The organism is Mycolicibacterium boenickei (genome assembly GCF_010731295.1).
GTDB classification, from domain to species: domain Bacteria; phylum Actinomycetota; class Actinomycetes; order Mycobacteriales; family Mycobacteriaceae; genus Mycobacterium; species Mycobacterium boenickei.
In genome coordinates this window covers 338,138-392,382 of the sequence record NZ_AP022579.1, presented here as the reverse complement: position 1 = coordinate 392,382, position 54,245 = coordinate 338,138, and the positions used below count along the sequence as shown (strand labels likewise).

The following is a 54,245-nucleotide window of genomic DNA, read 5'->3' as shown; positions in this document are numbered from 1 at the left end:
CTTGATGTGAACTGCGGAGAATACAAGGCATGACGCGAAGGCGACGACGAGTGAGGATCGCAGCGAGGTACGAGCGAGGACCGGAGCGAGAAGGAGTCGAGCCATGACCCCGCGCACCAATGTGGGCACGGTCGAGGACCTGCACGCCTCGGCGGTAAAGGCCTGCGGTCTGGAAGATTTCGGCACGGACGACGACAACTACCTGGAAGCGCTCGGGGTGCTGCTGGAGTCCTACCAGCGTGACGCCGACCTGACCGAGCTCGGCAGCAAGATGCAGCGGTTCTTCACCCGCAACGCGCTGGTGGCGCGCCTCGTCTCGGAAGCCGCGTTCAAGCAGTACCCGCAGCACGTCGACGTGCCGATCGAGCGGCCGATCTTCGTCACCGGGCTGCCGCGCACCGGGACCACGGTGATCCACCGGCTCCTGACGGCGGACCCGATGCACCAGGGTCTTGAGATGTGGCTTGCGGAGTTCCCGCAGCCGCGGCCGCCGCGGGAAACCTGGCCCGACAACCCGGTTTTCAGTGCGCTCGATGCCCGGTTCAAGCAGGCGCACGAGGAGAACCCGGATTACACGGGCCTGCATTACATGACCGCGGACGAGGTCGAGGAATGCTGGCAGCTGCTGCGTCAGTCGTTGCACTCGGTGTCCTACGAGACCCTGGCGCACGTCCCGACCTACTCGAAGTGGCTGGCCCGTCAGGACTGGACCAAGTCCTACCGGCGGCATCGCAAGAACCTGCAGCTGATCGGCCTGAACGAGCCCGAAAAGCGTTGGGTCCTCAAGAACCCCAGTCATCTGTTCGCGTTGGACGCACTGTTCAAGGTGTACCCCGACGCGCTCGTGGTCCAGTGCCACCGGCCTGCCGAGACCATCATGGCCTCGATGTGCTCGCTGTCGCAGCACACGACCGCCGGCTGGTCCAACACGTTCACCGGGAATGTCATCGGCGAAGACGCCATGGAGACCTGGTCGCGTGGGCTGGAGTTGTTCAATGCCGAACGGGCCAAGCATGATCCGGCCCAGTTCTGCGACGTGGACTATTTCGAGTTCATCAAGGACCCGATCGGTGCGGTCGAGGGCATCTACCGCACGTTCGGACTGGACTTCACCGACGCCGCCCGCCAGGCGATGGTCGACAGTCACACCGCCAGCCAGCAGGGACCGCGAGCGCCGAAGCACACCTACTCACTGGCGGACTACGGTTTGACCTCCGAGGCGGTCCAGGAGCGGTTCAAGGGGCTGTAGTCCCTGGTTTCATGTGACTTGTGCACGATTTTCCGCTGCAGCCGCGGAAAATCGTGCACAAATCGCTCGAGGGGACAGTCAGCCGTCGCCGGGGGAGGGCGCCGAGGACACCTCTTCCAGGCACCCCTCGGCCACCGCGTGTTTGATGCTGTCGGTCAGCCGCGGGCAGGATCGGGCCCGGGCTGGATCTCCGCCGTTGGAGCGGATCTCGGAGAAAGTCGCGCAGCGCTGCACGGCCTCGGAAGACCACTGCACCGAAGTATGTTCCGCGCTCAGCTTTTTCACCTGCACGGCCACATGGCAGAACCGGCAGTCCACCGACACCAGGCCCGAGGTCAGGTAGCGCTCGCGGTCGCGTGCGCTGGCCTCGCGGACCGCCGCGGCGCGCTCCGGATCGGACGCGAAACTCGGTGCCTTGGCCCATGATCCGCCCGCCGAGTTCTCGCCGCCGGCGGCATGGTGATCGTCGTCGTCATGCGCGCCGTGCAGCAGCAGCATCGAGCGGGCCAGGTCCTCGACGTCGGGGGCCTGGCTCCGCTCGTTGCGTGTCGTCATCAGCTTGACTGCGCGGTTTCTTTCTCGGCCGCCTTCTGCTCGGCCTGGACCTTCAGGTTCTCCTCGACCTCCACATGCCACTTCTCGTTGGCTGCGGTGGTGTCGATCTCCATCTCGAAGCGGTCGGTCATGTCGGGCGTGATGTCGGCGACGTCGACGTAGAACTGCTGGTACCAGCGGCGCATCTGGTAGACGGCGCCGTCCTCCTCGACCAGCAACGGGTTGTCGATGCGGGTCTTGTGCTTCCAGATCTCGACGTCCTGCAGGAAGCCCTGGCTGACGCCGTCGGTCATCGCGTTGGCCAGCTTCTGGGTGGTCTTCTCGTCCATGCCCTTTGGCTTTTCGACGATGACGCCCCACTGCAACATGAACGAGTCCTGGCTCACCGGGTAGTGGCAGTTGATCAGGATCGACTCGGCCTTGTAACCGCTGTAGTTGTTGTGCAGCCAGTTGATCATGAAGGACGGGCCGAAGTAGGAGGCTTCGGAATCCAGGTGCGACTCGCCGTACTGGGTGCCCATGCCGCCGATGTCCTGACGGCCGACGTTGTGCAGGTACTGCGAGGCGATGTGGCCCTCGAAGACGTTCTTGAAGTACGTCGGCAGGCCGAAGTGAATGTAGAAGAAGTGCGCCATGTCGGTGACGTTGTCGATGATCTCGCGGCAGTTGCTGCCCTCGATCAGCATCGAGTTCCACTGCCACTCGGTCCACTCGTCGCTGGCGGCTTCGGGGATCTCGGGGATCTGGACCTCGGGCTGCGGGTCGTTGCCCTCGTGGTCGTGCCAGACGAACAGCAGGCCACCGCGCACGTCGGTGTGCCACGCCCGGGTGCGGGCCAGGCGCGGGGTGCGCTTGGCGTAAGGGACGAGCTTGCACTTGCCGTCACCGCCCCAGCGCCAGTCGTGGAACGGGCAGGCCACCTCGTCGCCCTTGATGGTGCCCTGCGACAGGTCGCCACCCATGTGCCGGCAGTAGCCGTCGAGGATCTTCAGGTCGCCCTTGGAATCGGCGAACACCACCAGCTTGGTGCCGAAGATCTCGACGGAGTGCGGCTGACCGTCAAGGAAGTTCTTGACCGGTCCCAGGCAGTGCCAACCCCGCGCGTAGCGGTCTGGCAGGGCGCCGGTGTCGATCTCTCTGATGCCGGCATGTTCGGTAGTCACGGTGGGCCTCCCGTATCGGTGCTCTTAACTAGAACACGTTACAGTTTTTTGAGCCCGGATGGCAATAATTCAGGCGTGACCTGCGGCATACCCGTCGTGAACGGCCTTTACTCCCGCTCCGGAAGTCCGATTCGCAGCGCAATCTGCTGCATCCGTCCGACACTGGCCACCGTCTGCGGTGACACCGGATCATCCGGGTTGCTGTCGAACTCGAGGCGCACCACGGCGCGTCCCTGGGTGTACATCAGCAGCGTCACGGCTTTCTTTCCGTCGGGCGCCGTCCCCGATATCACGGTGCCGTTCGTCCCCACCGGCACCGGCTCCGGTTGGCCTCCGGTGACCATGGTGCTCACCGCCGCAGACGCCTGCTTGAGCGTCGCCGTCGCGGTCGCCACATCCGGGTAGATCAGGATCGTGTCGGCGATCGCCCGAGTGTCGTCGGCGTTGACGAACAGCGCACTCGCCCCGGATTGACCATCGGGATTGACGTTGCTGGACCGGGCCGTGAACGTGTCCGGCGGAATGCTGACGTCCTCGGCCTGGAGCAGCAGGTGGCTGTAGTCGGATGCCTGCGACTTCGGCGATTTCGGCGCCGCGGACGATGACGGGGCGGACGGCGTGGCAACCCACGGCGTACTCGGTGCATCGCCGGTGGGGGAGCATGCGACCGCCGTGCCGACGATGGCCGCGGCAAGGCCTGTGGTGATCAAGAACCTGGGGTAATTGGTTGTCGTGAGCGACATAGTTACTGTTCAGGGTACGCGTCGCTGCGCCGGCGCCCGTTTCCTGCGGTATATGTGGACGATGCCGCTGTATTCGTTCGAGGGCCGGGCGCCCGTGGTCGACCCAAGCGCATTCGTCGCCCCGACGGCAACACTGATCGGCAACGTGACGGTCGAGGCCGGTGCGTCCGTGTGGTTCAACACCGTGTTGCGAGGTGACTTCGCCCCGATCGTCATCCGCGAGGGCGCCAACGTTCAGGACGGGTCGGTGCTGCACGCGCCACCGGGGATCCCGGTCGACATCGGCCCCGGTGCGACGGTCGCCCACATGTGTGTCGTGCACGGTGCGCACGTGGGGGAGGAGGCGCTGATCGCCAACCACTGCACGGTGCTCGACGGGGCGGTGATTGGCCGGCGCAGCCTGATCGCGGCGCATTCACTGGTGGTCGGGGGGACCAAGATTCCCGACGAGGTTCTGGTCACCGGTGCGCCCGCGAAGATCCGGGGACCCATCGCGGGCACCGGCGCGCAGACCTGGGTGCAGACCAATCCCGCGGCGTACCGCGAACTGGCCGAGCGTTACCTGACGGGCCTCGCCGAGATCTAGCTGTCGATCTTCTCGGCGCTCGCGCGGTCCACTTCCCAGTAGGCCCGCAAGGCCACCAGTTGCCCCGCATCGTTGGCCCGGTAGGTGAAGACACCCGGGGTGGTGATGCGGTGCCCGCCCATCGTCGTCACGATGCTGCCGACGTTGGCTTCCTCGGTGCCGCACTGGTACGTGTCGACGAACTTGAACTCGAGGTTGTCAGTCGGGGCGATGGCCTTGTCCCAGAATGCCGCGATGGCTTCCTTGCCCCGGTGCCCGTTGCCCTCCGGATCGAAGAACGACGGCCCGATGGGATCCTGCACGATCGCGTCGTCGGCGAAATTGGCCAGCCAGGCCTGCTTGTCCCGGGCCGCCACGGCGTCCCGGGATCGCTTGCCCGCCAGATGCGCTGGGTGTTCGGGATTGGTGATGGCCATGTCAGTCCTGCCAGCCGGAGTGGATATAGGTGTCGGCGAACCGCTTGAGCGAATCCTGCTTCTTCTCCAGGGGAGCGTCGAAGCCGAGTCCCTCGAGCATCCAGGGGATGACGATGTTGTCGGTGATGCCTGCCTCGGCCAGCTCGCGATGGCCGTCGAGGTCGAACTTGTCGATGCACACCGACTGGAACTCGAACGGCTCATCGGCACGGCCGTATTCGGCCCGCAGCTTGTTGATGGCCGTCACGGTCTCGGCCAGCTGCGCGCACGTCATCATCGCGCTGGTCCAGCCGTCACCCACCCGGGCGGCCCGCTTGAGGGCAACCGGGGTGTGCCCGCCCACGTAGAACGGGACGGGCTGCGACGGGGCCGGGCTCATCTGCAGGCGCTCGAAATCGTAGAACTCGCCGTGGAACTCGACCATGCCGCCGCCGAGCACGAGCTTGAGCACCTCGATCATCTCGTCGACGCGGGCGCCGCGCTTGGCGAACGGGACCCCGCACCACTCGAACTCCTCAGGTGCCCAGCCGATTCCGACGCCGAAGCCGAATCGGTTGTTGGTCAGGTTGGCCACCGAGCCGACCTGCCGGGCCAGCAGCAGCGGATTACGCGACCCGAGCTTCATGACGTTGGTGTAGAACCGCAGCGTCGAGGTCGCCGCCCCCATCGAGGCCGCCGCGATCAGCGGATCGACCCACGGGGTCTCGGCATTCCACATCCGCGAACCGTCCGGGGTGTACGGATAGTCCGCGGCCTGCTTCTCCATGTAGAACAGCGAGTCGGGCAGCGCGATCGAATCGAACCCGACTTCCTCTGCGGTGCGGGCCAACCCGGTCAGATGCTCGAGCGGGCCCATTGCCACGCTGAGCGTGTACTTCATGCGGGTCATGAGGCCGGCTTGTCCGCAGGTTTATCCGATGACACCACCCACATCGAGTAGTACTGCGCGCCACCGCCGTAGGCATGACCGAGTGCCTTGCGGGCGCCCTCGACCTGGTGGTCGCCGGCCTTGCCCATCACCTGGATCGCCGATTCGGCGAACCGGATCATGCCCGAGGCGCCGATCGGGTTGCTCGACAGCACACCGCCGGAGGCGTTGAACGGGATCTTCCCGCCGATGGCCGTCTCGCCGGCTTCGGTGAGCTTCCAGCCCTCGCCCTCGGCGGCAAAACCGAGGTTCTCCAACCACATCGGCTCGAACCACGAGAACGGCACGTACACCTCGGCCACGTCGATCTCGTCGATCGGGCTGGTGATGCCGGCATCGCGCCACAGCGCGGCCGCGGCGTCGCGACCGGCCTGCGGGTTGACCTGGTCACGGCCGGAGTAGGCCAGCGGTTCGGTACGCAGGGCGGTGGCGTGGATCCACGCGACCGGATGCCCCTCGGCGACGCGAGTGTCCGCGGCTTCCTCGTTGCCGATCACCATGGCCGCGGCACCGTCGGAGGACGGGCAGGTCTCGTCGAACCGGATCGGGTCCCACAGCATCTGCGAGGCCATCACCTTCTCCAGGGTGATGTCGGGCTGATGCAGGTGCGCCAGCGGGTTCTTGGCGCCGTTGAGCCGGTCCTTGACCGCCACCATCGCACCGATGTGGTCCGGTGCGCCCGAGCGCCGGATGTAGGCGCGCACGTGGGGCGCGAAGTATCCACCCGCACCCGCGCCCACCGGCTTGGTGAACGGCACCGGAATGCTCAACGCCCACATGGCGTTCGACTCCGACTGCTTCTCCCAGGCCATGGTCAGCACCCGGCGGTACTTGCCGGACTTGACCAGGCTGGCGGCCACGATCGCGGTCGAGCCGCCCACCGAACCGGCGGTGTGGACGCGGATCAGCGGCTTGTTGGTGGCGCCGGTGGCGTCGGCCATGAACAGCTCGGGCATCATCACGCCCTCGAAGAAGTCCGGCGCCTTGCCGACCACGACGGCATCGATATCGGCCATGGTGGAACCGGAATCGGCGAGCGCCTTGTCGATGGCCTCGCGCACCAGGCCGTTCATCGACACGTCGTGACGCTTGGCCACGTACTTGGTCTGGCCCGTTCCGAGGACCGCTGCTTTGTTAGCCATTAGTTCTTGCCCTCCAGGACCGCGACCAGATTCTGTTGCAGCGCAGCGCCGCTGGTGGCGTGCGCCAGCACGCGCCCGGCGGATCCGTCGAAGATGTGCTGCGCGGCGAAGCCGATGCGTTCCAGACCGGCCGAGAACATCGGGTTGGCGGCCAACGCGCCGCCCGACGGATTGACCTTCGTGTTCTCGCCCAGCCCGATCGCCTCGGTGAGGATCAGCTGCTGGTGGGTGAACGGGGCGTAGATCTCGGCCACCTCGATCGAGCTCACGTCACCGCCCGTGGCGGCTTGCGCCGAGGCAGCGGTGGAGGTCGAGACGGTCAGATCGCGGGCACCGAGCACCGGGGTCTCGATGCGGTGCTCGAAACCGGTGATCCAGGCCGGGTTTTCGCGAAGTTCACGCGCCCGGTCGCCGGCAGCCAGGACGATGGCCGATGCGCCGTCGGTGATCGGGGCGATGTCGTGGCGGCGCAGCGGATCGGCGAAGAACGGGCGGTCCAGCAGCTCGGCGACGCTCGAAGCGGACTCGACGGAGTCGACCCGACCACCCGCGGCGAACGAATCCAGGGCCACCTGGGCCATCTGCTCAGCGGTCCACTTACCGGCATTCAGCCCGAAGCGGGCCTGAAGTCCGGCCAGCGACACCGCATCCGGCCACAGCGGCGCGACGGTGTACGGATCGGTCTGAAGGGCCAGCACCCGACGGAGGACTCCGGCCGAGGACTTGCCGAAGCCGTAGACCAGCGCGGTCTCCACCTCGCCGGTCAGGATCTTGATGTAGGCCTCGTACAGCGCCCAGGCGGCGTCCATCTCGACGTGCGATTCGTTGATCGGCGGCACCGCGCCGATCGAGTCGATCGCCGAGATGAACGAGAAGGCCCGGCCGGCAAGGTAATCGGAAGAGCCGGAGCACCAGAAGCCGATGTCGGTCTGCTGCAGGCCGAGCTCTTCATACAGGCTGGCGAAACACGGCATCAGCATCTCGACGCCGTTGGTGGTGCCATCAGTGCGGCGCACATGCGGGGCATGTGCAAAACCGACGACAGCGACATCACGAAGAGTCATGTGAGGTTTCCCTTTACAGGTGGTGCTTGTAGCTGTCGTAGTCGGCGTCGGGCTCACCCGTCGGCCGGAAGTGCGAGATGTTGTCGATGCCGAGGCCCCATTCCTCCTGGGGCTTCCACACCGCTTCCACGCGCATGCCCATCCGTACCTCGGACGCGTCGATATCGGTCACCAGATGCAGGAACGGGATGTCGGCACCGTCGAGCAGCACGTAGGCCGCGACGTACGGCGGCTTGATGCGCTGGCCGGCGAACGGGATGTTGATGATCGCGAACGTGGTGACCGTGCCCTTGTCGACCAGCTCGACGAACTGGTCGAGCTCCTTGCCGGTGGCCGGATCGGCTTCCTTGGGTGGGAAGTACACCTTGCCGGTGTCTCCGGTGCGTGCGCCCAGCAGTTTGCCGTCGCGCAGACCCCGGAGGTACGTGCTCTCCGGCTGAGAAGCCGTGTGTCGGATCTCGATGGCCGAGGGCACCACGAGCATGGTCACCGGGTCGCGATCATCGCTGACCGCCGGGACGTCCTCAGCGGTCTCGCCGGGGACGAAGTACGCGATGTCGGTGATCGCGCCGACCGGCTCGTCGACCCAGTGGACACGTACCCGGGCGCCGGTGCTCAGTTCGCCTTCCTTGGCGTCCACGGCATGCAGCAGCGGAGTGTCGGCGCCGTCGAGCTTGATCAACGCCCAGGCGAACGGCCGGTCCAGCGGCTGGCCCTCGAGGGGCTCTGGCTGCCAGGTCCAGGACACGACGGTCCCCACGCTGGATACGGGCACGACCTCGGTCAGGGCCTCGTAGGTGACCGGGTCATACTCAGCGGGTGGCACGTGCACGCGTCCGTCAGACCCGCGCACGCCGACGATCCGGCGCTCGCGCAGGGCAGTGAAGAACTGACTGAGCAGTGGACCAACTGAACGGGTGTAGTCAAACGACAGTTTCAGTGGCGCGGAAAGTGGCGGCTCACGGTGATCTGTCGAGGCCGGGCGGCTTTGGCTGGCTGTCACACATCGAGTAGAACAGGTTCTAACAATCGTGGCAAGGACACGTGGGAAGGCAATCTAAATGAAGCTGGGTCTGCAACTCGGATACTGGGGCGCGCAGCCGCCCACCAACCACGCCGAACTCGTGGCCGCGGCCGAGGCGGAGGGCTTCGACACCGTGTTCACCGCAGAGGCCTGGGGCTCGGACGCCTACACCCCGCTGGCCTGGTGGGGCCGCGAAACCACCCGCATGCGCCTGGGCACCTCGGTGATCCAGATGTCCGCCCGTACCCCGACCGCGTGCGCGATGGCCGCACTGACGCTGGATCACCTCTCTGGCGGCCGCCACATCCTCGGTCTCGGGGTGTCCGGGCCGCAGGTGGTCGAGGGCTGGTACGGCGCGAAATTTCCCAAGCCGCTGGCCCGCACCCGCGAGTACATCGACATCCTGCGTCAGGTCTGGGCGCGCGAGGCTCCGGTGCACAGCGCCGGCCCGCACTACCCGCTGCCGGTGACCGGCGAGGGCACCACGGGCCTGGGCAAGAACCTCAAGCCGATAACTCATCCGCTGCGTGCCGACATCCCGGTGATGCTCGGTGCCGAGGGCCCCAAGAACGTCGCGTTGGCCGCCGAGATCGCCGACGGCTGGCTGCCGATCTTCTACTCGCCGCGCATTGCAGGCATGTACAACGAGTGGCTGGACGAGGGCTTCGCCCGCCCGGGCGCCCGGCATACGCGGGAGACGTTCGAGATCTGCGCGACCGCACAGGTGGTGGTGACCGACGACCGGCCCGCGATCATGGAGCTGATGAAGCCGCACCTGGCGCTGTACATGGGCGGTATGGGGTCTGAGGACACCAACTTCCACGCCGAGGTCTACCGCCGGATGGGCTACGCCGAGGTCGTCGACGATGTCACCAAGCTGTTCCGCAGCGATCGCAAAGACGAAGCCGCCAAGGTGATTCCCGACGAATTGGTCGATGACTCGGCGATCGTCGGTGACCTCGACTACGTCAAGGGGCAGATCAAGGCCTGGGAGGCCTCGGGCGTGACCATGATGGTCGTCGGCGCTCGCTCCGTAGAGCAGATCAAGGACCTCGCCGCCCTCGTGTAGGCCGGTTTTCAGCCGCGAGCAGACGCGCCGGTGCCCGTGAATGCGCGTTTTCGGGCACGTCCGCGTCTGTTCGTTCCCGATCAGTAGACACTTTGTTGCAACCTGTCTACTCAAGGTTCTAGATTCACTGGTGTGAGTGACGCCACTCCTGCCTCGCAGCACAATGTGCTCGGCACCGTGTTGACGATGCCGGTGCAGATCCGTACCGCCGTGCAACACATGGCGATGTTCTCGGTGGATGCCGATGCCGCGCAGCGCATGATCGACTACAGCGGTCTGCGCGTGTATCGGCACCGACCGCACCGCGCGATCGTCGTGTTGATGCTGATGCACTACATCGACGGCGACCTGGGCCCGTACCTGGAGTACGGCACCAACGTCATGGTGAACCGGCCCGGTGCGGAGGCCTCGGGCCTACGCGGTCTCGGCTCGGCGGGCGCCTTCGTGCACCACCTTCCGGTTGACGGTGAATTCACGCTGCAGGCCGGCAGGCAGATCTGGGGCTATCCGAAAGTCTTGGCGGACTTCACCGTTCGCGGTGCGGACAATGGGGCCGGGGTTCATGAGGGCAGCCCGTTCGGCTTCGAGGTGAACATCGACGGCCGGCTGGCCGTCGGGATGGATTTCAAGCCCGGCCTGCCGGTGCCGTCGGCGTTCACCGCCAAGCCTCAGGTGCAGTCCACTTTCTCCTACCTCGACGGCGTGCTGCGCGAAACCGAAGGCCAGATGCGGCTTTCCGGCGTGCGCTACCGGCCGGGTGGGGTCCGAATCCGGCTCGGTGACCACCCGTACGCCGCAGAACTCGCGGCCCTGGGCCTGCCCAAACGGGCGTTGTTGTCCAGCTCGGTCCGCAATGTACAGATGACGTTTGCTGACGCCAAGGAGATTTCGTGACCCAAGTACTGTCCAAGCCCGACGTTGATTTCACCAACGGCAACTTCTATGCCGACGGTGGTGCGCGGGAGGCCTACCGCTGGATGCGGGCCAACCAGCCGGTGTTCCGGGACCGCAACGGACTGGCGGCCGCCACCACTTACGCGGCCGTGATCGACGCCGAACGTAACCCCGAACTGTTCTCCAACGCCGGTGGCATCCGTCCCGATCAGCCGGGCATGCCCTACATGATCGACATGGACGACCCGGCACATGTGTTGCGCCGCAAGCTGGTCAACTCGGGCTTCACGCGCAAGCGGGTGATGGACAAGGTGCCGTCGATCGTGAACCTGTGCGACACCCTGATCGACGCGGTGTGTGAACGCGGGGAATGCGACTTCGTCCGCGACATCGCCGCGCCGCTGCCGATGGCGGTGATCGGCGACATGCTCGGCGTGCTGCCCACCGAGCGCGAGATGCTGCTGAAGTGGTCGGACGACTTGGTCTGCGGGCTGAGTTCGCATCTCGACGAGACGGCCATCAACATGCTGATGGAGACGTTCGCCGCCTATACCGCGTTCACCATGGAGGTGATCGCCAAGCGGCGCGCCGAGCCGACCGACGATCTTTTCTCGATCCTGGTGAACGCCGAGGTCGAGGGGCAGCGGATGAGCGATGACGAGATCGTCATGGAGACCCTGCTGATCCTGATCGGCGGCGATGAGACCACACGCCACACGCTGTCCGGCGGTACCGATCAGCTCTTGCGTCACCGTGACCAGTGGGAACGTCTGGTAGCCGACCAGTCCCTGCTGCCCGGCGCCATCGAGGAGACGCTGCGCTGGACCTCGCCGGTGAAGAACATGTGCCGGACCCTGACGGCCGATACGACCTTCCATGGCACCGACCTGAAGGCCGGCGAGAAGATCATGCTGATGTTCGAATCTGCCAACTTCGACGAAGCAGTCTTCGAGAACCCCGACGAGTTCCGGATCGACCGGAACCCCAACAGCCACTTGGCTTTCGGCTTCGGGACGCACTTCTGCCTCGGAAACCAGCTGGCCCGCCTGGAGCTGCGGCTCATGCTCGAGCGGCTGCTCACCCGGCTGCCCGATCTGCGGTTGGCCGACGACAAGGCGTTGCCGCTGCGTCCGGCCAACTTCGTCAGCGGGCCCGAGGCCATGCCGGTCGTCTTCACCCCCACGGCGCCGCTGGGCGCCTAGCCCGCCACTCGTGGCGCCTGTGTATTCCTATGTCCTAGTTAAGTGTTCGCTGTGCAAGCGCCTCACAGGTTTCGCATAGTGAATCTAATTAGATAATCTCGCAATATCGGGGGATATGACGCGACGATTTGAGGAGTGCACGAGATGGCACGACATTTAACTGGGCGAAGAGTGTTGAGCGGAGCCGTGCTGGGTGGGGCGCTGTTGGCCGGAGCCATCGGAATGGCGGGCCAGGCCAGTGCGGCACCGATGCAGGGTACGGCGCCGGCGAGCCTGCAGGTTGGCGGACCGGCCCCGTTGTCTTCGATGCCCGCTCCGCCGTTGCGGCCGTGGGGCCCGCCGCCCCCGCCGCCGCCACCACCGTTCTGGGGACCACCGCCGCCACCCCCGCCACCGTTCTGGGGACCACCCCCGCCGCCGCCACCGTTCTGGGGGCCGCCACCTCCGCCGCCGGGGCACTGGGGTCCGCCGCCACCCGGACATTGGCGCTGAGAGCCTGAAAAATGAGGCCCTGCTCGAAACGTCGAGCAGGGCCTCAGTTTTGCCTCGAGGGGCAGGAACTACTTCATCTGGAACTTGGGCGCGCGCTTCTCCTTGAAGGCCAGCGGGCCTTCCTTGGCGTCCTGGGACAGGAACACCGGGATGCCGTTGGCGGTGTCGGGCTTGAACGCCTCGTTCTCGTGCATGCCCTCGGTCTCGCGGATGGTCTTGAGGATGGCCTGCACCGCGAGCGGGCCGTTGTTGTTGATCACCTCGGCGATCTCGAGTGCCTTCTCCAATGCGGTGCCGTCCGGGACGACGTGACCGATCAGGCCGTACTCGAGCGCCTGGGCGGCAGTGATGTGTCGCCCGGTCAGCAGCATGTCGCATGCGATCGTGTACGGAATCTGGCGCACGAGACGCACTGCCGAACCGCCCATCGGATACAGGCTCCACTTGGCCTCGGAGATGCCGAACTTGGCGCTCTCGCCGGCGACGCGGATGTCGGTGCCCTGCAGGATCTCGGTGCCGCCGGCGATGGCCGGGCCCTCGACCGCGGCGATCAACGGCTTGGTCAGGCGTCGGCCCTTGAGTAGACCGTCGATGCGCGACGGGTCGTAGCTGCCGTCCTTGAACGAATCGCCCGGCGGCTTCTTGGTGGCGCCCTTGAGGTCCATGCCCGCGCAGAAGTACCCGCCGGCACCGGTCAGGATGCAGGTGCGGATCTCCGGATCGTTGTCGACGCGGTCCCAGGCCTCGACCATGATCGAGAGCATCTCGGTCGAAAGCGCGTTGCGCGCCTCGGGCCGGTTCAGCGTCAGGATCAAGGTGTGTCCGCGCTGCTCAATGAGGGCGTCGGGCCCTTTTTCGGTATCGCTCACGGGTGCCAGCTCCTATGCAATTTCAACCCAGACTTGTCTCGAAATGTAACACGTTCTAGTTTAGGTTCTGTGGCCCTGAATATTGCCGATCTTGCCGAGCACGCCATCGACGCTGTGCCTGACCGTGTCGCGCTGATTTGTGGCGACGAACAGCTGACCTATGCGCAGTTGGAGGAGAAGGCCAACCGCCTGGCCCACTATCTGATCTCACAAGGCGTCAAGAAGGACGACAAGGTCGGCCTGTATTGCCGCAACCGCATCGAGATCGTGATCGGGATGCTGGGCATCGTGAAGGCCGGCGCGATCCTGGTCAACGTCAACTTCCGTTACGTCGAGGGTGAGCTGAAGTACCTGTTCGAGAACTCGGACATGGTCGCGCTCATCCACGAGCGCCGTTACTCCGACCGGGTGGCCAACGTGCTGCCCGAGACACCGTTGGTCAAGACCGTCCTGGTCGTGGAGGACGGCTCCGATGATGATTACCAGCGCTACGGCGGCGTCGAGTTCTACTCGGCCATCGCCGACAGCTCTCCCGAGCGTGACTTCGGCCCGCGCAGCGCCGACGACATCTACCTGCTCTACACCGGTGGCACCACCGGATTCCCCAAGGGCGTCATGTGGCGTCACGAGGACATCTACCGAGTGCTGTTCGGCGGCACCGACTTCGCCACCGGCGAGCCCGTCGCCGACGAGTACGACCTGTCCAAGCAGGCCGCCGCCAACCCGCCGATGATCCGGCTGCCCATCCCGCCGATGATTCACGGCGCGACGCAGTCGGCCACCTGGATGGCCTTGTTCACCGGCCACACCGTGGTGCTGATGCCGGAGTTCGACGCCGATGCGGCGTGGCGGATGATCCACGAGCACAAGGTGAATCTGCTGTTCTTCACCGGCGACGCGATGGCCCGGCCGCTGCTCGATGCGCTGCTGGCCCATCAGGACGCGGGCAACGAATACGACCTGTCGAGCCTGTTCCTGCTCGCCAGCACCGCTGCGCTGTTCTCCACGAGCCTCAAGGAGAAGTTCCTCGAGCTGCTGCCCAACCGGATCATCACCGACTCGATCGGCTCGTCGGAGACCGGCTTCGGCGGCACCAGCATCGTCGCCAAGGGCCAGAGCCACACCGGTGGCCCGCGCGTCACCATCGACAAGACCACCAAGGTGCTCGACGAGAACGGCAACGAAGTGGTTCCGGGCTCGGGTGTGCGCGGCATCATCGCCAAGTGCGGCCACATCCCGGTCGGGTACTTCAAGGACGAGAAGAAGACCGCCGAGACCTTCCGCACCTACAACGGGATTCGTTACGCCATCCCGGGTGACTACGCCGAGGTCGAGGCCGACGGCAGCGTGACCATGCTCGGCCGCGGTTCGGTGTCGATCAACAGCGGTGGAGAGAAGATCTACCCCGAAGAGGTCGAGGCCGCGCTCAAGGGACACCCCGACGTCTTCGACGCGCTGGTGGTCGGTGTGCCCGACGAGCGCTTCGGCCAGCACGTCGCTGCTGTCGTGCAGCCGCGTGAGGGTGCGCGCCCGACGCTGGCCGATCTGGATGCGTTCGTGCGCAACGAGATCGCCGGTTACAAGGTGCCGCGCAGCCTCTGGCTGGTCGACGAGGTCAAGCGCTCGCCCGCGGGCAAGCCCGACTACCGGTGGGCCAAGGACCAGACCGAGGAGCGCGCGGCCGACGAGGTGCACGCGAATCACGTGGGAGCCAAGCGATGAAGACCGATCTGTGCGAGAAGTTCGGGATCGAATACCCGATCTTCGTATTCACCCCGTCGGAGAAGGTGGCCGCTGCGGTCAGCAAGGCCGGCGGTCTGGGCGTGCTGGGCTGTGTGCGGTTCAATGACGCCGACGACCTCGAAGAGGTTCTGCAGTGGATGGACGCCAACACCGGCGGTAAGCCCTACGGCGTCGACGTGGTGATGCCGGCCAAGATCCCGACCGAGGGCACGGCCGTCGACATCAACAAGCTGATCCCGCAGAGCCACCGCGACTTCGTCGCGAAAACCCTTGCCGACCTTGGTGTTCCGCCGCTGCCGGAGGACGAGGAGCGCAACGAGGGGGTGTTGGGCTGGCTGCACTCGGTGGCCCGCAGCCACGTCGAGGTCGCGCTCAAGCACCCGATCAAGCTGATCGCCAACGCGCTGGGTTCACCGCCCAACGACGTCATCGAGCAGGCGCACGCCGCGGGGGTCCCGGTGGCGGCTCTGGCCGGAAGCGCCAAGCACGCACTGCGCCACGTCGAGAACGGCGTGGACATCGTCGTCGCTCAGGGGCACGAGGCCGGTGGACACACCGGTGAGATCGGCTCGATGGTGCTGTGGCCGGAAATCGTCGACGCACTGGACGGTAAGGCCCCGGTGCTGGCCGCAGGCGGTATCGGTACCGGCAAGCAGGTCGCGGCCGCGCTGGCGCTCGGCGCTTCGGGTGTGTGGATGGGCTCGGCGTTCCTGACCGCGGTCGAGTACGACCTGGGGCACCGGCTGCCCGGCGGTACCTCCACGATCCAGGAGGCGCTGCTCAAGGCGACCACCGCGGATACCGTGCGCCGCAAGATCTACACCGGTAAGCCGGCCCGACTGCTCAAGACCAAGTGGACCGACGCCTGGGACGCCCCGGACGCACCGGAACCGCTGCCGATGCCGCTGCAGAACATCCTGGTCAGCGAGGCCCATCAGCGGATGAACGAGTCGGACAACCCCGACACCGTGTCCATGCCGGTCGGACAGATCGTGGGCCGGATGAACGAGATCCGCCCCGTCGCCGACATCATCGGTGAGTTGGTCAGCGGTTTCGAGGCCGCCACGAAGCGACTGGACGGTATCGCCGAGAGCTGAGTCTCGACTTCGAGCTCCATTGCATGCCCACGCGTAAGGCGCTGCGGTGGGCAGGGATTCACTGGGCTGATTCGCCGCGCCGTCGATAGACCACCGGCAAAGCCGGCGGTCCCCGACCGTCAGGGCGTATCGCGGTTGGGTAGCAGTGTCTCGTGCGCCGAAGATGTTGCGGCGCGGAACAACACCGCGATCAGCGCCAGGGCACCGATGGCGACGACGGGGATGGTCCACAGCCGGCGCATCGTCAGGGCCGACCCGCACTTGTCCACGTACTCCTGCCCGGCGGCGCCGGCCTGAACGAGGTGCGCGGAGTACCCAGAGCCACACGGGATCTGCATGCCGAACTGATCGAAGTCGTCGAGGTAGACCGGCAGGCTCAACAGGTAGAGCCCGATGCCGAGCACCACTGCCCCGGCAAGGCCGATATAGACGGCGCGAAAACTCACCGTTCCCCCTTCATGTCATACATACGTCGGTGAACAACAGCACCGGCCACGAGACGATCGCGCCCAAGAAGGACACCACCGCGTCGAGGCCGGTCATCGATTGCAGATGGTCGGTGTGGGTGCCGGACCACACAGTGCCGATCAGCAGGTACGGCACACCGAGCACCACGGCCACCACGATCAGTTCGCCGAGCGCGACACGATAGGCCAGCAACCTCCGCAACCTGGCAACCACACGACCCCCGTCCGGCCTCGACGGCCTCTATGTTAATACCCATTCTCTGTCGAACTACCATTTTGACCCGGCTGTTCGGTCCGTTAGTGTGACGGAATGGCGCGCATCTCGCCCCGGTCGATCGACAGTGGTGCCAATGGTGTGCGACGTCGCCCGAAAGACCGAAAGGCCCAGATAGCGCGGGCCTCGGCGGAGTCGTTCAGTGCCTTGGGATACCACGGCGTGAGCATGGAGGCCATCGCCTCGCGCGTCGGTATCTCCGCAGCCGCGTTGTACCGGCACTATTCGAGCAAGTACGAATTGTTTCGCGACGCCGTGCTCAACCTCAGCCAGCAACTTGTCGACGGGACAGCGTTCGCCGACGAGGCCGACGGGGACCCCCGTGAGCAGTTGCGCAGGATCGTCGCCGCGCTGAGCGACACCGCGTTGGTGAACCGGGAATCCGGTGGCCTGTACCGCTGGGAGGCGCGGTATCTGCGCGGCGATGACCAGAGCACGCTGGACGCGCAGGTACGCACGGTGCACCGCCGGATACACCGCCCGCTGATGGAGTTGCGGCCCGAACTCGGCTCGCGGGCCCGCTGGACCCTTTCGACCGCGGTGCTCGGCGTGGTCGGAAGCGTGGTCGACCACCGGTCCAAATTGCCTGCCGGCCAGATCCGTACCCTCCTCGCCGAGATCTGCGACACCATTCTGTCGGCCGAACTTCCCGAGTTTCCGAACCCGGACGCCCCGGTGGTGGCGCCCGCAGCGGCGGTGAACACCACGAAATACGAAGCACTGCTGACCGAATCGATGCGCCTGTTCAATCAGAACGGCTATCGCGACACCACGATGGAGGACATCGCCGCCGCGGTCGGGATGCCTGCCTCGGGGATCTATCGGTACTTCTCGGGCAAATCCGACATCCTGGCCGCCGGGTTCCGCCGCGCCGCCGACCGGCTGTCGGCGGACATGTCGGACGTGCTCAGCGCGACCGATGACCCCGAACAGGCCCTCGGTGCCCTCATCGACGGCTACGTCGCCCGATCCTTCGACCGGCCTGAGCTGGACTACGTCTACTACACCGAACGCCTGAACATGACGCCCGCCGATCAGAAGATCCTCCGCGACCTGCAGCGTGCAGCCGTGGAATCGTGGGTCGAGGTCGTGATGCCGGTGCGCCCGGGATGGAGTGCGGCTCAAGCGCGTTTCGCGGTTCACGCCGCGATGGCCTTGGTGATCGACTTGGGCCGGCTCATGAACTATCAGAATTCGGAGCAGGCCCGAGCCGTCGTCGCCGTCATGATCGATCTGACCCTGTTGGGCCGCTACCGGTTGCGGACGGCGTTACCGGCCAGATAGGCCACGTAGCCGAGGGTGCCGATCTTCGCCAACTTGCGGGTCTTGGGAAGCAGGAGGCCCAGGCCGATCGCGGTCTCGATGCCGCCGTTGGTGTAAATGTGCCTCTGCGTGTCCTTGGGGAACGCCGGCTTGGTGATCGACTCGAACAGCTGCGGCTTCACGAAATGTGAGACGCCAGCGCCGGCCACGCTGAGGCCAACGAGCTTGGCCAGCGTGGAGTTCTTGCCCTCTGCCATGTGTGATCCTCTCTGATCAGGCAAATGTGTAGTCGCTCAACGGGAATCGTGAGGCTTCGGCGACGGCCCGGCGGGTCGTCATCGGTCGGAGCAGCGTTGCCTCGCCACTCGGATTGAAATAGTACGACCGTGCCGATGCGCAGTTTCCGAGGGTGAACAACGAGTCGCCCAACAACTCCGTCATCAGGTCCAGATACCGGCTGTTGGCCTGCTCGGTCACCTCGAACGTCGTCGCGTTCCGGCGCTTGACTTCGCCGAACAACCGGTCCATCAACTTCATCTGATACTCCATCGTGTTGAAGAAGTTCAGACCCAGGAATGCATACGGGCTGGCCAGGCTCAGGTAGTTCGGGAAGTACGGCATCGACACTCCCTGGTAGGCCTGGAAACGGGTCTCCCGCCACCACTTTCCGAGGTTGCGGCCGTCGCGCCCGATCACCTCGATGGCCGGGAAGTTGGCGTCCCACAAATCGAACCCCGTGGCCAGCACCAGCGTGTCGATGCTGGTCTTGCTGCCGTCGGCGTTGACGATGCCGTCGGCCTCGATGTGGTCGATCCCGTCGGCCTGCAGGTGTACGTGCGGCTTGGTGAATGTGCGGTAGTAGCCGTTGGAGAATGTCGGGCGCTTGCAGCCGAAGTCGTAGTCCGGGGTCAGCTTGCGGCGCAGCTCGGGATCGCGGATCGAGGCGAACCGGTGCAGCTTGGCCAGGTCTGCCGCGGCGATGTTGAACCGGCGGAAGTACCTGTGCTTGAGCACGGCGGTGTCGACCATGAACGCGTAGATCGCGTCGGTGACGGCACGGATCATTCGTTGGGTGACCGGCACGCGGGCGAACAGGGCCTTGACCCGTTCCGGGAACTTCAGGTCGATCTTGGGTACGACCCAGATCGGGGTGCGCTGGTACACGGTCAGGTCCGCGGCGGTGCGGGCCAGCTCGGGAATGAGCTGCACGGCCGTGGCGCCGGTGCCGATGATCGCGATCCGGCGGCCGTCGGGCCGGTAGCTGTCATCCCAGTCGGTGGTGTGGATGACCTGGCCGGCGAAGTCCCCGATGCCGGGGATGTCAGGGGTGTGCGGCTGCGACAGGAATCCGGTGGCGGTGAACAGGAACTGCGCGGTGAGCGCTTCACCGCCGGCCAGGCTCACCCGCCAGCGCGAGGACTCCTCATCCCAGCGGGCACCTTCGACGGTCGTGTTGAACCGGATGTGGCGACGCACGTCGTACTTGTCGGCGACGTCGTCGGCGTACTGCTTGATCTCGGTGCCGGTGGAGAACAGCCGTGACCAGTTCGGATTCGGTTCGAAGAAGTACGAGTAGGTGGTGGTGGGCACGTCGACGGCCAGGCCGGGGTAGTGGTTGACGTACCAGGTGCCGCCCAGGTCATCCTCGCGATCGAGGATCACGAAGTTCTCGATGCCCAGCCGTTTGAGCTGGATGGCGGCGCCGATGCCGGCGAAGCCGGCGCCGACGATGACCGCGTTGTATTCCCCCGGGCTCATGCTGCAGACAGTACCGCAGGTACCGGGTACTTTGTCGAGGCCTGGAATGTGCCGGCGCTGGGGGAGGGTCAGCCCGCGATCCCAGCCGCCTGGCGCGCGGCCCGGGTGAAGGCGGGCTTCACGGTTTCGATTCCATCGAGATATCCGCCGACCAGGGCGGCGTCCCGGAGCAATACGAGCGAGGCGGCGACCTCAGCGGGTATGTCCCGGTCCGCAGCTGCCTGTTCCAGCGCACCGCGAAACCAATCGCGGTGCGCGGTGATGAGTCGCCGGATCCGGCTGTCGGGGTCGGGATATTCGGCGGCGGCGTTGATGAACGGGCAGCCGCGCGTGTGATACCGCGCTATGTCCTCGGCGATGCCCTCGATCACCAGCTCGAGCATGTCAGTGTCCGGCTCGGCGCGGCTCGCGGCCTCGGCGAAATAGCCCCGGATCGTGGCGTCCTCGGTGGCGAGATACGCCTCGACGAGATCCTCTTTGCCCTTGAAATGGCGGTACATGGTGGCGCGGGTGACCTTGGCCTCGGCGAGGATGCGATCCACCCCTACCGCGTGAATGCCTTCGCGATAGAAGAGCTCGGTGGCGACGCGCAACAGGCGCTCCCGGGCCGCTGAGGTCGACGCCGACGTGGTCATTTCCTTGATGCTACGCCCGGCTAGAACGTTCTTTCTGCAACCGGGAACAGATCCTTGGCAGCGACAGTTAGAGAGGAAGAACGACCGTTCTTTCTACTTACGAGGAGACCGCCATGACCACCATCACCGCCCGCGAGCTGGCCGAAGTGCAACGTGCCAACGCGTCCGACGCTCAACCTGTCGTATTCGTCCACGGCCTGTGGCTGTTGCCGAGCAGTTGGGATGCCTGGCGGGCGCTGTTCGAGGACCGGGGTTACGTCACGCTCGCACCGAGCTGGCCCGACGACCCCGAAACCGTGGCCGAGGCACGCCGCGCCCCATCGGTGTTCGCGGGCAAGACCGTTGCCGGCATCACGGAGCACGTCGCCGATGTGGTCCGTCAGCTCGACCGCAAGCCCATCATCATCGGGCATTCTTTCGGCGGGTTGATCACCCAGAAACTCGCCGGTCAAGGCCTGGCCAAGGCGGCGGTCGCGATCGACCCGGCGCCCGGTCGCGGGGTGCTGCCGCTCCCGGTGTCGGCGCTGAGGGCGGCATTTCCCGTCATAGGAAACCCCTTCAACTACGGCCGCGCTGTTCCCCTGACCCGCAAGCAGTTCCGGTTCTCCTTCGGTAACGCCGTCTCTGAGGCGGAGTCGGATCAGCTCTATGACGAGTACTCCGTGGCCGGCTCTGCGATACCGCTGTTCCAGGCCGCGCTGTCCAACTTCAACCCCGCATCCGAAACGAAGGTCGACAGCTTGAGTCTGGATCGCGGTCCGCTGCTGATCATTTCGGGCGAGAAGGACAACACCGTGCCCTGGGCCATCGCCAACGGTGCGTTCAAACGGCAGAAGAAGAACCCGGATGTCACAGAGATCGTGGAGATTCCGGGGCGCGGACACTCGCTGGTGATCGACAGCGGTTGGCGCGACGTGGCCGAGACGGCGCTCGACTTCGTCAAGAAAGTCTGACCCGACGGGTCCGGACGTGGCAGCCCCCGGTCAACGCCGGGGGTGCTGCCAGCGTTCGGGATCGCATTCGAGGCTCGTGCGGTCCCAGTGGGCCAGGTCGGCCGCGGCCGCATACGTGGACTGCAGGAACTCCATCAGGGCGCGGTCGGGATCGGCCGACGTCCGCACCGCCTCGTAGGGCAGCAGGAACTGCCGGAAGTCCTTGTTGTAATACCCGGCGTCGGGGCCGACGGGGTAGTCGGCGAATCCTTCCGGTTCGGGATAGGCGTACGCGTAGAACGCGCCCTCCTCGCCACCGCCCGGCCAGAAACCGCAACTGCTCAGCTCGTGCGAATACCCCTCCACCATTACGCCATTGGGACAGTTGGGTGCGCCGCCCGGGTGCTCGGGCGCGGGGCGCCCGGAGAACCTGGTGCACGCCATGTCGAACGAGCCCCAGAAGAAGTGCACAGGACTGGCCTTGCCGATGAAATGTGCCCGGAAGTCGCTGATCACCCGGTGCGCCTGCACCAACTGGCGCCAGAACAGATTGGCGGCGTGCGGGTCGTAGGACGCGTGTTGGTGATCCTCGGCGAACGGTATGGCTGGGTCAACCTCATTGGGTCGGGCGTGGATTCGCGCCTCGATGCCCAATTTGTCCAGTGCGGAAAGGGTTTCGGCATAGAACTCCGCGACCGACTTCGGGGCCAGTGCCACAGCGCCCGATCCGCCGTCACTGGTCCGGATGGCGAGCACGTGGTCGATGAAATCGAATTCCATGTCGAACAACCGGTCTCGGTAGGGAATCGATGACGTCGTCAGCCCGCGCGGGCTCACGTACAGCGTCACCTCCCACCAGTGGTTGAGCAATGGCGAGTACGTCAGGCGGGTCTTCCCGACGATCTGCGTCCACATGTGAAGGGTGTCGCGGGTGGGTTCCCAGTCCGATACGCGCAGCGCGGGCCAGGGGTTGTCGGTGGGAGTGCTCATGGACAGGTGTCACCTTCCGCCGCTGACGATGCGTCGATCTCCAACCTCGGTGACGCCAGCCTAGCCGTGCGTCACCGAGGGTTGCCGCGGAATGGTGGCACCGCGCCGGTCAGAACAGCTTGGCGATCACCTCGCCGGCCTCGGCGTCCTCCACGCAGGGGGTGATGTCGAACGTGAGGAATTCGCCCCAATCGGCCACCGACTCGAACATGGTCTTCGCGTCGTCGGTCTCCACGATGGCGAAACCCTGGCCGTTCATGCCCCACCAGCGGCCGAGCATCGTCGACCCTTCCGGAACCTGGCCGCCGGTCTTCTTGAACTTCTCGACCGCATCCCGGTAGTTCGCCTGCGACTGGGTCCAGTGCACGATGAATTTCATGGCGTACTCCTTCTGGTGATGCGGGCCGGGATCGGCTCCGCGGCGATGACGGTGAAGGGGGTCTCCACCGGGAAGTCGTCCCGCAAGGAGGTCACCGAGACCTCCCGCACGATGGTCGCCAGGGCCAGGGTGGCCTCCAGCATGGCGAAGTGATCGCCGACGCAGGACCGCGGACCGCCACCGAAAGGCAGGTACTGCCAACGGTTTCGGCCGACCGACCGTTCAGGGCTGAACCGGTCCGGGTCGAAGGTCAGCGGATCGTCCCACAGGGCCGGATCACGGTGCATGACATAGAAATTGACCATCGCCATCGTGCCGGCCTCAGCGCGGTAGCCGTCGACGGTGATCTCCTCGTTGAGCATCCGCGGGGTGCCGGCCCCTGGCGGGCACAGTCGCAACGCCTCGTGCAGCACCCGCACGGTGTGTTCGAGGTGCGGCACATCCTCGGGCGTCAGCGTGCGATCGCCCAGCGCCGCGACTTCGTCGTACAGGCGGGACTGCAGCTCGGGATCGCGGCCCAGCGCCCACAGCGAATAACACAGCGTGGTCGAGGTGGTGTCATGCCCGGCGAGCATGAAAAGCACCAATTCGTCGCAGATCTCGTCATCGGTCAGCTGCCGGCCGGTGTCCGGGTCGCGAGCCTCGATCAGCGCGCGCACCAGCGGCGCATGCCGATCCGGATCGGCGCGCACAGCGGCGAGGATCTCGGCGGCGAGCCGGTGCAGGCGGGCGTTGGCTGCCCTGGCCCGGCGTTGGCCACCGGTGGGCACCCACTGTGGAAAGTTGACCGGGCGGACCGACCGATCGGAAATCCAGGACAGCGCGGTACGCAGTGCGGGGCCGACGTCGTCGGCGCTCTCGTCGAGATCCACACCGAACACCGACCGGCCCAACGCCCGAAGCGTGAGGGCTCGGCACGCGACATCCAGATCGACCGTCGCGCCGTCGTCCCAGCCGTCGGCGATCGTATGTGCCGCAGCGGCCATGTGCCCCGCGTACCGCGGCACGCTCTGCTTGGTGAACATCGGCTGTAGTGTTCGACGCCGCGGCAGCCAGCGCTCGTGCGGCAGGTTCAACAGGTTGCCGCCCATCAGCCGGCGGAGTTCGACCATGTTGAGGGCGGTGCCGCGATCGGCGACCGAGTCGCGGCGGCCCAGCACATCGCGCGCTCCCTGCGGGGACGTGACCAGCAGGACCGGCGGGACCAGCCACCGCGGTCCGAGCACCATCCGGCTGACCGGCCCTCCGGCGTCGCGGAGCCGCTGATGTCCTTCGATGAAGGACCGCATCGCCTTGATCGTCTGTCGGAAGGACAGCGGATTGCGCGGTGCGAGCGGCAGGGTGGCTGTGGCCCGCGTATCGATCTCGACCATGTGTCGAGTGTCTGACCGCGCGGCCTGAGCGGCCTAGAGTAGCGCGTTACTCTATTTTGCCGGTGCGGGGATTTTTGCTGGTAGCGATGCATGTCACCGAGCGGTCCCCGCGTTGCCAGGAGTCCGCGGTCGGGTACAGGACGAACAGCTGGATCCCGGATTCCGAGTTGGCGTTCGGGGCGTACTGGGTGAGGGCCGGCGCGCACTTGTCGGCGTACTTGACCACCGCGGCGTCGCCGGGGAAATCTCCGTCGGGCAGTGGCAGCACCGCGAACACCTCACCCTTGTGCGGCTGATCGCAGCTCACCGTCTTGACGTACAGCACACGGCTGCTGTCGGGGATCTCGGTCAGACAATCACCCGAACGGACCTGGCTGGCCTCGGTGGCGCCGCGGTCCCGGGCGAGGTAGAACACCGCGCCCGCGGCGACCACGATCGCCACCAGCACCACGACACCCAGCAGCACCCACTTGAGCGCCGGGGATTTTTTCGGCAGAGCCGAGAACTGGTCGGAACCGGTGGAATACGGCTGCGGAGGCGGGGGCGGGTAGTTGTGGCCGTGCGGGCCAGGACCGGGCGGGTAGGTCATGGTTCGACGATATCGACAGCCCGCAGCGCCGCATCCACCGCAAGGGCTGGGACATCCAGACGCTTGGATCCCAGGTCGTGACGGGCACCTTCGACGACGACGAGCTCGGTCGGCCCGGTCACCAAGGCCGCGGCCGCCGTGAGCTCCTCGATGGTGCCGAACGGATCGGACGTGCCGTGGGTGAACACCGTGGGCACCGTGATGCTGGGCAGATGCTCGGTGCGGGCACGTTCCGGCTTGCCCGGTGGATGCAGCGGATAGGAGAAGAGCGTCAACACGTCCGGGCCCGCCCCGTCCGCTGACACCATCGACGTCATCCGGCCGCCGTAGGAATGCCCGCCCGCGATCACCGGGCCATCACCCAGGGTGCGGGCCAGCGCGATCGCCTCCGCGATCCCGTCCTGGTCGCCGGCCGCCGATCCCGACGGCGGGCCCTTCGGCCTGCGGCGGCGGTACGGCAGGTTGTAGCGGATGGCCAGCCAGCCGTGGGAGGCCCACTCGTCACAGAGCTTGACCAGCATGGCCGAATCTCGGTTGCCGCCCGCTCCGTGGGTGAGGACGACGACGCCCTGTGCTGGACCTTCGGGTTCATGCGCGACGCCCGCGATCGCCTCGAGATTCATGACTGCAACCGGAACAGCGCGTTCACCGGGCCGTGGCCGTGGCCCAGCGGATAGTTGGCCCGAATGCATTCGGTCACCCAGGCCTTGCCGAACTCCACCGCCTGCGGGACTGAACAGCCATGTGCCAGAGCGCAAGCCGTCGCGGCGGCGAGGGTGTCGCCGGCCCCGTGGTCATTGCCGGTGTCGACCCGCGGCGCGGCGAACTCGTAAAACTCCGTGCCGTCGAACAGCAGGTCCGGACTGGCCGACGACGAGCGCAGGTGCCCGCCCTTGACCAGTGCCCACTGCGGGCCAAGAGCATGCAGCGCGCGGGCCGCGTCCCGTTGCGAGGCCTCGTCGACGACCTCGATATCCACCAGCAGCCGCACCTCGTCGAGGTTCGGGGTGACCAGCGTGGCCAGCGGGAACAAATCTGTGCGCAGCGCCTCGAGGGCGCTGTGGTGCAGCAGCGGATCGCCGTGCATCGATGCGCACACCGGGTCTACGACCAGGGGCACGGTTCCGGCCAGACCCTCGGCCCGCCAGGTCTCGGCGATCGTGCTGATGATCTCCGAGGAGGCCAGCATGCCGGTCTTGGCGGCCTGGATGCCGATGTCGGCGGTGACGGCCGAGATCTGACCCGCGACGACGTCGAGCGGGATCTCGTGAAAACCCTTGACACCGACCGAGTTCTGTACGGTCACCGCGGTGATCGCGACGCAGCCGTGCAGGCCGAGCATCGCGAAGGTCCGCATGTCGGCCTGGATCCCGGCACCACCGCCGGAGTCCGACCCGGCGATGGTCATCACCCGCAGCGGGGTGCCACCCGCGGGCGGCAACGGCAGGTAGTTCACGTCGTCAATGGTAGGTAGACACGGTTGCCGTGGTCGGCGAACTCCTGGGACTTGGCTGCCATGCCCTGTTCGATCTCGTCGGCGACCCCGTCGGGATAGGCGTCGCGGATGTCCTGCGTGATGCGCATGGAACAGAACTTGGGGCCGCACATCGAGCAGAAGTGCGCGGTCTTGGCCGGTTCGGCGGGCAGCGTCTCGTCGTGGAACTCGCGCGCGGTATCGGGATCCAGTGACAACGCGAACTGATCGTGCCAGCGGAACTCGAAGCGCGCCTTCGAGAGCGCGTCGTCACGCTGCTGCGCGCGGGGATGGCCCTTGGCGAGGTCGGCGGCGTGCGCGGCGATCTTGTAGGCGATGACGCCGTCCTTGACGTCCTTGCGGTCGGGCAGGCCCAGGTGCTCCTTGGGCGTGACGTAACACAGCATCGCGGTGCCGGCCTGGGCGATGATGGCGGCGCCGATCGCGCTGGTGATGTGGTCGTAGGCCGGGGCGATATCGGTGGCCAGCGGGCCGAGCGTGTAGAACGGTGCCTCTTCGCAGAGTTCCTCTTCGAGCTTGACGTTCTCGACGATCTTGTGCATGGGGACGTGGCCCGGCCCTTCGATCATCACCTGCACGCCATGGGATTTCGCGATCTTCGTCAGCTCGCCCAGGGTGCGCAGCTCGGCGAACTGGGCCTCGTCGTTGGCGTCGGCGATCGACCCGGGTCGCAGGCCGTCGCCGAGTGAGAACGTCACGTCGTAGCGGGCCAGGATCTCGCAGAGTTCCTCGAAGTGGGTGTAGAGGAACGACTCGGTGTGGTGCGCCAGGCACCAGGCCGCCATGATCGACCCGCCGCGGGACACGATGCCGGTGACCCGCTTGACCGTCAGCGGGATGTAGCGCAATAGCACCCCGGCGTGCACCGTCATGTAGTCGACACCCTGCTCGCACTGCTCGATCACGGTGTCGCGGTACATCTCCCACGTCAACTTCGTGGGGTCGCCGTTGACCTTCTCCAGCGCCTGGTAGATCGGGACGGTGCCGACCGGGACGGGGGAGTTGCGCAGGATCCACTCCCGCGTCTGGTGGATGTCCTTGCCGGTGGACAGGTCCATGATGGTGTCGGCACCCCAGCGGGTGGCCCACACCATCTTGTCGACCTCCTCGCCGATAGAGGAGGTGACGGCCGAATTACCGATATTGGCATTGACTTTCACGCCGAACGCCTTGCCGATGATCATCGGCTCGGCCTCGGGGTGGTTGTGGTTGGCGGGGATGACGGCCCGGCCCCGGGCGACCTCGTCACGCACCAGCTCGGGCGAAACCCCTTCGCGCTCAGCGATGTACGCCATCTCGGCGGTGATCTCGCCGGCGCGGGCGCGCTGCAGCTGGGTGCCGCGGTCGCGGATCACGTTGGGGCGGGGCGGAAGCCCCGCGGTCAGATCGATCACCGCATCGTCGTCGGTGTACGGGCCCGAGGTGTCGTACAGGTCGAGGTGTTCACCGTTGGTGAGATTGACCCGGCGGAACGGCACCCGCATCCCGTCGATCTCGCGATAGATCTTGGTGCTTCCGGTGATCGGACCGGTGGTCACAGAAGGGTCGACAAAAAGGTCGGTCATGAAAATCTCCCTACGCCGGCATTACCCGGTCAGGTTCGTACGGTCGACGGGCGTACCCGTCCTCTCAGCGCGCTCGTGCGCACTCCCGCGTGTGTGGTTTGCAGGCCCCAACCTAGCGCAGATGTACCCCGCTGGGTAGTAACGGTCACGTGTCGTGTGGCCACGCCTTGGTTGCGAGACGACGTCGCCGTTTTCGACTCCAGGGTGGCTGATCGCGTGGTTTGACGACCCTCGGGTCGAAAACGGCGCAGTGGGGGGAGGGCACTTCAGATTGCCCGCACATGATTTGTATAGCTAATATATGTGTTTTGAACATGTTGGGCCCAGCGCCCGGTGATAGCGACTAGAGCGAAGACGGTATGACGACTGAGATGACGAACCCGGCCGGCGGCGTCGATGCCGCGCAGGCCGAGACCGCCGACCGGCGCAAGCGCATGGATCACGACCACCCGTTCTACAAGTGGGTGGTGCTGTCCAACACCACGTTGGGCATCCTGCTGGCCTCGATCAACGCCTCGATCGTGTTGATCTCGCTGCCCGCGATCTTCCGCGGGATCGGCCTGAACCCGTTGGCTCCCGGCAACGTCAGCTATCTGCTGTGGATGCTGATGGGCTACCTCGTGGTGACCGCGGTGCTCGTCGTGCCGTTCGGACGTCTCGGCGACATGTACGGCCGGGTCCGCATCTACAACCTCGGCTTCGTGGTGTTCACCGTGGCCGCGATCGCACTGTCCTTCGACCCGTTCCAACTCGGCGGCGGCGCGATCTGGCTGATCGGCTGGCGCGTGGTCCAGGGCGTCGGCGGCGCCATGCTGATGGCCTCGTCGTCGGCCATCCTCACCGACGCCTTCCCCGCCAACCAGCGCGGGATGGCGCTGGGCACCAACATGGTGGCCGCCGTCGCCGGATCGTTCCTCGGCCTGCTGATCGGCGGCTTCCTGTCCGAGTGGCACTGGAAGGCGGTCTTCTGGGTGGGCGTGCCGATCGGCATCATCGGCACCATCTGGAGCTACCGCTCGCTGAAAGAACTCGGGGTCCGCACCGCCGGACGGCTCGACTGGGCCGGCACACTCACCTTCGGGCTCGGCCTGACGGTGCTGCTGATCGGCATCACCTACGGCATCCAGCCCTACGGTGACTCGACCACCGGGTGGACCAGCCCATGGGTCCTCGGTTCCATCGCGATCGGCCTGCTGCTGCTGGTGGCCTTCTGCGTCGTCGAACTGAAGGTGTCGTCGCCGATGGTCGACATCCGGTTGTTCAAGTCGGCCGCGTTCGGGATGGGAAACCTCGCCGGGCTGATGTCCTCGGTGGGCCGCGGCGGGCTGCAATTCATGCTCATCATCTGGTTGCAGGGCATCTGGCTGCCGCTGCACGGCTACAGCTTCGAGTCCACCCCACTGTGGGCAGGCATCTACCTGCTGCCGGTCACCATCGGGTTCCTGGTCGCCGCGCCGATCGCCGGATCGCTGTCCGACCGCATCGGCGCGCGGCCGCTGACCGTCGGCGGCATGCTGCTGATGGCGGCCACCTTCGTGGCGCTCCTGATGATTCCGGTCAACTTCGACTACTGGGTTTTCGCGATCCTGGTCTTCCTCAACGGTCTGGGCGGCGGCATCTTCACCGCGCCCAACACGGCGGCGATCATGTCGAGCGCGCCGGCCGACCAGCGCGGCGCGGCCTCCGGTGTGCGGTCCACCTTCTTCAACGCAGGCAACTCGCTGTCGATCGGCATCTTCTTCTCACTGATGATCGTCGGGCTGGCCCACACGCTGCCCGCGGCGTTGACCAGCGGCCTGACACAGCAAGGTGTTTCGGCCTCGGTGGCCAACGATGTGGCGAACCTGCCCCCGGTCGGCAGCCTGTTCGCGGCGTTCCTGGGCTACAACCCGATGGCCGAGTTGCTCGCTCCCTACGACGCGCTGCATCAGCCGGGGGTGAACGCCGACGTGATCACCGGCCAGACGTTCTTCCCCCAGCTGATCACCGAACCGTTCCACTCCGGCCTGACGGTGGTGTTCACCGCGGCCGCCGTGATGATGGTGATCGGTGCGGTGGCGTCGATGTTCAGTGCCGGCCGCTATGGCACGGAGGCGGGGGCTGACAACGAGGCCTGAGCGAGCCTGTCAGCAAACGAATCTCGGGGCATCGGCAATGGCATACTCACCGCCATGGTCGTGCACAATCTGGCCGCTGCCGGGAGCGCCGCGTATTCCGTGGGCTATCTCCTCGGCGGGCTGCTGATCCCCGGGTTGGGGCTGCTGCTGCTGATCCTCGGTCTGGTTCGGCGTTCGTCATCGCGATCGCAGCCGAGCGGTCAGCCCGGCTATCCGCCGGGTGCCTACCCGCCACCCGGTTACCCGCAGGGCTACCCGCAGCCGGGTTATCCGCAACAGGGGTATCCACAACCCGGCTACCCACAACCGGGTTACCCCCAGCAGCCGGGCTACCCACCGGCCTACGGTGCGCCTCCCAAGAAGTCGGGTACCGCGATGATCGTGATCGGTGTGGTCCTCCTGGTGCTCGGCCTGTTGGGCTTGGCCGGGCGGATGGCGTCGCGCACGTCGGAGTCGAGCTCGGGGTCCGGGTCCACGAGGTCGGGCTCCTCCGGTGGCGACCTGGCGGTGGGGGGTTGCATCACCGGCGATCAGTACGCCAAGGCGGACATGAACCTCACCGCAGTCAGCTGCAGCGGAGCGGGAGCCATCTACGAGCTGGCGTCCAAAGGCGGCGGATCCGGGACCTGCCCGGACGGCAAACGGGACGACTCGCACTATGCGGTGCTGATGAACGAGTCTCGCATCTACTGCTTCATCCTGAACGTCGACGAGGGCGAGTGCTTCGACGTCAACGAGGCGAGCAAACGCGTCACCCCGGTGGAATGCTCCGACCCGAACGCCGTCACGAAGATCGTCAAACGGGTCGACGGATCGACAGACACCGCGGTGTGTAGTTCCCACGCGAAGGCGGTGGCATTCCCCGAGCCGGCGCGGGTCTACTGCGGGGAGGAGCCGTCATAGCCGCCCTACACTCGGGCCGGTGACCACCACACAACGCCGCGGGTTCAACGACGCCATCACGAGCTTCTGGAGTTTCGCCGCGCCGGCCTACGACCAGGGCTGCCTGCAGCGGTGGGTGTACCGGCCTGCCCAGGACGAGGTGATCGCGCAGCTGCAGCAGCGCGGCGCCCGCACGATCGCCGATATCGCCTGCGGTACCGGCATCATGGCCGATCGAATTCAGCGAGAACTGCAACCCGATGAGGTGTACGGCCTCGACATGTCCGACGGCATGCTCGCCCAGGCCCGCAAGCGTTCCGACCAGGTGCGGTGGAAGTCGGCCCCGGCCGAGGAACTGCCTTTTCAGGACGGGTTCCTCGACGCGGTGGTGACCACATCGGCCTTCCACTTCTTCGACCAGCCCGCCGCGCTCGCGGAGTTCTTTCGCGTGCTGGCGCCAGGGGGAATGGTGGCGGTGACGACGATGAGCCCCCGTCGTACCTTCCTGCCGCTGCACGCGCTGTCGGCCGACCTGGGTGCCCCCGCGCACAGCCCCACCGAGAAGGAGATGCGCGGGCTGTTCGAGGCGGCCGGATTCAGCGTCGCCGAACAGCACCGGGTGCGCCGGCCGGTGTGGACGCCGATCTCCGACGTCATCACAGTGGGTGTGAAGCCGTCGTGACCGAGAATGACGACAGCCCGCTCCAGATTCGCGGGTCAGTGCAACTGCGTCGGGACCGCTGTGCCACCTCGACCGCCGATCAACGGCTGCTCGACCGGCGCGGCCCAACCGACTGGGTGCACACCGATCCGTGGCGAGTGATGCGCATTCAGGGCGAGTTCGTCGACGGTTTCGACGCTCTCTCGGAAATGCCCAGAGCTGTCACAGTTTTCGGGTCAGCCAGGACGCAACCGCATTCGCCGGAGTACCGGTTGGGTGAAGAGCTGGGCATCGCGCTGGTGCGAGCGGGCTATGCGGTGATCACCGGCGGCGGCCCGGGCTCGATGGAGGCCGCCAACCGCGGGGCCAGCGAGTCCGGTGGTTTCTCCGTCGGACTCGGTATCGAACTGCCCTTCGAGCAGCGCCTCAACCACTGGGTCGATCTCGGCATCAACTTCCGCTACTTCTTCGTCCGCAAGACCATGTTCGTCAAATACGCGCAGGCATTCGTGTGCCTGCCAGGCGGATTCGGCACCCTCGATGAACTGTTCGAGGCGCTGACCCTGGTGCAGACGCACAAGGTCACCGAGTTCCCGATCATCCTGCTGGGCGTCGACTACTGGGCGGGCCTGATCGACTGGATCCGCAACACGGTGTTGCCCGGCGGCAAGATCGATGAATCCGATCTCGCCCTGATCCACTGCACCGACAGCGTGGCCGAGGCGGTGGACCTCATCGCCGCGTCCGCGGAGTAGCGGCGAAAGCGGGCCGAAGCGTCAGCCGAGCTCGACCACGACCGGAGCGTGATCGCTTGGTGCGGTGGTGCCCTTCTTGGGGCGGCGCTCGTCCTTCACGATCTCGGCGCCGGTGACGCGTGTCGCCAGGCCGGGAGAGCCGAGGATGAAGTCGATGCGCATGCCGCGCCGCTTCTGAAACGCCAGCTGGGTGTAATCCCAGTAGGTGTAGATTCCCGGCCCTTCCGTGAAAGGCCGCACCACATCGGTGAATTGGGCGTCGTGCATGGCCTGGAAGGCGGCGCGCTCGGGCTCGGACACATGGGTGCTGCCGTCAAAGGCGGCCATGTCCCAGACGTCTTCGTCCTTGGGGGCGATATTCCAGTCGCCGACCAGCGCGATGGGCTGCTCCGGATCGTCCTTCAACCAACCGGCGGCGGTATCCCGCAGGGCGGCAAGCCAATCCAGCTTGTAGGCGTAATGGGGATCGGCCAGGGTCCGGCCGTTGGGCACGTACAGGCTCCAGACTCGCACCCCGCCGCAGGTCGCTCCGAGTGCGCGGGCCTCGGCGGTGGCCTCTTCCTCGGGCTTGCTGCTCCACGTCGGTTGTCCGCTGAACCCGATCTCGACGTCGTCCAGGCCTACCCGCGAGGCGATCGCCACGCCGTTCCATTGGTTGAGCCCGATGTGGGCCACCTCGTAGCCCAACGCGGCGAACGGCATCATCGGGAACTGCGCGTCGGTGCACTTGGTTTCCTGCATGGCCAGCACGTCGACGTCGGCTCGCTCCAGCCAGTCGACCACGCGGTCGGCTCGGGTGCGGATGGAATTGACGTTCCAGGTGGCCAGGCGCATGGGGTTAGAGGTTACGGTCAGCGCGAACCGAGGACATCCTCGGCCGCGACATAGCGGGTCTGGTGGTGCAGCCGGAAACCCAGTCCGGTGTACAGCGCGATGGCCGCGTGATTGTCGACTTCCACCTGGACGTACGCCTGCCTCGTACCTGTCCCGGCGCCCCAGGCCAGCAGTGCCTCGCACACCGCGCGGGCGTGGCCCTGCCTGCGGTGGGCGGGGGACACGCGGACCGACGAGATGCCAAGCCAGGGTGTCCCGTCCGGGGCGCTCGTCACCGCACCCCGGCCGACGGCGCAACCGGGCACCGTCGCGAAGGTCACCTGCCCGTCGACCACCGCGGTCAGCACATCCACGGGGACATCGCGTTCATAGAGCCGCAGCCACTCCGCGTCCGGTTGCCGGGCCAGCGTGACGTCGGCAGGGGCGGCGGAGCCGGGTACTTCGCGCACCATCACCCGCGCCGGCTTGATGCCCGGGGTGCGGATCGGCAGCAGCCGCTCGGGCAGGGCAAGCCAGGTGGGCAGGTCGCGGTCGCGGTACCAGTCGCGCACCGCGGACAGATCGGCGATCTGTGCCGACACGCCCAGCGGAATCGCCGAATTGGCGCGGCTGGTGACGCCGTGTCCGGCGCGCAGCAGCCAACCGCCCAACCATTGCTGCTCGACACCGGGCCAGGCCAGTGCCGCCGCATGTTCGAGCGCCCGAATCTCGGAGGCGCGCACCGGGGCATGGGACAGCTCGCGCACGCTCACGATGTCGGCAGGTGCGACGTCGACGAGCTCGCCGTCCTTGGTGCGGATCAGCACGGTTGGCTCGACGCGCTCCAGATGACCGATCACGTCGGTCATCGGCTTCGCCGACCCGGCGGGCAGCCGGTACCGCAGGCTGACCCGCGACCCCTGCGCGGGTACCTCAGGCATCGGTGACCGGCATCAGTGACCGAACGGGTCGGGAACCTCGCCCGGCATCCAGGACAGGCCGGGCACGCCCCAGCCGTTGCGCTTGACGGTCTTCTTGGCCGCCCGCGCATACCGGCCCACGAGCCGGTCGATGTAGAGGAATCCGTCGAGGTGCCCGGTCTCGTGCTGCAGCATCCGGGCAAACAAGTCGGTGCCCTCGAGAGTGACCGGCGAACCGTCGGCATCCAGCCCGGTGACCCGCGCCCAGTCGGCCCGGCCGGTCGGGAAATTCTCGCCCGGTACGGACAGGCAGCCTTCCTCGTCGTCATCGGGGTCGGGCATCGTCTCGGGAACCTCGGAGGTCTCCAGCACCGGGTTGATGACGACCCCGCGGCGGCGGGTGGTGTGGCCCCGGGTCGGGGCGCAGTCATAGACGAACAACCGCTTGGCCACACCGATCTGGTTGGCGGCCAAGCCAACCCCGTTCGCGGCGTCCATGGTGTCGAACATGTCCTGGATGAGTTGGGGCAGGTCCGCGGGCAGCGAACCGTCCGGGCCGACAGGCACCGGCTCGGTCGGCGTGTGCAGAACGGGATCCCCGACGATGCAAATCGGTACGACGGCCATGGGGGAAGCTTAAAGTGGCAATCCTTCTCACCCGACTCGCGGGTTTATGTGTCAGCCGGACCCAGCAAGCCGTGGTTGAATAATCGCCGAACCACAGTGATGTCATTTCTCAAGTGTCGGAAGGGTCCAGGGAGCGATATGGACGGCGCCATGGCGCGGACTGAGCAATCCGGGGACGACTCTGATCTGAGCGATGGGCTCACCCGGCGCGAGCACGATATTTTGGCGTTCGAACGCCAATGGTGGAAGTACGCCGGCAGCAAGGAAGACGCGATCAAAGAGCTCTTCTCGATGTCGGCCACCCGTTACTACCAGGTGCTGAATGCGTTGGTGGACCGACCCGAGGCGCTGGCCGCAGACCCGATGCTGGTCAAGCGGCTGCGGCGGATGCGGGCGAGCCGGCAGAAGGCGCGGGCTGCGCGGCGGCTCGGCTTCGATATCACTACCTAGAGGTCACGCAATGAGGGATCGGGCGGTTCGCTCGATACAGTGGTGGCGATGAATCAGCGAGACTCCTCCGGGTTGCCCCTGCGTGCCATGGTGATGGTGCTGTTGTTCCTGGGGGTCGTGTTCCTGCTGGTCGGTTTCCAGGCGCTCGGCTCCGACGACGACTCTTCGGATCAGTCGTCGTCCGTGACCACGACCACCTCGACGACCACCACGAAGACCTCGGCAAAGGCCGAACCCGCACCAGAGGCCAAGGCCGACGTGCGCGTCTACAACGTTTCCGATGTCGCAGGTGCGGCCGAGACCACGGCCAACCGGTTGCGCGAGGCGCACTGGAATGTGACCGAGACCGGCAACCTGGCGTTGGAAGGTGTCACCGGCACCACGGTGTTCTTCGGTGAGACCGCGGGCGAGAAGGAAGCTGCCGAAGCCGTGGGCAAGGCGATCCAAGCGCCCGTCGAACCTCGGCGTGCGGAACTTCTCGAGCAACCACCGGGCGTGATCGTAGTAGTCACCGGCTAGGCTTTGGGCCATGCTGAAGCCCGTCAGTGTTGCCATGCTGTTCGCTGCCCCCGTTGTCGCGCTGAGCGCCTGCAGTCCGCCCGGACAGGTGCCGTCCGACACGCCCGGTACCACCCCGGCGATCTGGACCGGATCGCCGTCGCCGTCGGCCGCTCCCGGTGAGGGCGGCGGGCACGGTGCACCGGCCACCAGCGGCGGCGAGACCCTCACCGCGGAGCTGAAGACCGCAGACGGCACCTCGGTGGCAACCGCCGACTTCCAGTTCGCCGACGGCTTCGCCACCGTCACCGTCGAGACCACCGCTCCGGGCAAGCTGGCTCCGGGATTCCACGGCCTGCACATCCACTCGGTCGGCAAGTGCGAGGCCAACTCGGTGGCCCCCACCGGCGGTGCGCCCGGTGACTTCAACTCGGCCGGCGGCCATTTCCAGGTCTCCGGACACAGCGGCCACCCGTCCAGCGGTGACCTGAGCTCGCTGCAGGTCCGCGCTGACGGCTCGGGCAAGCTGGTGACCACCACCGACGCGTTCACCGCGGCGGACCTGCTCGGCGGAGCCAAGACCGCGATCATCATCCACGAGAAGTCGGACAACTTCGCCAACATCCCGCCGGAGAAGTACCAGCAGGTCATCGGCGGTGCTCCCGGCCCCGATCAGGCGACCTTGGCCACCGGCGACGCCGGCAGTCGGGTGGCGTGCGGTGTTATCGGCGCCGGCTGACAGCCGAATCGATTTCGCCGGGTCGCCCCGGCCAACTGTCGGCGTCGAATGGGAGTTCGCTCTCGTCGACGCCGACACTCGTGATCTGAGCAACGGCGCCGCCGAGGTGATCGCCGAGGTCGGCGAGAGCCCGCACGTGCACAAGGAGTTGCTGCGCAACACCATCGAGATCGTCACCGGCATCTGTGAGAACACCGGTGAGGCGATGGAGGACCTGCGCAGCACCCTCGGGCCCGTGCGCAAGATCGTGCATGACCGCGGCATGGAGCTGTTCTGCGCGGGTACCCATCCGTTCGCGAAATGGTCGGCGCAGCAGCTCACCGACGCGCCGCGGTACGCCGAGCTGATCAAGCGCACCCAGTGGTGGGGTCGCCAGATGCTGATCTGGGGTGTGCACGTGCACGTCGGGATCTCCTCGGCGCACAAGGTGATGCCGATCATCTCGTCGCTGCTCAATCAATACCCGCACCTGCTGGCACTGTCGGCGTCCTCACCGTTCTGGGACGGTGAGGACACCGGGTACGCCAGCAACCGGGCGATGATGTTCCAGCAGTTGCCCACCGCCGGCCTGCCGTTCCAATTCCAGACCTGGCCGGAGTTCGAGGGCTTCGTGCACGATCAGAAGAAGACCGGCATCATCGATCACCTCAACGAGATTCGTTGGGACATCAGGCCGTCGCCACATCTGGGCACCGTCGAGGTGCGGATCTTCGACGGAGTGTCCAACGTGCGTGAGCTCGGTGCACTCGTGGCCCTGACCCACTGCCTGATCGTCGACCTGGACCGCAGGCTCGACGCGGGCGAGCAGTTGCCCACCATGCCGCCCTGGCACGTGCAGGAGAACAAGTGGCGTGCCGCGCGTTACGGCCTGGACGCCGTGATCATCCTGGACGCGGACAGCAATGAGCGGTTGGTCACCGAAGACCTCGATGATCTGCTCAATCACCTTGAGCCGGTGGCCAAGTCATTGGGATGCTCCGACGAGCTCGCCGCAGTGACCGACATCTACCGCGGCGGCGGCTCGTATCAGCGGCAGCGCCGGGTGGCAGAGGAGAACGACGGCGACCTCCGCGAAGTCGTCGACGCGCTGGTCGGCGAACTCCAGCTGTAATCCTCAGGCCAACCGGATGTCGGTGTCGTAGCGGGGCGCCTCATCGCCGTTTCGGGGATGAATTGCCTTGTAGTGCACCGCAACATACGGCCAGGCCTGCATGGCGGCGACCCCGTCCAGGCCGCGGATGCTCTCGTCGAGCACAGTGAGCAGATCCTCGCCGCGGGCGGTCACCACCTCGGCCAGCACGTCCCACCGGCCGGCCGTCAACGCCACGTACGACACCGTGTCCACGCGGGTCAGGGCCTCGGCCACCTTTTGAGCGCCGGCCCGGCCGTCGGTACGGAGCGCCACCCAACTGCTGTGGCGGTAGCCGAGCCGCAGCGGGTTGGCGATGCACATCACCCGGGCCGCGCCCGTCTCCACCATCCGGTTGTACCGAACCCGGATGGTGGTCTCGGACAAGCCCAGCGCAGAAGCGAAGTCGCGGAAGGCGGCGCGGCCGTCGACGGCCAGGCGCGTCAGGATCGCCCGGTCGATGTCGTCGAGTGGGCGCGGACGCACCGCGCCGTCGGCGAGCACACCGGAGAGCCGGGCCTGCTGATAATGCAGCCGAAGGTAGGGCAGCAGTTCGACCGAACGGACGCCGGGCCGCGTCGCGATCTTGCCGAAGGCGACATCGTGCAGTTCGCGGGCGTCGGTACAGACCAGTTCCAGGACCACGCCGTACGGTCCGGTCGTCGCCGTCACGTAATCCGCTTCGGGGAGCCGCGCGAGCTCGGCGGCGAGCTCGACCGGCGTGCGCGTTCCGTCGACGGTCAGCAGAGCCAGCCCCAGCGAACCGAATCCGAGCACCGCCGGATCGGTGATGGCGGCGATGGTCATGTAGCCCTCGTCCAGCAGCCGCGAAACCCGGCGGCGCGCAGCCTTTTCCGTGACATCGGCACGACGGGCCAGCTCCGCGTAGGGAATACGGCCATCGGCTTGCAGCAGTTCGATCAGTTGGCGGTCGACCGCGTCGAGGTCGGTGTAGCCCGGGTCGGACAGCAGCGTGCGGGTTGCCTCAAGCTCCGCTGACGGTGGCATCACCCGAGGTTACCGGCTGCCGGTGCTTGCCAACCCCATAGGCGAGGACGATCCTGGCGACATGACGGTCTCACCGATGTTTCCTCTCGAAGTGGCCATGCTGCCCGGCCAGGAACTGCCGTTGCGGATTTTCGAACCGCGCTACGTGGCGATGGTGGGCGACTGTATGGCCATGTCAGAGCCGTCTTTCGGAGTAGTGCTGATCTCGGCCGGCCGCGAGGTGGGCGGCGGTGACCGCCGGTGCGACGTCGGGGCGCGGGCCTTGATCGTGGACTGCCAGGAATTCGGTGTGGGCAAGTACCGGCTGCTGTGCCTCATGGGTGAGCGCATCCGGGTGCAGCGCTGGCTCGACGACGACCCGTATCCGCGGGCCGAGATCGAACTCTGGCCCGACGAACCCGACGGCCGGGCGGACGCCGCCCGGATCAGCGATGTCGAAGACCGGATGGTGGCACTGCTCGACCGGATCGGGGAGGCTCGCGGCACACCGATCCGCAGCCGCGAGATCGTGGAGTCGGCCGGCGTCGACCCGGAGAACCGCCTGTACGCCTTGGCCGCTCGGTTGCCGATCGGGCAGGCCGACCGCTACTCGCTGCTGGCGGCGCCGTCGGAAGCCGCCCGGGTCGAGGTGCTCAGCGAGGCAGTGGACACCGTCACCGCGATGGTGGAGTTTCAGCTTTCGGAGTGAGCACGCGGCTTCGGTGCTTCGGACGGCGATAACTCTGTCCCTACCCGGGCGAATTGGTGTGCCGGGCCCGGTGTGATGTCCGCTTCCGGCACTGTGGCGAATGTGCAGGTTTTTCAGGCAGATTCAACGATCCGCCGGCAGAAGCTGCACGCTCGTCACAGGGGCCGGCACCCTACATCTCCCTAGGACTCGGTCAGTACACCTTCGACGAACTCGGTGGACATGGTGCCCTCGGTGAGGTCGGCAGGCATCGCGCGGTGATAGCGCGCCATCAGGTCGTCGGAAGGCAGGGCCGCCACCTCCCAGCAGTGCTCACCGAGCCAATCGGGCACGTGCGCGCGGTCCTCGATGAACCACAGCTGTTCCGGATCGGGCATGTCGTCGCCGGCTTCGGCGGCTTCGGCCCGCATCTTCGCGATGTGCTCACGGCGGCGGGCCAGGTGGTCTTCGGAGAAGAACCCGGCGCTGAACGCCTCGACCGCGATGCGGCTGTCCCGTGCCGAGAGCTCCGTGATGCGCTCGAACAGCAGGTCCTGCGCTTCGGCGGGCAGGTAGGGCAGCAGGCCTTCGACCGACCACGCCGTCGGCTCGGTCGCGTCGAAACCCGCATCCCGCAACGCCTTCGGCCAGTCCTGGCGCAGGTCGACAGGGACGGCGACATGCCGGGCTTTGGGTGTCACCCGGTGCGCCGCGAGGACGTCCTCCTTGAAGCGCAGCACCTGCGGCTGGTCGATCTCGAACACCACGCTGTCGTGGATCCAGGGCAACCGCCAGGCACGGGCGTCCAGGCCGGCGGCCAGGATCACCGACTGCCGGATACCCGCCGCGCCGGCGGCGAGGAAGAACTCGTCGAACCATTTGGTGCGAGACGCGGCGTAATTGCCGATGGCGCGAATCCGCTGAGCCATCGCGCCGGTGGGCGGACGCCAGCCCCGCGCGGCCGCGGCGTCGAGAAACAACTGCGCGTACGGGTCGGTGAACAGCGGAGTATCGGATGCGGTCTCGTGGGCGCGGGCCATCGCCACCCCGAGCGCGGTGGCGCCCACGCTCTCGGTGATGTCCCAGCTGTCGTCGTCAGTTCTGGCCATTACCTTCAGTCTCCCCGAACTCGGCCATCTCGTCCCGCGTCAGCAGGTTCTCCCGGTTGCGCTGCTCACGGTAGGCCAGTTGCCCCACGCGGTTGGCGATCACCGGCGCGGTGATCAGCGTGAACAAACCGGTGAGGATCAACATGCCGACATCGGCGTGGCCCCGGAGCCGGATCGCCGCACCGGCCAGCACCAGCAGCAGCCCGAGTACCTGGGGCTTGGTCGCCGAATGCATCCGCGACATGGTGTCGCCGAACCGCACGATGCCGATCGCGGCGGTCAAGGCCAGGGTCGACCCGGCCAGAATCAAGACCGCGGTCACGATGTCGAGCAGGTTCATGGCACCCACTTCCGCCGCGGTTCATCGGTATCGGGCACGCGGAACCGCGCCACGCTCACCGAACCGACAAAGCTGATCAACGCCAACGCCGTCAGGCTGTAGGTCACCGTGGTGTCGAGGCTGTACGCCGCCCAGGTGCCGATACCGCAGAGCGTGACGGCCACCAGGGTGTCCAGCGCGACCAACCGGTCCAGGGTGCTCGGCCCGGCCAGCAGGCGAAACATCGTGATCGCCGCGGCGGCGGTCAACATGACCGCGGCAATCGTCCACACGGTGCTCATGCGCGATCCTCCTTGTTCGCCGCGGGGCGCCAATCGGACTCGCGCTCGAAGGCCCGCACCAAAAGTCGCTGCAGGGTGGTGATCTGGCTGTGGAACCGGTCGATGGCCTTCTCGGAGCCGACATCGACGACGTGTACGTAGATCAGCCTGCGGGTCTGGTCGATCTCCAGCACGATGGTGCCCGGGGTCAGGTTGATGATGTTGACCCCGAGGGCCAGGACCAGATCCGACTTGATCGCCAGATGTGCCCGCAGTACCGCGTTGACCGGCAGTGGCCCTGGCCGAACGGCCAGCCAAGCCATCTGGAAGGAGGACATCACCAACCAGACGCTGACCTGAATGACCAACCGCGCCAACGACAGCAGATGTACCCGGCCCTCCACCGGGACGGCGGGCAACGGGAGCAACACCGTGATCAGCACGGCGATAGCCAGACCCGACAGGATGTTCGCCGCGGAGATGCTGCCCCACAACAGCACCCACACGAGCATCAGCCAGCACAGGATCCAGGCCCGAAGCAGCAGCCACCTCATCGCTGATCACCCCCGAGCACCGCCGAGATGTACTGTCCACGGTCCAGTACCTCGGCTGCCGCGCGCTCGCTGTAGGAGAAGATCGGTCCGGCCAGCACCGTCAACGCCAGCCCTACCGCGATCAGAACGCCTGTCGGAGCCAACATTCCCATCGGCATGCGGCCGACGCTGTCGCGGTCGGCGAACTCGATGTCCTCGATATCGTCGAGCAGCACTGCCGGTGCCGCCCCGGCGAGGTGCCCCTCTGGTGCGTCGGCGCGGGCGCGCCAGAACGCCTTCGTCCACACGCGGGCCACCACGTAGAGCGTCAGCAGACTGGTGACCACACTGCCGGCCACCAGGGTCCAGGCCAGTGGCGAACCGTTGGCGGCGCCCGCCTCCAGCAGCGCCACCTTGCCGATGAAGCCCGAGAACGGCGGGATGCCACCGAGGTTCAGCGCAGGCACCACGAACACGAACGCCAGCACCGGGCTGGCCGCGGCGAGCCCGCCCAGCCGTTGCAGCGTCGATGCCCCGGCCTGCCGCTCGATCAGACCGACGACCAGGAACAACGTTGTCTGCACCACGATGTGGTGGGCCACGTAGTAGATCGCACCGGACATGCCCAGCTGGTTGGCCAGTGCGACACCGAACACCATGTAGCCGATATGGCTGACCAGGGTGAAGGACAACAGGCGTTTGATATCGCTCTGGGCGATCGCGCCGAGGATGCCGATGATCATGGTGAGCAGACCGGCCACCAGCAGGACGTTGTCCAGCTCGCCGCCGGGGAACAGCAGCGAATGCGCCCGGATGATCGCGTACACACCGACTTTCGTCAGCAGGCCGGCGAACACCGCGGTGACCGGAGCGGGCGCGGTGGGGTAGGAATCCGGCAGCCACGCCGACAGGGGGAACACCGCGGCCTTGATGCCGAACGCCACCAGCAGCACGGCGAACAGTGCGGTGCGGGTGCCCGACGGAATGTCGTCGAGACGCAACGCCAATTCGGCCATGTTCAGCGTCCCGGTCGCGGCGTACACCAGCGCGATGCCGATCAGGAAGATCAACGACGACACCATCGACACCAGCACGTAGGAGATGCCTGCGCGGACGCGGTCCTCGCTGGCGCCGATGGTCAGCAGGACGAAGCTCGCGGCCAGCAGTACCTCGAAGCCGACGAACAGATTGAACAGGTCACCCGCCAGGAACGCGGTGCACACACCGGCCGACAGCACCAGATAGGTGGGCAGGAAGATCGACGTCGGCTGGCGTTCGTCGCCGTCGCGGATGCCCTGCCCGATGGCGTACGCGACCACCGCGAGCAACACGATGGCCGACACCACGAGCATGAGCGCCGAAAGCCGGTCCACCACCAGGGTGATGCCCAACGGCCCCATGCCGGGCACACTCTGGCCCCAGCCGCCGACGTGCAGGACCAGGGTGCCGTCCCGGTCGGCCAGGTAGACCAGCGCCGCGCACACCACCACCACGGCCGTCAGCGCGAACTGGGTGATGAGCCGTTGCAGCCGGGGACGGCGACCGGCCACCAGCGTTGCCGCCGCGCCCAGCGCCGGGATCAGCACGGGCAGCGGGATCAGAGCCTGGGCGGCGTTCATGCGCGATCCGCCTTCGCTTCTCGCTGGTTCACTTCGACCCCTCGAATCCCGGCAGCGCATCGAGTTCGTCGGGCGCGTCGGTGTCGCGGTTGGGATCGGCCTGCGGAATGACTTCTTCCTCCGGGCCCGACTGCTGCGACACCCGGGTGTCCTCGGGATCGTTGCTGACCTCTTCGACCGTGGTGAGTCGATAGGAGCGGTACGCCAGCGCCAGCACGAAGGCCGCCAGCCCCATGCTGATGACGATCGCGGTGAGGATCATGCCCTGGGCCAGCGGGTCGGCGTCGGTGGTGGCGCCGTTGCTGGTGCGTCCGCGGATCGGCGGGTTACCCGACCTGCCGCCGACCGTGAGGATCAACAGGTTGACGGCATTGCCGATCAGCAACAGCCCCAACAGCATCCGGGTCAGGTTGCGTTCGAGCAGCAGGTAAACGCCGGTGCTGGTGAGGCCACCGATGATGATCAAGGGGACCAGGAATGTCGTCATCGGGCGATCTCCGTATCCACGCGGGCGCCGAGGCTGCGCAAGATGTCGAGCACCAAACCGACAACGATGAGATACACCCCCAGGTCGAAGAACAACGCGGTCACCATCTTGACCGAACCGAGCACCGGCACGTCGAACTGCAGGACGGCCGAGGACAGTGCGGGCGCACCCAACAGGATCGAGGCGACCGCAGTGCCCGCCGAGAGGCCGAGCCCGGTGCCGAGGATCTTGCCCGCGTCGAGCGGCAGCGTCTCGCCCAGTTCGTAGCGGCCGCCGGCCAGGTACCGCAGCACCAGCGCCAGCCCCGCGGTCAATCCGCCTGCGAAGCCGCCGCCGGGGGTGTTGTGGCCGGCGAAGAAGAAGTACGCCGAGAGCACCATGATGAGCGGGAAGATGACGCGGGTCGCGACTTCCAGCACCAGGGAGCGGTGTCGCGGGTCGCGCAGCTCGCTGCCGCGCAGCCAGGTGACGTCGCCGACGGCGGGGCTGTACGCCCCGATGGGGCCGATGTCGGGCTGGCCGACCGTCGGCTGCCCGACGGCGGTGCTGACACGCGGCGCGGCACCGAATCGCCGGTGCCGGAACACAAGTGACGCCACACCCGTCGCGGCCACCAGCAACACCATGACCTCGCCCATGGTGTCCCAGGCGCGGATGTCGACCAGCAGCACGTTCACCGCGTTCGCGCCGTGCCCGCGGTAGTAGGCGGCGTCGGGGATCAGCTCGGCGATACCCACCCCGTTGCGGGCGGCCATCGCGAACACCGCGAGCGTCGTGACCGCGGCTCCCACCGCCAGCGCCAGCGCGGCGCGCGCCAGCCGGTGGCGGTTGATGTTGGTGGCGTTGGCCTCGGCCGGCAGGATCCGCAGGACCAGCACGAAGATCACCAAAACCAGTGTCTCGACCAGGAATTGGGTCAACGCCAGATCGGGTGCGCCGTGGAAGGCGAAGATCGCGCCGCAGCCGTAGCCGGTCACCCCGACCAGCAGCACCGCGGCCAGGCGGTTACGCATCACCGTCGCGCCGATCGCGGCGGCCAGCATCAGCAACCCGATCACCACCTGCAGCGGCGAATCCCACAGCTGGAAGTCCGGGCGGTCCCGGGCGCCCAGCGCCAGCATCACGATGGGCAGCACCACCAGCGTCGACAGGATCACCGACTGGGTGGCCGGCAGCGAGCCGCGCTGCGTCCCACCCGTCAGCCGCACCGACATGACGTCCAGACCGCGGATCACCGCGTCGTACATGCGGTCCGCATTGCCCAGCGGTTGATAGGCGAACCGGGTGCGGGGCAACCGGTTCCGTCCGAAGAACACGGCAGTGCCGACGGCGAGCACGACCACCGAGAGCAGCAGCGGCAGGCCGAACCCGTGCCACAGGGCCAGGTGGTAGCCCGACCCGCCGGGCATGGTGTTGGCGTATTCGTCGAGCACCGAGTCCATGCCGGCGGGCCACAGCCCGAAGCCGAGGCCCGCGGCGGCCAGCGTCGCCGGCGCGGTCAGGAAAGTGGATGACGGCCGGTGCATCTCGGCGACACGGGTGCTCGGCTTCGGCAGCCCCTTGGCTGCGAACGCGCCCCACATGAAGCGCAGGCTGTAGATGGTGGTGAACACCGAACCCAGCACGATTCCGGTCAGTACCCACGGAGCCGCGGAGCCGAGAGCCGGGCTGTGCAGCACGGTCTCGAGGTCGGCCTCCTTGGCGACGAAGCCGAAGAACGGTGGCAGCGCGGCCATGCTCGCGGTGGCACACGCGGCGATGATCAGCAGTGGCTTGCATTGGCGGCCCAACCCGGCGAGGCGGCGGATGTCGCGGGTGCCGGTGGTGTGGTCGATGATGCCGACCACCATGAACAGCGCGGCCTTGAACATCGCGTGCGCACACAGCATGGCCAGCCCGGCCAGCATCATGTCGCTGCCGCCGGTGCCCACCATCACGGTGATCAGGCCGAGCTGGCTGACCGTGCCGAACGCCAGGATCAGCTTCAGGTCGTATTCACGGACGGCGCGCCAACCGGCCAGCAGCATCGTGAGCAACCCCAGCCCGACGACCATCGGCCGCCACAGCGGAGTGTCGGCGAAGCCCGGTGCCATCCGCGCCACCAGGTAGACACCGGCCTTGACCATCGCCGCGGCGTGCAGATAGGCGCTGACGGGCGTGGGCGCGGCCATCGCGCCGGGCAGCCAGAAGTGCATCGGCACGATCGCCGATTTGGACAGCGCGCCGATCAGGATCAGCGCAATTCCGATCGCGGCCGCGGTGCCGCCCGGGGGAGAGGCGATCAACTCCGAGAGCAGGTAGGTGCCGGACAGGTGGCCGAGCACGATGATGCCGACGAGCATCGCCAACCCGCCGAACGTCGTCACCAGGAGCGCCTGGGTGGCCGCCCGCCGGCTGGTCGCCCGCTCGGCATAGTGGCCGACCAGCAGGAACGACAACACGGTGGTGGTTTCCCAGAAGATGTAGAGCACCAGCATGTTGTCGCTGACCACCAGGCCGAACATGGATCCGGAGAAGGCCACGAGCTCGGCCGCGAAGCTGGGCAGCCGCTTCTCGATCTTCCCGTCGTGGTGGTGGAAGTACTCGCCGCAATAGAAGAGGACCAGCGCCCCGATGGCCAGCACCAGCACACTCATGATGGCCGCGAGCGAGTCGAACCGCAGCGTGATGTCCATCGACAGCTCGTGCACCCACGGGATGCTCAGCGTCGGGACGCGGTCGTGGCTCGGCCAGTTCAAGCCGACCCAGACCAGGGAACCGAGTGGCACCAACGCCAACGGATAGAACGCTCGCCGCCCCCATTTGGCCACCAGAAGGGGCGCCAGCGCGGTGGCGACCGCGTGGGCGAGCAGAACGGCGAGCATGGCACTCCGATCGGGTTGGGGTCGGGGTGTCAGCCTTATGGCTATGGCTTTGGGTTAACACGCAGTCTACGGGGCGGCTCATCGCTAGCATCGGCTGATGGCCGCGGGCGAGGTCGTGGTGGTCGGCGCCGGACCGACCGGATTGATGCTGGCCTGCGAGCTCGCGCTCGGCGGAGCGCAGGTCACGGTGCTGGAGGAACGCACCTCCACGCCGAACATCACCCGGGCCTTCGCGGTGCATGCCCGGACCCTCGAACTGCTCGACGGCCGCGGGCTGGTGGATGAGTTGCTGAGCCGCGGCGTCGAGGTGCACGAGGTGGCTCCGCCCGGCGGCGCCACGCTGAATCTGCGAGAGCTGCCGACCCGGTTCGGCATGGTGTTGATCGTTCCGCAGAGCGGCACCGAGCATGTGCTCGAAGCCCGTGCCGCCGAACTCGGCGTGCAGGTGCGTCGTGGCGCCGAGGTGGTCGGGCTGCGCCAGGATGGCGGGGCCGTCAGCGTGGAGCTGACGGGCGGGGAGACCCTGAGCGCCGAGTACGTGGTCGGCTGCGACGGAGCCCACAGCACGGTGCGGCGGCTGGTCGGCATCGACTTCGTCGGCAAACAGTACGAGACCCACATCCTGCTGGCCGATGTCCGGCTCGCCTCGCCACCCGAGGAGACGCTGTTCGCCCGGACCGGGACCGAGGGCGTGGTGCTGTTCGTGCCGTTCGGCGACGGCTGGTTCCGCGCCATCGCGTGGGACCGGCTGCGCGAACGGGCGCCGCTCGAGGAGCCCGTGACGCTCGACGAGATGCGCGACGCGTTCCACCGCATCGCCGGCGACGACTTCGGCATGAGCGACATGCGCTGGAGTTCGCGCTTCCTCAGTGAGCGGCGCCAGGCCCGGCACTACCGGTCCGGGCGGGTGTTCCTGGCAGGCGACGCCGCGCACGTGCATTCGCCGCTGGGCGGGCAGGGCATGAACACCGGCCTCGGCGACGCGTTCAACCTCGGCTGGAAGCTGGCGCTCGCGGTACCCGGTCAGGCCCCGCCGTGGCTGCTGGACAGTTACGAACGCGAGCGCCATCCCGTCGGGGCAGGCGTGCTGCGGTTGACCGATACGTTCAACCAGATCGTGCTGAGTTCGGCGGCATCGCGCCGGCTGCGGGTGCTGGTGTTGGGCACGGTGTTGCGCATACCTCGGGCCCGACGATTCGTGGCCGAACGGCTCAGCGGCATCGGTATCGCCTATCCGCGGTCGAAGAACGAGGACTGGTTGGTCGGACGCCGCATGGCCGATGTGGACTGCGGCGGGACGCGACTGTACGAACTGCTTCGCGCCGGCAAGTTCGTGCTCGTCACGGCGGAGGCGGTGGACGTCGGTGACTGTGATGTGGTGCAGGCGATCGACAATCGGCCCGAGTTGCCCGACGCGGTGCTGGTCCGCCCGGACGGCTACGTGGCCTGGGCCAGTGAGCGGTTGCCGCACGCGGCGGAGGTGCGGGCGGCGATCACCCATTGGATGTCCGCTGCGGGGTAGGCATCTCGGCGGAAGCGTGCCTCAGAAGTACCGCAGCCACACGTACACCCAGGCCAGGACGGTACTGAGCGCGGTGACCACAAGGCCGTACCGGGTGAACCGCCAGAAGCTGATCGGATGCCCGGCCCGCTTGGCGATGCCGATGGCCACCACGTTGGCACTGGCCGCGATGGCCGTGCCGTTGCCGCTGAAGCAGGCACCGAGCGCGAATGCCCACCACAGTGCCTGGCCCGTCTGGGCCTCGGGGGCCTGGGCCACCATGTCCTCCACCACCGGCGTCATCGTCGCGGTGTAGGGAATGTTGTCGACGAATGCACCGACGATCGCCGAACCGAACAGCAGGGCCGTCGCCGCCCCGAACCAGTTGTCGCCGAACGCCGATTCGGCCACCGACCCGAGCGCTCCGATGACGCCCGTGTGGACCAACCCGGCGACCATGACGAACAGACCCATGAAGAACACCAGGGTCGGCCACTCGACCTCCGGCAGCACCTCGGCCACATCGATGTCGGTCACCAGCAGCATCGCGCCGGCGCCCAGCAGTGCGACGATCGACGGCGCCACGTGCAAAACCGAATGCAGCGCGAACCCGACGATCACCACGTTGAGCACCAGAAGGGAGCGCAGCAGCAGGCGCTTGTCCTTGATCGCGCGGTGTTCCTGCAGGGCCATCACCTCGTCGATGTGCACCTTGTCGGCGCGCAGGTCTGAACGGAACAGCACCCGGGTGAACATGACGAACAGCGCGAAGATGATGACCACGATCGGCGCCATGTGGATCAGGAAGTCGTTGAAGGTCAGGCCGGCGCGGCTGCCGATGATGATGTTCGGCGGATCGCCGATCAGGGTCGCGGCGCCGCCGATGTTGGAGGCCAGCACCTCGGCGATCAGGTAGGGCTGCGGCGGGATCCGCAGCCGGTCGCAGATCACCAGGGTCACCGGTGCGATCAGCAGGATGATGGTCACGTTGTCGAGCACCGGCGAGGCGAATGCGGTGATCGCCATCAGCATGACCATCAGCCGGAACGGATTGCCGCGCGAGCGTTTGGCAGCCCAGATCGCGAGGAAGTCGAAGAGTCCGGTCTGCTTGATGACACCGACGATCACCATCATCCCGAGCAGCAGGAAGATGACGTTCCAGTCGATGCCCTGATGCTCGGAGTGAAAAACCTCGGCGCCCGGGATCAACCCGAGCAGGGCCATCAGGCCGGCGGCGACCAGGACGGTCTTGACCTTGTCGGCTCGCTCGGTGGCGATGAACCAGAAGGCGACGACGAAGATCGTCAGCGCCAGGTATGGGGCGAGCGAAGCGACGGGGAGTAGGCCAGTAGCCAGCACAAGCTGAGGGGGTCAGTCGCCGGGCCCGGCGACCGCGAGGCTGGTCAGCAACCGTTCGAGCGTGACCGCCCCGGTGAGGCGTCCGCTTCGGTCGACGACGGCGATCAGCGGGCTGCGCTTGTTGGCCATCACAGTGGCGATCTCCAACAGCGTCGCGTCGGGCGTCACGGTCGCCGGCTTGGTCGCCGGTCCCGGCAGACAGTCACCGACGGTGAGCTTGCCCGGGCCGTGCCAGAACAGATCGGCATGGATCTCGTCGACGGTGCGGACCAACGCCGGATCGTCTTGGTAGGACTCGGGAATCGCCAAGCGCAGCACCTGCGTGCCCGGCAGCACCGCCACCGGGCGGTCGTCGTCATCGACCACCACCAGGCCGGGAAGCCGGTTGACCACCATCAGCTGGACGGCCTTCGAGACGGGGTCGTCGATCCGCACGGTCGGCAGGTGGGCCGCGATTTCGTGTGCCTGCATGAGCTCGTTCCAATGCGTCGCTAGTGTCATCGTCCTCGTTCTCCGATCAATTCGGGACGGCTGTGCGCAACGACGGTCCGAGTTCACGTCGGCGTTCACGTCGGCTCCGGCGGTGGCTGCCAGTGTGGGTGACGCGCAGGACGGTGACCATCGGGGCTGACACCCATTCCGCGGGGGGTGTTGCCTGTATGGACAAGAGCACGCCTCGCGGGTCACGCTGGTGAGGTGAAACCGGCGCGCACCCCGGCGGCCGCGTTGTTCCGTCGGGTGTTCCTGATCAACGGGTTGATCTTCACGCTGGGCACCCTGATCCTCGCGCTGTCACCGGCCTCGGTGTCCTCACGGATAAAACTCACCGAAATCCCAGTTTTGGTCATAGGTTTGGCGATTATCCTGGCTGCCAACGCGCTACTCCTGAGATCGAGTCTTGCCCCACTGGATCGGCTCGCCGCGTCAATGCGGCGGGTCGATCCGCCCAGGCGCAGCGACCGCGTCGACGACCGTGGCAGCGGCGATCTGCAGCACCTGATCGAGTCGTTCAACGCCATGCTCGACCGGCTGGAGACCGAACGAACCACGGCGAGCGCGTCCGCGTTGGCGGCCCAGGAGAACGAACGTCAGCGCATCGCACGGGAATTGCACGACGAGATCGGCCAGACGCTCACCGTCGCACTGCTCACGCTCAAGCGGGCGGTCGACCGGTCCCCGGAGTCGATTCATGCCGAACTCGCCGATGCGCAGGAGATCGTGCGGTCCAGTCTCGACGAGGTGCGCGACATCGCCCGACGGCTGCGCCCGGACGCGTTGGAGGATCTCGGGCTGCACAGTGCGCTCAACGCACTGTGCAACGACTTCGCCCAGGCGTCCGGTATTGCGGTCGTCAAACACATTGCGCCGCAATCGGACCGCCTGAAGCCGGACATCGAGCTGGTGTGTTACCGGATCGCCCAGGAGAGCCTGACGAACGTGGCACGGCATTCCGGGGCGAGCAAGGTGTGGCTCGATCTGCACACCGGCGCAACGGAGTTGACCTTGCGCATCGCCGATGACGGGCGTGGCGGCGTGGATGCCGAGGGCGCGGGTATCAACGGAATGCGAGAGCGGGCCCTGCTGGTGAACGCGATCCTGACGATCAGCTCACCGCAGGACGGCGGCACCGAAGTGCGGCTGGTGATTCCGGTGCGGGGCACCTGAATGCCGGCCCGGATCCTGCTCGCCGATGATCACGCGCTGGTCCGCAGCGGGCTGCGGATGATCATCGATGCCGAACCCGACCTACGGGTGGTGGCCGAGGCTGCCGACGGGTACGAGGCGCTGAGCGCTCTGGACGCGACGCCGGTGGACCTGGCGATCCTCGACATCGCGATGCCGCGGATGACCGGGTTGCAGGCCGCGCGGGAGATCAACCGGACTCACCCCACCGTGCGGATCCTGATCCTGTCGATGTACGACAACGAGCAGTACTTCTTCGAGGCGCTCAAGGCCGGGGCGTCGGGCTATGTGCTGAAGTCGGTGGCCGACCGCGATCTGTTGGAGGCCTGCCGGGCGACCATGCGCGGCGAGCCGTTCCTGTACGCCGGCGCGGTGACGGCACTGATCCGCGACTATCTGCACCGGTCACGTCAGGGCGGCGAGTTGCCGGACACCATCCTCACCCCGCGGGAGGAAGAGGTGCTCAAGCTGATCGCCGAGGGCTACTCGACCCGGGAGATCGCCGCGACGCTGACCATCAGCGCCAAGACCGTGGACCGGCACCGAACCAACATCCTGGCCAAGCTCGGGCTGCGGGATCGGCTGGCGCTGACCCGCTACGCGATCCGCGCCGGGCTCATCGAACCGTGAGCCCAGATCGGAATGGCATGTGACACAACGCCGATGCCCCAACCCATGATCGGCCAGACCGGCCAGAAGTACCAACCGCCACCGCCGAGTCCGACGGCCAGCCAGATGCCGAGCATGAGCAGCGAGCCGGCGAGGTAGGCGGCCAGGTGGATCCGGACGCTCATCCGGGCGGCCCGCTGTTGGGCCGCGCGAAGGCGGGGGTCGTGACGACGGAGGCGGTTGACGGGTAGGTCGGCCGTCAGTTGGCGGAGATCGCCGGCGGTCTGCGCCTGGAACGTCGACTGCAGCCGAGCCTCGTATTCGGGCATGGCCAGGTAGCCCTGGGTGAGGGCCCGGCCGAGATCGTCGGCGGTGCGTTCGCGCTCCCGATCGCCTGCGCGGGTGGTTTCAACGGTGTGTAGGGCGGTGTCGGCCATCTCAACTCCCGTGAATCTAGTCAGTGACAAGTTGACTATCCCACCAGAACTTGTCAGCGTCAAGATGCGAGTCGAGCTGCTTCCTGTTCGGCGAGGTCACGCAGGGTGATCAGCTGTTTTCGCATCATCACCACGTCGCCCGCGGCCATCGCCCACCCGATCAGTCGCGGACCGTCGAAGCGCACCCGCGCGTGCAGTCGGGTGCCCGCGGCTTCGTCGCGCACGGCATAGGTGACCGCGACCTTCCCGGACTGCAGCGTGATGTGTTCGTCGTCGCCGAACGAGTGCAGCGTGAAGATCTGCATGAAGCGTTGGCCGGTGTGGAGTTGGGCCAGTTCGGGGTTCCGGGTGCGCGGGCTGCGCCGGCCGAAGTTGTCGAGCAGGTCGTAACTGTAGGGCGCGACGCGCAGTTGGCAGAGCCAGCCGAACACGGTCGGCCGTGGCGCGTCGATGCTGATCGCCCGGTCGGCGGACACCGAGGCGCTCGGGGCCAGGGCGTCGCAGGGCAGCGCCGCGTTGCGCTCCTCGGTGGTGGCGCCCCAGTTCAGGATCACGCCAGCACGTCCGGACGCGGGCGCAGTTGTCCCGCAATGCGTTTCAGTACCTGGCGCACCGCCACCTTGTGGCCGCCGGAGCCGATCACCAGGGCGCGGTAGATCTTTCCGTGCAGGCCTGGAAAGGCTGCCCAGGTTTGCGACCGCACCTGGGTGCGGTGCGGGCCCAGGTCATCCAGCTCGAACACCCACTCGTAGACCGAGAACGGGTGGCGCCCCTTGAGGGCCAGGCGTTGGCGTGGCGTGCATTCGCCGATCGTGAATCCGAACGGGGCGCGCGGATCGGCGGGGTCGCCACACATCGTGCGCAGGACGGCGGCCCATGTCGTGGCAGCGTCGGCGTCGACGGTTATGGCATGCTCATCGATATAGGGTAAACGTTCCATATAGAAGGACTGTACTAGATCATGGCGCCTCCGCGGAAGCATGAAACTGACGCGATTCTGGATGCGACGCGGGCATTGGTGCTCGCCGAAGGGCCAAGGGCGGCAAGCGTTGCGGCGATTGCCAAGGCCAGCGGGGCTCCGGCCGGCACGCTGTATCACCGGTTCGGCAACCGAAACGGGGTGCTGACCGCGGCTTGGCTGCGGGCGCTGGAACGGTTTCAATCCCGCGCGATGGCGGCCACCGGGGGCGACGTCGTGGAGGCGGCGCTCGCGATGGGCGTCGCTGCCGTGGACTTCGCGCGTTCGGTTCCCGAGGATGCCCGCCTGCTGTTGACCATCCGGCCCAGCGATCTGCTCGACGGCGCCCCCGATGCGGGTTTCACGGCGACGCTGGCGGCGATGAACGCCCCGCTCATCGAGCGGCTCCGCGAACTGGCCCGCGGGATTTTCGGCGATGACGACGCCCGCACCATGGACGCGATGTCACGGGCGGTCGTCGACCTGCCCTATGCCATGGTGCGCCGCCACGCCAACGATGCCGAGCTGCCGGCCTGGATGGAAGAAGACCTGGCCGATGCGATCCGGAAGTTGTTGGCACGATGAATTTCTGTCAGTGACGTGGGTGATGTCCCATTCCAGACACTGTGACGAGCGTGCAGCTTTTGACGGTGTTCATGGCATTTTCGCCGCCATAAGCTGCACGTTCGCCACAGTGCGCGCCGCGAGGGAGTGAGGGTCCGAACCGGTTCAAGCGCAACGTACCGACATGCTCAGCGTGGGTGCATCTCGCCGTCGAGATTGGCTCCCTCGTGCTGGTCGGTGTTGGTGTAGTCGGTGGCTGCTTTGTTGAGCTTGACGGCGAGGTCGGTCGAGATCAGGTGCATCTTCCCGGCGGCTTCGCGGCGCGCCGACTCTGCCGATCGCAACGCCAACGCGGTGGCCGAGCACACGAGGCCGTGGGTTTGGAAAACGTGGCCGGAAGCTCCGTCAGGTGCTGATTTGGCCATCTCGATCTGCGTTGCAGCTTGCTGCTGAGGCGTGGCCTTCGAGCGGATTTGATCGGATACGGTGAGTGGCGGTTGGGTCATGAGCAGTCTCCCGTCGGGTATGGGGCTCGAACAAAGCGGCTAAGCGGGACCGAATCCGCCACCGGGGATCTCGGCATTTGACGCGATGGATTGGTACCCCGATGTGATTCCTCTGATCGCGCGCGCGTGCTCGCCGGCATGTTCGGTCATCAGGGACACTCGTTGGGTAGCGAACGGGACCGTACCGGCGACCG

At 66.7% G+C, this 54,245-nt stretch carries 63 protein-coding genes and 1 riboswitch (2 of these 64 running past the window's edge); of the genes, 24 read left to right on the top strand and 39 right to left on the bottom strand.

Going from position 1 to position 54,245, the window contains the following annotated elements; all coding sequences use genetic code 11:
- Both G6N57_RS01905 and G6N57_RS01900 read left to right on the top strand, forming a co-directional pair.
- Window positions 1-33 carry the end of an SDR family oxidoreductase gene (locus tag G6N57_RS01905; protein WP_077742593.1) on the top strand. The gene continues 750 nt to the left of window position 1, outside the view, so 33 of the gene's 783 nt are visible here — the last part of the coding sequence; the start codon falls outside the window, past its left edge; the stop codon is at window positions 31-33.
- A gap of 70 nt (window positions 34-103) precedes the next feature.
- Window positions 104-1,249: a sulfotransferase family protein gene (locus G6N57_RS01900; protein WP_077742592.1), complete on the top strand. Its 1,146-nt coding sequence runs from the start codon at window positions 104-106 to the stop codon at window positions 1,247-1,249.
- Between the two features lie 78 nt (window positions 1,250-1,327).
- Here the strand turns inward: G6N57_RS01900 and G6N57_RS01895 are convergent, their stop codons facing one another.
- The 3 genes from G6N57_RS01895 to G6N57_RS01885 all read right to left on the bottom strand — a co-directional run bounded on the left by G6N57_RS01895 (window position 1,328) and on the right by G6N57_RS01885 (window position 3,710).
- Window positions 1,328-1,804: a hypothetical protein gene (locus tag G6N57_RS01895; RefSeq protein WP_077742591.1), complete on the bottom strand. Its 477-nt coding sequence runs from the start codon at window positions 1,802-1,804 to the stop codon at window positions 1,328-1,330.
- On the bottom strand, window positions 1,804-2,967 hold the full coding sequence (locus G6N57_RS01890; protein WP_077742590.1) for a 3-ketosteroid-9-alpha-monooxygenase, oxygenase component: 1,164 nt from the start codon (window positions 2,965-2,967) through the stop codon (window positions 1,804-1,806). The genes G6N57_RS01895 and G6N57_RS01890 overlap by 1 nt, the downstream gene beginning before the upstream one ends.
- A 107-nt stretch (window positions 2,968-3,074) precedes the next feature.
- Window positions 3,075-3,710: a hypothetical protein gene (locus G6N57_RS01885; RefSeq protein WP_077742589.1), complete on the bottom strand. Its 636-nt coding sequence runs from the start codon at window positions 3,708-3,710 to the stop codon at window positions 3,075-3,077.
- Between the two features lie 61 nt (window positions 3,711-3,771).
- Between G6N57_RS01885 and G6N57_RS01880 the strand changes: the two genes are divergently transcribed.
- Window positions 3,772-4,296 carry a gamma carbonic anhydrase family protein gene (locus tag G6N57_RS01880; protein WP_077742687.1) on the top strand — a complete coding sequence of 175 codons (525 nt, stop codon included), beginning with the start codon at window positions 3,772-3,774 and terminating at the stop codon, window positions 4,294-4,296.
- Here the strand turns inward: G6N57_RS01880 and G6N57_RS01875 are convergent.
- Genes G6N57_RS01875 through G6N57_RS01855 form a run of 5 tightly spaced genes read right to left on the bottom strand, consistent with a single transcriptional unit; the run spans window position 4,293 to window position 8,849 of the window.
- Window positions 4,293-4,712 (bottom strand): nuclear transport factor 2 family protein, encoded by a 420-nt coding sequence (locus tag G6N57_RS01875; protein ID WP_077742588.1) that lies wholly within the window; start codon window positions 4,710-4,712, stop codon window positions 4,293-4,295. The two genes, G6N57_RS01880 and G6N57_RS01875, sit on opposite strands and share 4 nt — an antisense overlap.
- 1 nt (window position 4,713) lies before the next feature.
- Window positions 4,714-5,592 carry a TIGR03619 family F420-dependent LLM class oxidoreductase gene (locus G6N57_RS01870; protein WP_077742686.1) on the bottom strand — a complete coding sequence of 293 codons (879 nt, stop codon included), beginning with the start codon at window positions 5,590-5,592 and terminating at the stop codon, window positions 4,714-4,716.
- A 5-nt stretch (window positions 5,593-5,597) separates the two neighbouring features.
- Window positions 5,598-6,782, bottom strand: coding sequence for a thiolase family protein (locus G6N57_RS01865; protein WP_077742587.1), 1,185 nt, complete (start codon window positions 6,780-6,782; stop codon window positions 5,598-5,600).
- Complete coding sequence (locus G6N57_RS01860) at window positions 6,782-7,846, bottom strand: thiolase family protein (RefSeq protein ID WP_077742586.1); 1,065 nt, start codon at window positions 7,844-7,846, stop codon at window positions 6,782-6,784. The genes G6N57_RS01865 and G6N57_RS01860 overlap by 1 nt, the downstream gene beginning before the upstream one ends.
- A 13-nt stretch (window positions 7,847-7,859) precedes the next feature.
- Window positions 7,860-8,849, bottom strand: a complete 990-nt coding sequence (locus G6N57_RS01855; RefSeq protein WP_077742585.1) for a Zn-ribbon domain-containing OB-fold protein — start codon at window positions 8,847-8,849, stop codon at window positions 7,860-7,862.
- 58 nt (window positions 8,850-8,907) lie between these two features.
- On the opposite strand from G6N57_RS01855, the gene G6N57_RS01850 reads away from it, so the two are divergent.
- From G6N57_RS01850 to G6N57_RS31765, 4 genes are all read left to right on the top strand, one after another.
- Window positions 8,908-9,939, top strand: a complete 1,032-nt coding sequence (locus tag G6N57_RS01850; RefSeq protein WP_077742584.1) for an LLM class F420-dependent oxidoreductase — start codon at window positions 8,908-8,910, stop codon at window positions 9,937-9,939.
- Between the two features lie 186 nt (window positions 9,940-10,125).
- Entirely contained in the window at window positions 10,126-10,833 is a 708-nt protein-coding gene (locus tag G6N57_RS01845; protein ID WP_077742685.1) for an acetoacetate decarboxylase family protein, read from the top strand.
- The gene (locus G6N57_RS01840) at window positions 10,830-12,035 is read left to right on the top strand and encodes a cytochrome P450 (protein ID WP_077742583.1); all 1,206 of its coding nucleotides are present in this window, start codon (window positions 10,830-10,832) and stop codon (window positions 12,033-12,035) included. The genes G6N57_RS01845 and G6N57_RS01840 overlap by 4 nt, the downstream gene beginning before the upstream one ends.
- Window positions 12,036-12,364: 329 nt before the next feature.
- Window positions 12,365-12,535, top strand: coding sequence for a hypothetical protein (locus tag G6N57_RS31765; protein WP_163646581.1), 171 nt, complete (start codon window positions 12,365-12,367; stop codon window positions 12,533-12,535).
- A 60-nt stretch (window positions 12,536-12,595) separates the two neighbouring features.
- On the opposite strand, the gene G6N57_RS01830 is transcribed toward G6N57_RS31765, so the two are convergent.
- Complete coding sequence (locus G6N57_RS01830) at window positions 12,596-13,396, bottom strand: crotonase/enoyl-CoA hydratase family protein (protein WP_019345119.1); 801 nt, start codon at window positions 13,394-13,396, stop codon at window positions 12,596-12,598.
- Window positions 13,397-13,465: 69 nt separating this feature from the next.
- Between G6N57_RS01830 and G6N57_RS01825 the strand changes: the two genes are divergently transcribed.
- Window positions 13,466-15,118: a medium/long-chain-fatty-acid--CoA/3-oxocholest-4-en-26-oate--CoA ligase gene (locus G6N57_RS01825; RefSeq protein WP_077742582.1), complete on the top strand. Its 1,653-nt coding sequence runs from the start codon at window positions 13,466-13,468 to the stop codon at window positions 15,116-15,118.
- Window positions 15,115-16,236: an NAD(P)H-dependent flavin oxidoreductase gene (locus G6N57_RS01820; protein WP_077742581.1), complete on the top strand. Its 1,122-nt coding sequence runs from the start codon at window positions 15,115-15,117 to the stop codon at window positions 16,234-16,236. Before G6N57_RS01825 ends, G6N57_RS01820 begins: the two co-directional genes overlap by 4 nt.
- A 119-nt stretch (window positions 16,237-16,355) precedes the next feature.
- Here the strand turns inward: G6N57_RS01820 and G6N57_RS01815 are convergent, their stop codons facing one another.
- Both G6N57_RS01815 and G6N57_RS01810 read right to left on the bottom strand, forming a co-directional pair.
- A complete protein-coding gene (locus G6N57_RS01815) occupies window positions 16,356-16,682 on the bottom strand; it encodes a hypothetical protein (protein WP_077742580.1) in 327 nt (108 codons plus the stop codon).
- A 10-nt stretch (window positions 16,683-16,692) separates the two neighbouring features.
- On the bottom strand, window positions 16,693-16,917 hold the full coding sequence (locus G6N57_RS01810; RefSeq protein ID WP_077742579.1) for a hypothetical protein: 225 nt from the start codon (window positions 16,915-16,917) through the stop codon (window positions 16,693-16,695).
- A 96-nt stretch (window positions 16,918-17,013) separates the two neighbouring features.
- On the opposite strand from G6N57_RS01810, the gene G6N57_RS01805 reads away from it, so the two are divergent.
- Window positions 17,014-18,261 (top strand): TetR/AcrR family transcriptional regulator, encoded by a 1,248-nt coding sequence (locus G6N57_RS01805; protein WP_077742578.1) that lies wholly within the window; start codon window positions 17,014-17,016, stop codon window positions 18,259-18,261.
- Here the strand turns inward: G6N57_RS01805 and G6N57_RS01800 are convergent.
- The 3 genes from G6N57_RS01800 to G6N57_RS01790 all read right to left on the bottom strand — a co-directional run bounded on the left by G6N57_RS01800 (window position 18,228) and on the right by G6N57_RS01790 (window position 20,633).
- Window positions 18,228-18,497 (bottom strand): DoxX-related protein, encoded by a 270-nt coding sequence (locus G6N57_RS01800; RefSeq protein ID WP_077742577.1) that lies wholly within the window; start codon window positions 18,495-18,497, stop codon window positions 18,228-18,230. The two genes, G6N57_RS01805 and G6N57_RS01800, sit on opposite strands and share 34 nt — an antisense overlap.
- A 16-nt stretch (window positions 18,498-18,513) precedes the next feature.
- Window positions 18,514-19,998, bottom strand: coding sequence for a flavin-containing monooxygenase (locus G6N57_RS01795; RefSeq protein WP_077742576.1), 1,485 nt, complete (start codon window positions 19,996-19,998; stop codon window positions 18,514-18,516).
- 68 nt (window positions 19,999-20,066) lie between these two features.
- The gene (locus G6N57_RS01790; RefSeq protein ID WP_077742575.1) at window positions 20,067-20,633 is read right to left on the bottom strand and encodes a TetR/AcrR family transcriptional regulator; all 567 of its coding nucleotides are present in this window, start codon (window positions 20,631-20,633) and stop codon (window positions 20,067-20,069) included.
- Between the two features lie 113 nt (window positions 20,634-20,746).
- Between G6N57_RS01790 and G6N57_RS01785 the strand changes: the two genes are divergently transcribed.
- Window positions 20,747-21,586, top strand: a complete 840-nt coding sequence (locus tag G6N57_RS01785) for an alpha/beta hydrolase (protein WP_077742574.1) — start codon at window positions 20,747-20,749, stop codon at window positions 21,584-21,586.
- Window positions 21,587-21,616: 30 nt separating this feature from the next.
- Here the strand turns inward: G6N57_RS01785 and G6N57_RS01780 are convergent, their stop codons facing one another.
- From G6N57_RS01780 to thiC, 7 genes are all read right to left on the bottom strand, one after another.
- Window positions 21,617-22,555, bottom strand: coding sequence for a DUF5996 family protein (locus G6N57_RS01780; RefSeq protein ID WP_077742573.1), 939 nt, complete (start codon window positions 22,553-22,555; stop codon window positions 21,617-21,619).
- Between the two features lie 109 nt (window positions 22,556-22,664).
- Window positions 22,665-22,934 (bottom strand): DUF3303 domain-containing protein, encoded by a 270-nt coding sequence (locus G6N57_RS01775; protein ID WP_077742572.1) that lies wholly within the window; start codon window positions 22,932-22,934, stop codon window positions 22,665-22,667.
- On the bottom strand, window positions 22,931-24,307 hold the full coding sequence (locus tag G6N57_RS01770) for a cytochrome P450 (protein ID WP_077742571.1): 1,377 nt from the start codon (window positions 24,305-24,307) through the stop codon (window positions 22,931-22,933). The genes G6N57_RS01775 and G6N57_RS01770 overlap by 4 nt, the downstream gene beginning before the upstream one ends.
- Before the next feature lie 46 nt (window positions 24,308-24,353).
- Window positions 24,354-24,896, bottom strand: a complete 543-nt coding sequence (locus G6N57_RS01765) for a septum formation family protein (protein WP_077742570.1) — start codon at window positions 24,894-24,896, stop codon at window positions 24,354-24,356.
- Window positions 24,893-25,519: an alpha/beta hydrolase family protein gene (locus tag G6N57_RS01760; RefSeq protein ID WP_077742569.1), complete on the bottom strand. Its 627-nt coding sequence runs from the start codon at window positions 25,517-25,519 to the stop codon at window positions 24,893-24,895. Before G6N57_RS01760 ends, G6N57_RS01765 begins: the two co-directional genes overlap by 4 nt.
- Entirely contained in the window at window positions 25,516-26,352 is an 837-nt protein-coding gene (gene thiD / locus G6N57_RS01755) for a bifunctional hydroxymethylpyrimidine kinase/phosphomethylpyrimidine kinase (protein ID WP_077742568.1), read from the bottom strand. The genes G6N57_RS01760 and thiD overlap by 4 nt, the downstream gene beginning before the upstream one ends.
- The gene (gene thiC / locus G6N57_RS01750; RefSeq protein ID WP_077742683.1) at window positions 26,349-27,956 is read right to left on the bottom strand and encodes a phosphomethylpyrimidine synthase ThiC; all 1,608 of its coding nucleotides are present in this window, start codon (window positions 27,954-27,956) and stop codon (window positions 26,349-26,351) included. Before thiC ends, thiD begins: the two co-directional genes overlap by 4 nt.
- A riboswitch (TPP riboswitch) is annotated at window positions 27,947-28,055 on the bottom strand. It overlaps the preceding gene by 10 nt.
- 260 nt (window positions 28,056-28,315) lie before the next feature.
- On the opposite strand from thiC, the gene G6N57_RS01745 reads away from it, so the two are divergent.
- Genes G6N57_RS01745 through G6N57_RS01730 form a run of 4 tightly spaced genes read left to right on the top strand, consistent with a single transcriptional unit; the run spans window position 28,316 to window position 32,371 of the window.
- A complete protein-coding gene (locus tag G6N57_RS01745) occupies window positions 28,316-30,073 on the top strand; it encodes an MFS transporter (protein WP_174814448.1) in 1,758 nt (585 codons plus the stop codon).
- A gap of 54 nt (window positions 30,074-30,127) precedes the next feature.
- On the top strand, window positions 30,128-30,976 hold the full coding sequence (locus G6N57_RS31760) for an LppU/SCO3897 family protein (RefSeq protein ID WP_077742566.1): 849 nt from the start codon (window positions 30,128-30,130) through the stop codon (window positions 30,974-30,976).
- A 19-nt stretch (window positions 30,977-30,995) separates the two neighbouring features.
- Window positions 30,996-31,637 (top strand): class I SAM-dependent methyltransferase, encoded by a 642-nt coding sequence (locus tag G6N57_RS01735; protein ID WP_077742565.1) that lies wholly within the window; start codon window positions 30,996-30,998, stop codon window positions 31,635-31,637.
- Window positions 31,634-32,371: an LOG family protein gene (locus tag G6N57_RS01730; protein WP_077742564.1), complete on the top strand. Its 738-nt coding sequence runs from the start codon at window positions 31,634-31,636 to the stop codon at window positions 32,369-32,371. The genes G6N57_RS01735 and G6N57_RS01730 overlap by 4 nt, the downstream gene beginning before the upstream one ends.
- A 21-nt stretch (window positions 32,372-32,392) precedes the next feature.
- Here G6N57_RS01730 and G6N57_RS01725 read toward each other — a convergent pair whose 3' ends face one another.
- Genes G6N57_RS01725 through G6N57_RS01715 form a run of 3 tightly spaced genes read right to left on the bottom strand, consistent with a single transcriptional unit; the run spans window position 32,393 to window position 34,731 of the window.
- Window positions 32,393-33,205 (bottom strand): exodeoxyribonuclease III, encoded by an 813-nt coding sequence (locus G6N57_RS01725; protein ID WP_174814447.1) that lies wholly within the window; start codon window positions 33,203-33,205, stop codon window positions 32,393-32,395.
- 17 nt (window positions 33,206-33,222) lie between these two features.
- Window positions 33,223-34,125 carry an N-acetylglutamate synthase, CG3035 family gene (locus G6N57_RS01720; protein ID WP_077742563.1) on the bottom strand — a complete coding sequence of 301 codons (903 nt, stop codon included), beginning with the start codon at window positions 34,123-34,125 and terminating at the stop codon, window positions 33,223-33,225.
- A gap of 12 nt (window positions 34,126-34,137) precedes the next feature.
- Window positions 34,138-34,731 carry a peptide deformylase gene (locus G6N57_RS01715; RefSeq protein WP_077742562.1) on the bottom strand — a complete coding sequence of 198 codons (594 nt, stop codon included), beginning with the start codon at window positions 34,729-34,731 and terminating at the stop codon, window positions 34,138-34,140.
- Window positions 34,732-34,869: 138 nt separating this feature from the next.
- Here G6N57_RS01715 and G6N57_RS01710 point away from each other — a divergent pair, with 138 nt between their 5' ends.
- The 4 genes from G6N57_RS01710 to G6N57_RS01695 are packed head-to-tail and all read left to right on the top strand — an operon-like array spanning window position 34,870 to window position 37,529.
- Window positions 34,870-35,181, top strand: a complete 312-nt coding sequence (locus G6N57_RS01710) for a nucleoid-associated protein NapA (RefSeq protein WP_029110770.1) — start codon at window positions 34,870-34,872, stop codon at window positions 35,179-35,181.
- Between the two features lie 48 nt (window positions 35,182-35,229).
- The gene (locus tag G6N57_RS01705) at window positions 35,230-35,700 is read left to right on the top strand and encodes a LytR C-terminal domain-containing protein (protein WP_174814446.1); all 471 of its coding nucleotides are present in this window, start codon (window positions 35,230-35,232) and stop codon (window positions 35,698-35,700) included.
- Between the two features lie 10 nt (window positions 35,701-35,710).
- Entirely contained in the window at window positions 35,711-36,418 is a 708-nt protein-coding gene (gene sodC / locus G6N57_RS01700; protein ID WP_077742561.1) for a superoxide dismutase[Cu-Zn], read from the top strand.
- Window positions 36,399-37,529, top strand: coding sequence for a glutamate--cysteine ligase (locus G6N57_RS01695; RefSeq protein ID WP_077742560.1), 1,131 nt, complete (start codon window positions 36,399-36,401; stop codon window positions 37,527-37,529). Before sodC ends, G6N57_RS01695 begins: the two co-directional genes overlap by 20 nt.
- A gap of 3 nt (window positions 37,530-37,532) precedes the next feature.
- Here G6N57_RS01695 and G6N57_RS01690 read toward each other — a convergent pair whose 3' ends face one another.
- Window positions 37,533-38,555, bottom strand: coding sequence for an Lrp/AsnC family transcriptional regulator (locus tag G6N57_RS01690; RefSeq protein WP_077742559.1), 1,023 nt, complete (start codon window positions 38,553-38,555; stop codon window positions 37,533-37,535).
- A 61-nt stretch (window positions 38,556-38,616) separates the two neighbouring features.
- On the opposite strand from G6N57_RS01690, the gene G6N57_RS01685 reads away from it, so the two are divergent.
- Window positions 38,617-39,243, top strand: coding sequence for an LON peptidase substrate-binding domain-containing protein (locus tag G6N57_RS01685; protein ID WP_077742681.1), 627 nt, complete (start codon window positions 38,617-38,619; stop codon window positions 39,241-39,243).
- 182 nt (window positions 39,244-39,425) lie between these two features.
- Here the strand turns inward: G6N57_RS01685 and G6N57_RS01680 are convergent, their stop codons facing one another.
- From G6N57_RS01680 to G6N57_RS01650, 7 genes are read right to left on the bottom strand one after another with little or no spacing between them, the layout of a single operon-like run.
- A complete protein-coding gene (locus tag G6N57_RS01680) occupies window positions 39,426-40,331 on the bottom strand; it encodes an SAM-dependent methyltransferase (protein WP_077742558.1) in 906 nt (301 codons plus the stop codon).
- A complete protein-coding gene (locus tag G6N57_RS01675; RefSeq protein WP_077742557.1) occupies window positions 40,318-40,671 on the bottom strand; it encodes a cation:proton antiporter in 354 nt (117 codons plus the stop codon). The genes G6N57_RS01680 and G6N57_RS01675 overlap by 14 nt, the downstream gene beginning before the upstream one ends.
- Entirely contained in the window at window positions 40,668-40,952 is a 285-nt protein-coding gene (locus G6N57_RS01670) for a monovalent cation/H+ antiporter complex subunit F (RefSeq protein WP_055110539.1), read from the bottom strand. The genes G6N57_RS01675 and G6N57_RS01670 overlap by 4 nt, the downstream gene beginning before the upstream one ends.
- Entirely contained in the window at window positions 40,949-41,485 is a 537-nt protein-coding gene (locus tag G6N57_RS01665) for a Na+/H+ antiporter subunit E (RefSeq protein ID WP_077742556.1), read from the bottom strand. The genes G6N57_RS01670 and G6N57_RS01665 overlap by 4 nt, the downstream gene beginning before the upstream one ends.
- Window positions 41,482-43,083: a Na+/H+ antiporter subunit D gene (locus G6N57_RS01660; RefSeq protein WP_077742555.1), complete on the bottom strand. Its 1,602-nt coding sequence runs from the start codon at window positions 43,081-43,083 to the stop codon at window positions 41,482-41,484. The genes G6N57_RS01665 and G6N57_RS01660 overlap by 4 nt, the downstream gene beginning before the upstream one ends.
- A 28-nt stretch (window positions 43,084-43,111) precedes the next feature.
- Window positions 43,112-43,570, bottom strand: a complete 459-nt coding sequence (locus G6N57_RS01655; protein ID WP_077742554.1) for a Na(+)/H(+) antiporter subunit C — start codon at window positions 43,568-43,570, stop codon at window positions 43,112-43,114.
- The gene (locus G6N57_RS01650; RefSeq protein ID WP_077742553.1) at window positions 43,567-46,434 is read right to left on the bottom strand and encodes a Na+/H+ antiporter subunit A; all 2,868 of its coding nucleotides are present in this window, start codon (window positions 46,432-46,434) and stop codon (window positions 43,567-43,569) included. The genes G6N57_RS01655 and G6N57_RS01650 overlap by 4 nt, the downstream gene beginning before the upstream one ends.
- A gap of 97 nt (window positions 46,435-46,531) precedes the next feature.
- Here G6N57_RS01650 and G6N57_RS01645 point away from each other — a divergent pair, with 97 nt between their 5' ends.
- Window positions 46,532-47,956, top strand: coding sequence for an FAD-dependent oxidoreductase (locus G6N57_RS01645; RefSeq protein WP_077742552.1), 1,425 nt, complete (start codon window positions 46,532-46,534; stop codon window positions 47,954-47,956).
- Between the two features lie 21 nt (window positions 47,957-47,977).
- Here the strand turns inward: G6N57_RS01645 and G6N57_RS01640 are convergent, their stop codons facing one another.
- Window positions 47,978-49,294: an ArsB/NhaD family transporter gene (locus G6N57_RS01640; protein WP_174814445.1), complete on the bottom strand. Its 1,317-nt coding sequence runs from the start codon at window positions 49,292-49,294 to the stop codon at window positions 47,978-47,980.
- Between the two features lie 12 nt (window positions 49,295-49,306).
- On the bottom strand, window positions 49,307-49,765 hold the full coding sequence (locus G6N57_RS01635) for a CBS domain-containing protein (protein ID WP_055110533.1): 459 nt from the start codon (window positions 49,763-49,765) through the stop codon (window positions 49,307-49,309).
- Between the two features lie 225 nt (window positions 49,766-49,990).
- Here G6N57_RS01635 and G6N57_RS01630 point away from each other — a divergent pair, with 225 nt between their 5' ends.
- Window positions 49,991-50,959, top strand: a complete 969-nt coding sequence (locus G6N57_RS01630) for a sensor histidine kinase (protein WP_077742551.1) — start codon at window positions 49,991-49,993, stop codon at window positions 50,957-50,959.
- On the top strand, window positions 50,960-51,607 hold the full coding sequence (locus G6N57_RS01625) for a response regulator (protein ID WP_077742550.1): 648 nt from the start codon (window positions 50,960-50,962) through the stop codon (window positions 51,605-51,607).
- On the opposite strand, the gene G6N57_RS01620 is transcribed toward G6N57_RS01625, so the two are convergent.
- The 3 genes from G6N57_RS01620 to G6N57_RS01610 are packed head-to-tail and all read right to left on the bottom strand — an operon-like array spanning window position 51,574 to window position 52,963.
- Complete coding sequence (locus tag G6N57_RS01620; protein ID WP_077742549.1) at window positions 51,574-52,023, bottom strand: DUF1707 domain-containing protein; 450 nt, start codon at window positions 52,021-52,023, stop codon at window positions 51,574-51,576. The genes G6N57_RS01625 and G6N57_RS01620 overlap by 34 nt on opposite strands.
- Window positions 52,024-52,082: 59 nt before the next feature.
- Window positions 52,083-52,577, bottom strand: a complete 495-nt coding sequence (locus tag G6N57_RS01615; RefSeq protein ID WP_077742548.1) for a hypothetical protein — start codon at window positions 52,575-52,577, stop codon at window positions 52,083-52,085.
- Window positions 52,574-52,963 (bottom strand): hypothetical protein, encoded by a 390-nt coding sequence (locus G6N57_RS01610; protein WP_077742547.1) that lies wholly within the window; start codon window positions 52,961-52,963, stop codon window positions 52,574-52,576. The genes G6N57_RS01615 and G6N57_RS01610 overlap by 4 nt, the downstream gene beginning before the upstream one ends.
- Before the next feature lie 21 nt (window positions 52,964-52,984).
- Between G6N57_RS01610 and G6N57_RS01605 the strand changes: the two genes are divergently transcribed.
- Window positions 52,985-53,566 (top strand): TetR/AcrR family transcriptional regulator, encoded by a 582-nt coding sequence (locus tag G6N57_RS01605; RefSeq protein ID WP_077742546.1) that lies wholly within the window; start codon window positions 52,985-52,987, stop codon window positions 53,564-53,566.
- 167 nt (window positions 53,567-53,733) lie between these two features.
- Here the strand turns inward: G6N57_RS01605 and G6N57_RS31910 are convergent, their stop codons facing one another.
- The gene (locus G6N57_RS31910) at window positions 53,734-54,051 is read right to left on the bottom strand and encodes an ESX-1 secretion-associated protein (RefSeq protein WP_234815655.1); all 318 of its coding nucleotides are present in this window, start codon (window positions 54,049-54,051) and stop codon (window positions 53,734-53,736) included.
- A gap of 39 nt (window positions 54,052-54,090) precedes the next feature.
- Window positions 54,091-54,245, bottom strand: the 3' portion of a protein-coding gene (locus G6N57_RS01600) for an EspA/EspE family type VII secretion system effector (protein ID WP_234815654.1). It continues 646 nt past the right edge of the window; only the last 155 of its 801 coding nucleotides appear in the window; its start codon lies off the right edge, out of view; its stop codon occupies window positions 54,091-54,093.

Coding starts and splice junctions, on each gene's coding strand:
- G6N57_RS01675 (WP_077742557.1), bottom strand. CDS start 40,671: ATGAACCTGCTCGACATCGTGACCGCGGTCTTGATTCTGGCCGGGTCG.
- G6N57_RS01605 (WP_077742546.1), top strand. CDS start 52,985: ATGGCGCCTCCGCGGAAGCATGAAACTGACGCGATTCTGGATGCGACG.
- G6N57_RS01875 (WP_077742588.1), bottom strand. CDS start 4,712: ATGGCCATCACCAATCCCGAACACCCAGCGCATCTGGCGGGCAAGCGA.
- G6N57_RS01880 (WP_077742687.1), top strand. CDS start 3,772: ATGCCGCTGTATTCGTTCGAGGGCCGGGCGCCCGTGGTCGACCCAAGC.
- G6N57_RS01660 (WP_077742555.1), bottom strand. CDS start 43,083: ATGAACGCCGCCCAGGCTCTGATCCCGCTGCCCGTGCTGATCCCGGCG.
- G6N57_RS01680 (WP_077742558.1), bottom strand. CDS start 40,331: ATGGCCAGAACTGACGACGACAGCTGGGACATCACCGAGAGCGTGGGC.
- G6N57_RS01790 (WP_077742575.1), bottom strand. CDS start 20,633: ATGACCACGTCGGCGTCGACCTCAGCGGCCCGGGAGCGCCTGTTGCGC.
- G6N57_RS01705 (WP_174814446.1), top strand. CDS start 35,230: ATGAATCAGCGAGACTCCTCCGGGTTGCCCCTGCGTGCCATGGTGATG.
- G6N57_RS01620 (WP_077742549.1), bottom strand. CDS start 52,023: ATGGCCGACACCGCCCTACACACCGTTGAAACCACCCGCGCAGGCGAT.
- G6N57_RS01865 (WP_077742587.1), bottom strand. CDS start 6,782: ATGGCTAACAAAGCAGCGGTCCTCGGAACGGGCCAGACCAAGTACGTG.
- G6N57_RS01775 (WP_077742572.1), bottom strand. CDS start 22,934: ATGAAATTCATCGTGCACTGGACCCAGTCGCAGGCGAACTACCGGGAT.
- G6N57_RS01800 (WP_077742577.1), bottom strand. CDS start 18,497: ATGGCAGAGGGCAAGAACTCCACGCTGGCCAAGCTCGTTGGCCTCAGC.
- G6N57_RS01635 (WP_055110533.1), bottom strand. CDS start 49,765: ATGCAGGCACACGAAATCGCGGCCCACCTGCCGACCGTGCGGATCGAC.
- G6N57_RS01900 (WP_077742592.1), top strand. CDS start 104: ATGACCCCGCGCACCAATGTGGGCACGGTCGAGGACCTGCACGCCTCG.
- G6N57_RS01845 (WP_077742685.1), top strand. CDS start 10,126: ATGCCGGTGCAGATCCGTACCGCCGTGCAACACATGGCGATGTTCTCG.
- G6N57_RS31910 (WP_234815655.1), bottom strand. CDS start 54,051: ATGACCCAACCGCCACTCACCGTATCCGATCAAATCCGCTCGAAGGCC.
- G6N57_RS01655 (WP_077742554.1), bottom strand. CDS start 43,570: ATGACGACATTCCTGGTCCCCTTGATCATCATCGGTGGCCTCACCAGC.
- sodC (WP_077742561.1), top strand. CDS start 35,711: ATGCTGAAGCCCGTCAGTGTTGCCATGCTGTTCGCTGCCCCCGTTGTC.
- G6N57_RS01685 (WP_077742681.1), top strand. CDS start 38,617: ATGACGGTCTCACCGATGTTTCCTCTCGAAGTGGCCATGCTGCCCGGC.
- G6N57_RS01860 (WP_077742586.1), bottom strand. CDS start 7,846: ATGACTCTTCGTGATGTCGCTGTCGTCGGTTTTGCACATGCCCCGCAT.
- thiC (WP_077742683.1), bottom strand. CDS start 27,956: ATGACCGACCTTTTTGTCGACCCTTCTGTGACCACCGGTCCGATCACC.
- G6N57_RS01770 (WP_077742571.1), bottom strand. CDS start 24,307: ATGGTCGAGATCGATACGCGGGCCACAGCCACCCTGCCGCTCGCACCG.
- G6N57_RS01610 (WP_077742547.1), bottom strand. CDS start 52,963: ATGGAACGTTTACCCTATATCGATGAGCATGCCATAACCGTCGACGCC.
- G6N57_RS01870 (WP_077742686.1), bottom strand. CDS start 5,592: ATGAAGTACACGCTCAGCGTGGCAATGGGCCCGCTCGAGCATCTGACC.
- G6N57_RS31760 (WP_077742566.1), top strand. CDS start 30,128: ATGGTCGTGCACAATCTGGCCGCTGCCGGGAGCGCCGCGTATTCCGTG.
- G6N57_RS01820 (WP_077742581.1), top strand. CDS start 15,115: ATGAAGACCGATCTGTGCGAGAAGTTCGGGATCGAATACCCGATCTTC.
- G6N57_RS01645 (WP_077742552.1), top strand. CDS start 46,532: ATGGCCGCGGGCGAGGTCGTGGTGGTCGGCGCCGGACCGACCGGATTG.
- G6N57_RS01895 (WP_077742591.1), bottom strand. CDS start 1,804: ATGACGACACGCAACGAGCGGAGCCAGGCCCCCGACGTCGAGGACCTG.
- G6N57_RS01795 (WP_077742576.1), bottom strand. CDS start 19,998: ATGAGCCCGGGGGAATACAACGCGGTCATCGTCGGCGCCGGCTTCGCC.
- G6N57_RS01785 (WP_077742574.1), top strand. CDS start 20,747: ATGACCACCATCACCGCCCGCGAGCTGGCCGAAGTGCAACGTGCCAAC.
- G6N57_RS01805 (WP_077742578.1), top strand. CDS start 17,014: ATGGCGCGCATCTCGCCCCGGTCGATCGACAGTGGTGCCAATGGTGTG.
- G6N57_RS01670 (WP_055110539.1), bottom strand. CDS start 40,952: ATGAGCACCGTGTGGACGATTGCCGCGGTCATGTTGACCGCCGCCGCG.
- G6N57_RS01885 (WP_077742589.1), bottom strand. CDS start 3,710: ATGTCGCTCACGACAACCAATTACCCCAGGTTCTTGATCACCACAGGC.
- G6N57_RS01690 (WP_077742559.1), bottom strand. CDS start 38,555: ATGCCACCGTCAGCGGAGCTTGAGGCAACCCGCACGCTGCTGTCCGAC.
- G6N57_RS01725 (WP_174814447.1), bottom strand. CDS start 33,205: ATGCGCCTGGCCACCTGGAACGTCAATTCCATCCGCACCCGAGCCGAC.
- G6N57_RS01720 (WP_077742563.1), bottom strand. CDS start 34,125: ATGCCTGAGGTACCCGCGCAGGGGTCGCGGGTCAGCCTGCGGTACCGG.
- G6N57_RS01780 (WP_077742573.1), bottom strand. CDS start 22,555: ATGAGCACTCCCACCGACAACCCCTGGCCCGCGCTGCGCGTATCGGAC.
- G6N57_RS01765 (WP_077742570.1), bottom strand. CDS start 24,896: ATGACCTACCCGCCCGGTCCTGGCCCGCACGGCCACAACTACCCGCCC.
- G6N57_RS01745 (WP_174814448.1), top strand. CDS start 28,316: ATGACGACTGAGATGACGAACCCGGCCGGCGGCGTCGATGCCGCGCAG.
- G6N57_RS01710 (WP_029110770.1), top strand. CDS start 34,870: ATGGACGGCGCCATGGCGCGGACTGAGCAATCCGGGGACGACTCTGAT.
- G6N57_RS01850 (WP_077742584.1), top strand. CDS start 8,908: ATGAAGCTGGGTCTGCAACTCGGATACTGGGGCGCGCAGCCGCCCACC.
- G6N57_RS01715 (WP_077742562.1), bottom strand. CDS start 34,731: ATGGCCGTCGTACCGATTTGCATCGTCGGGGATCCCGTTCTGCACACG.
- G6N57_RS01665 (WP_077742556.1), bottom strand. CDS start 41,485: ATGAGGTGGCTGCTGCTTCGGGCCTGGATCCTGTGCTGGCTGATGCTC.
- G6N57_RS01650 (WP_077742553.1), bottom strand. CDS start 46,434: ATGCTCGCCGTTCTGCTCGCCCACGCGGTCGCCACCGCGCTGGCGCCC.
- G6N57_RS01625 (WP_077742550.1), top strand. CDS start 50,960: ATGCCGGCCCGGATCCTGCTCGCCGATGATCACGCGCTGGTCCGCAGC.
- G6N57_RS01760 (WP_077742569.1), bottom strand. CDS start 25,519: ATGAATCTCGAGGCGATCGCGGGCGTCGCGCATGAACCCGAAGGTCCA.